Genomic DNA, 55052 nt, shown 5'->3' with positions numbered 1-55052 from the left:
TTCTCCTACCAATTGGAGAGCAAAATACTATACTTAATCAAACCAGCATATTACCCAAATCCAAAAGCCATTGAATCATGAAAACTATCACCAATCAAATTCTTCCATCTATCGGAGTCAGCTTATTTAGCTTCATTACTCTCACCCCTAGCATCGGTTTTGCCCAACCATTAGCACAACTGAATAATTGGCAATTCAACCCCCAAGCACAGCAACTAGAAATTAACCTCTCCGCTACCACAACACCCCAGTATTTCTATCTTGCCCAACCACCACGTCTTGTCCTCGATTTACCTAATACTAAACTGGGCAAAGTCCTGACTCAAAAAAACTACAAAGGCGCAATTCAGAGAATTCGCGTCTCCCAATTTAACGAAAATGTCACCCGTATAGTTCTTGACCTCGCACAAGAAACTCAGTTACAACCAAACCAAGTACAACTTCAACCCATTTCTCGACAAAAACCCACGCGCTGGGTATTCAAGCCCCGTATTTCCTATAATACCACTTCTTCCAAACCCGGCAATTCCTCTTCCCCCGCCAACAGTCTCTTGCTCAAACCCTCCACAAATCTCCCCCCATCCACAAACCTCACAAATAGCTCCCAACAACCCTTAATTACTGTACCACCCCTAAATTCTCAAAATTCCTCACCTATCAATAATTCACCCCTTCCCTCCGCCATGCTTCCCACCCCTTCAGGAAACAACTTGAACGAAATTCCCATTATTGAATTTGGACAACCTCTACCCATACAAAAATTTTAGGCTGTTGCTGGATTGGACTATGAAATTGAAAAAATTAAAATCTTTCCGTCTCTTGTGGATTTCCCACAGCCCCTGGTTGAGATAAAAAGAAATTTTGAGCGGATTCATTTTGATAAATACATCTAATATCTGGTTTTTCACTGTTTAAATCCCCAGTAAAGCCAAACGTATTCAGACGATTCTTACATTCCCGCACCTGATCTGATGTCACCAATCTTTTATTTTCCAAAATTGCCCAGTTATTTTGACGGATTACACATCCAGGACGGATATTCGGCTGGGCGACATAGACGTTAAATGGGTTAAGCGTTACAAACAATCTAGCATCCATTACCATTGCACTAGCTCCATACTGCACACAAATTTCAGGATTTGGCGCTCTAGTGTCAATGAACTCACGGGAAGCCACATTCGATGTACTCAATGTGGTTGTAGAACTAAACGCAATCCCAATCCCAATTCCCAAAATCAGCACCCCTCCTAAAAGGGCAATGGTGGCGAAGTTAAACATCGGAGATTGGAAAATAGAGGGTTTAGGGGTATTAGCCGGTCTAGTATTAGAAGATTTACGTCTCATTTTCGCTTTATTACCTTCATGCCAAAGTAGGAAGGGATTGGTTTATTTTTTCCCTTCTTCAGTATGCCGAGTCTTGAGGATAATTGTCCGTTATTTTCAGTCAAATTCCCATTTATTAGTATGAGGGATGATGTCATTCATCTGGGCTTTTCTTATTTATCCCACAGCAAAATCAGTGTAATGTCGCAATTTGGGCGGATTAAAACCTAAAACAATATCTTCTTTAGGAACACCAAGTTCAACTAATTCATTCGCAATACCAATTTCTGTACCATCCTGTTGCACCCAAATTTTACCATCAATGATATCCAAATGCAGAACAGTACCATAAATACGCTTAGAATCGAACCAACCAACATATACAAGTTGATAGTGGTCGTCTTCAGTATCAAAAATAGTTTCTGCTTGAATCCGTTTATCCCAAACCAATTTAGCCCGTGCAGTTAGTAGATTTTTTATATGTTGTCGGTATTCATCAATGGTAGCCATTTTTCAATCACCTCCATATCAATATTATAAATCAGCAACAGAAGTTGGTTTTGAGTAACAAGTTCTTGAATAAATGAGGTAATAAAAAATCGCTCATGAATATCACTGGATACGGCTAAATATAAAACACGTTTTGGATCTTGGATTCGGTTTCTCAATGAAAAAATCAAATATTTAATCAAATTTTCCAAATAACTTATTGATTGTAAAAAATTAAATTAAGTAGGTGGACGTGAGATAACCAAAATGTGTAAAGAAAAGTAAAATCGCCCAAAACCCTCTTCCTGTTCCCTGTTACATTCCCCCAACGACAATTTTTAACGCCTACCTACTTAGCATATCCCATAATAATTGAACCGCAGGGGCGGGGTTGACCCACCCTGACAATCTTCTTAACTAGCTAACAGTGTCTTTTCCAGAGGTTTCCAGCGGAAAGTGCGATCGCCACCTCTCTCAATTACCACCTTCACCCGTGGTTCTAATTTGGGCAAATTCATTAAATACTCAACTTCCTGATCAGAAAGAATATGTCCCTCAATAATCCACAACACCAACCCTTTTGATTTAGGGGGTAACTGTTCCAAATGAGAACTGATCATTGGCGGTAAGTAATACACCTCACCCACAGCCGCACCGCTACCAGTGCTTTTTTTACCCAAATGCGGTGGTCTAACACCATGAACTTGCGTTAGATATGCAGCTACATCACCTAATCCCCTAGCAGTAATATGAAGACCAATATAGCCAGCCGCCCTTAAGCGGCGGAGATACCGACCTTCATAACCCCCCTCCAGAGGAACATAAACACCCAACGCGCCAAATTTTTCTAGATTGCGGATGAAACCGTTACCAGTGGTAATTAGTGCCATAGATTTTTCTCCTATCCCACTTAGATGTGTCTATTATTCACTGCTATACAAAACCTGATTAAACTATTCAAAGTTAATCATTCCACTAGAACACATTCTAGAAGGTCTGCTTCTTGTTTCCACCAAGGGAGTCAACTCCTTCTTGTCCACAAGCTTAAATTCGGGTGTAGCCCACCCTATATTTTTCATTATTCACTCTTATGGTGGTAGATTAAGTTAAATGAAGTTGCATATTTTTAGCCCTCTTGAGAATTCAAGGCTGGAATATAGGCATAATCATCTATTCCCCATCACATAGCAAAAAAATACTAGACAAAAATTCATGAATGATTTATATTATTAGATTGTGACCGAATAGTATAATTAGATAGCTATCTTGTTTAGAGTTTCTAGTTAGTCCTAGCATCTGAGTTTCTAGTTAGTTTCCCTAAAGGATAAACTAGCTCATCCAGACAAGAGACTGCTAAACTAAAAAACTTTCAGGTCAAACCAAGAGCTACAGCCATATCTAATGCTCTAATATCAGTTCACTCCCTTAGCCCCTCACAGAAAATTAGCTCACAAGTAGAATTATTTCACTGACCCACAAGGGAAACGATGAGATGAATACTAGTAAGGTAACGACAGTCCTCTAACCAATACCATGGAAAAGAGAAGAAGGCATAGAGGAAACGAACAAATCAGCGTATACTAAAAATAATTTTAAGCAAGTCCGTTCGCGGAATGTTCCATAGGAACAAATACTAGTTTGAAATTTAGTAGCACTTACTCTGATTAATTGAAAAGCCGTGGGACACACGGTGTGCAATCTCAGTTAATGTCTTCAAACAAGAATCACTGAGAAACCCACCTTCACCGGCAAGGGAGTGTGTGGTGTATGTCACGCGGAACCTCAAACAATTGTTTAAGGTATGATAAAGGTGTAGTTCCTGAGCAATAATGTTGGTTTTATAGCATTATATTCAGTCTCAAGAAAGGGATACTGAGCGGAAATAACCACTTAAGTCCTAATACACCAAAGAGTGCCAGAGCAACTGCTTGGACGAAAGCATTGCTGCACAACGCGCAAAGCAATCTAGCATTGCATCCGATTACAGAAGTAATACCTTCTCTAGAAGAGTAGGCAATTATTCCTGTTATTGTGGTTAAGTAAGTGAAAATAAACAAATTCACTAAGAGCAGAAGTGACAAAAATTGTTGCGTCGCCAAGAATTTGCACTGTCTAACGCCAGTCCAAATTTTAGAGGTTATAGTTTAACCTCAAGCGATAGTAATAAAACTTGTCACCAATCCAACTTCCAGGTCAGCAATTAGAAAGGAGAACCAGTAACTGTGTCTGTAGGTATTCTCGGCACCAAGCTGGGCATGACCCAAATCTTCGATGAAACAGGAATCTCTATTCCTGTCACAGTCATCCAAGCCGGTCCATGCACTGTTACACAAGTTAAAACAAAACAGACCGACGGTTACGCTGCCATTCAAATTGGTTATGGTGAAGTCAAACCCAAGGCATTGAACAGACCATTGTTGGGTCATTTGGCTAAATCATCCGCTCCCGCAGTCCGTCATCTGAATGAATATCGCACCGATAGCACTGGTGATTATGCTTTAGGTCAAGAAATTAAAGCAGATATTTTTAGTGCTGGTGAAATAGTAGATGTAATTGGTACAAGTATCGGTCGCGGTTTTGCCGGCAACCAGAAGCGTAATAATTTTGGTCGCGGTCCCATGTCTCATGGTTCTAAAAACCACAGAGCGCCCGGTTCTATTGGTGCTGGTACAACCCCAGGTCGTGTTTATCCCGGTAAAAGGATGGCAGGACGTTTAGGTGGTACTCGCGTCACTATTCGCAAACTGACAGTAGTAAGAGTAGATGCAGAACGCAACTTGATCCTCATTAAAGGAGCTATTCCTGGTAAACCAGGTGCTTTAGTGAATGTCGTCCCTGCAAAAAAAGTTGGTAGAAAATAGTCGTTGGTCATTAGTCATTAGTTCAGTGGCAAAGATGCCGACAACTGACAACTGACAACTGACAACTGACAACTGACAAAGGACACAAAGATGGTAGAGAGTGTAGTTAAAAATTGGCAAGGAGAGCAAGTCGGAGAAACAAGCTTCGACTTAAGAGTTGCCAAAGAAAAGACAGCAGCGCATATTGTACACCGCGCCCTCGTCAGACAAATGACCAATTCTCGCCAGGGAACTGCCAGCACGAAAACTCGTGCCGAAGTTCGAGGTGGTGGTCGTAAGCCTTGGCGACAAAAAGGTACAGGTCGCGCCCGGGCTGGTTCTATTCGTTCACCACTATGGCGTGGTGGTGGTGTCATCTTTGGACCAAAACCCAGAGATTTCAACGTGAAGATGAACCGCAAAGAACGCCGTTTAGCACTGCGGACAGCTTTCATTGGTCGCGCTGACGATTTAATAGTGGTTGAAGAATTTAGCTCTGAACTACAGCGTCCTAAAACCAAGGAACTCGTAGCAGCATTAGCTAGATGGGGCGCTCAACCAGAACAAAAAACACTATTAATCTTGTCAGAAATAGCAGAAAACGTGCTTTTATCAGCCCGTAACATCGAAAACTTAAAACTGATTGCCGCTGACCAGTTGAATGTTTACGACTTGCTCCATGCTGACAAAATTATCGTCACATCATCAACCTTAGAGAAAATTCAGGAGGTCTACAGTGCCTAATGTTGCCCCCCGTGACCTACCTGATTTAGTGCGTCGCCCTATTCTCACCGAAAAAGCGACCATGCTGATGGAGCAAAACAAATACACCTTTGAAGTAACTCCTAAAGCCACTAAGCCACAAATTAAAGCTGCAATTGAAGATTTATTTGCAGTTAAAATCGTCAAAATCAATACTGCTAATCCCCCACGTAAACAAAAGCGTGTAGGTAGATTTATTGGATATAAACCCCAATATAAGCGAGCTATTGTTACCGTTGCCCCTGGGGATGAAGAAAAAATTAGAAAAGTTCTATTCCCAGAAGTCTAGAGATTTTAGATTTTAGATTTTAGATTTTAGATTGGGCTAATAAAAACAATGCCAAGTAACAATTAAAAATCGGAAATTAAAATCAAAAAATTCTGGCTCCAAAATCCAAAATCCAAAATCCAAAATTGAACTATGGGTACTCGTTCTTATCGCCCTTATACCCCCAGTACTCGCCAAGTTATCATTTCCGACTTTGCCGAAATTACGAAAACTGAACCAGAAAAATCATTAACTGAATCAGTTCATCGTCCCAAAGGTCGGAACAATCAAGGGCGGATAACCAGCCGTCGCCGGGGTGGCGGACACAAACAACTTTACCGCATTATTGACTTTAAAAGAGATAAGCGGAATATACCTGCTACAGTTACAGCCATTGAATACGATCCTAACCGGAATGCGCGGATTGCTTTATTGTTGTATGAAGATGGCGAAAAGCGTTACATCCTGCAACCAAATGGCATGACTGTAGGCACAAAGGTAATTGCTGGACCTGAGTCTCCTATCGAAGATGGTAATGCTTTACCTTTGTCGAATATTCCTTTGGGTAGTAGTGTTCACAACGTCGAAATGACTCCAGGTAAAGGTGGTCAAATCGTGCGTGCAGCCGGAGCAACAGCGCAAGTTGTCGCTAAAGAAGGCAATTATGTCACACTCAAATTACCTTCTGGTGAAGTTCGCTTGATTCGGCGTGATTGCTATGCCACCATTGGTCAAGTCGGCAATACAGACGCAAGAAACCTAAGTGCTGGTAAAGCTGGACGAAATCGCTGGAAAGGCCGTCGTCCTAAGGTTAGAGGTAGTGTCATGAACCCTGTCGATCACCCACATGGTGGTGGTGAGGGTAGAGCGCCTATCGGTAGAGCCGGTCCTGTAACACCTTGGGGTAAACCAACTTTAGGGGCTAAGACCCGGAAGCGCAAGAAAGCAAGCACTAAGTTAATTCTTCGTCGTCGCCGCAAATCTTCTAAACGCGGTCGTGGTGGTCGTCAATCCTAGAGAATTTTAATTTTTGGATTTGAGATTGGATTTATTTTTAAGCATTCAAAGTTTTTGAAGCCTAATGAAGACAACTGAAGAAATCCAAAATTAGAAATTCAAAATTCAAAATCCAAAATCCAAAATTGAATTATGGGTCGTTCTTTAAAAAAAGGTCCTTTTGTTGCTGATCATCTCCTCACGAAAATTGAGAAGCTGAACGCAAAAGACGAAAAACAAGTGGTAAAAACTTGGTCGAGAGCTTCGACAATTTTACCCTTGATGGTAGGTCATACGATCGCTGTTCATAATGGACGGCAACACGTTCCCGTATTTGTCAATGAACAAATGGTAGGACATAAGTTAGGAGAATTTGCTCCTACACGTACCTACAGAGGTCATGGCAAAAGTGACAAAAAATCAGGGAGATAGTCATTAGTCAGTAGTCAGTGGTCATTAGTCCTCTTGCAACTGACAACGGACAACTGACAACAGACAACTGACAAAAATGGAGTAAATTATGGCAACTGATACTACTGAAGTTAAGGCGATCGCCCGTTATATACGCATTTCTCCCTATAAAGTGCGCCGCGTACTTGATCAAATTCGGGGACGTTCATACCGAGAAGCACTAATCATTCTCGAATTTATGCCCTATCGTGCCTGTGAACCAGTATTAAAGGTTCTCAGAAGCGCCGCAGCTAATGCAGAGCATAATGCTGGGTTAGAGCGGGGCAATCTGGTGATTAGTCAAGCTTATGCTGACCAAGGACCAGTGCTGAAACGGTTTCAACCCAGAGCGCAAGGTCGAGCTTACCAAATTCGCAAGCCAACGTGTCATATCACTGTTGCTGTTTCTGCCGGCGCTACTGCTAAGTAAACAGCCATACATAGACAACAAAATTGCGTACAGTAAGAAATTTTAGAGGAAGCATTTGTGGGACAGAAAATTCATCCAGTCGGGTTTCGATTGGGTATAACTCAAGAACACCAATCCCGTTGGTTTGCAGAACCTGACCGTTATCCAGAACTTCTACAAGAAGACCATAAACTCCGTCAATACATTGAACAAAAACTAGGTAGATACGCTCAAAATAACGCCGGTATTTCCGAAGTAAGAATTGAGCGCAAAGCTGATCAAATCGACCTAGAAGTACGGACAGCAAGACCGGGTGTGGTCGTAGGTCGTGGTGGTCAAGGTATTGAATCATTGCGGACTGGACTCCAAGACGCTTTAGGTGGTAATCGCCAAATTCGCATTAACGTTGTTGAAGTCCAACGAGTTGATGCTGATGCTTACCTAATTGCCGAGTATATTGCTCAACAATTAGAGCGTCGTGTTTCCTTCCGTCGAGTTGTCCGTCAAGCCATTCAACGGGCCCAAAGAGCAGGTGTACAAGGCATCAAAGTGCAAGTCAGTGGTCGGCTCAACGGTGCAGAAATTGCCCGGACTGAGTGGACTCGTGAAGGTAGAGTTCCTCTCCACACCTTACGTGCTGATATTGACTACTCATACTGCACAGCTAAAACGATTTACGGAATTCTCGGCATCAAAGTTTGGGTATTTAAAGGAGAAATTATTCCTGGTCAGGAAGAAGCTCCCGCCCAACCAGCTAGAGAACGTGACCGTGAACGTGGTGATCGTGACCGCGAACCCCGTCGCCGTCAACAACAACGTCGCCGTCAGCAGTTTGAAGACCGTTCCAATGAAGCCTAGTCAATGGTCAAGAGTCAGTGGCAAAACAAGCTGACAACTGACAACCGACAACTGACAACTGACAACTGACAACTGACAAATCATGTTAAGTCCTAGAAGAACTAAATTCCGCAAACAACAACGCGGACGCATGGAAGGTCTTGCCAGCCGTGGTAGTACCCTTAACTTTGGAGATTTCGGACTCCAAGCCCAAGAACCATCTTGGATTACCTCAAGGCAAATCGAGGCTTCCCGTCGAGCCATGACTCGTTATATTCGTCGGGGTGGCAAAATCTGGATTCGGATTTTCCCTGATAAACCAATCACCATGCGTCCTGCTGAAACCCGGATGGGTTCTGGTAAGGGTAATCCCGAGTTTTGGGTAGCCGTCGTCAAACCAGGCCGGATCATGTTTGAAATTGCCGGCGTTTCCGAAGAAATCGCCCGCGAAGCTATGCGATTGGCTGACACTAAGTTGCCAATTAAGACCAAATTTATTGTGCGCTCTCAACCACAGGAGCAGGAGTAGGTTATGCCTCTTCCCAAGATTGCGGAAGCTAGAGAATTAAATGACGAAAGATTGGCTGAGGAAATTGTCGCTGTTAAAAGACAATTATTCCAGTTGCGCTTGCAAAAAGCCACCAGACAACTAGAAAAGCCTCACCAGTTTAAACACGCACGCCATCGTCTCTCCCAATTACTAACAGTAGAAGGAGAACGCAAACGGGCAGCAAGTATTTCAGAGCAAGAGCAAAAGTAGGAGATTATGGCAGTCAAAGAACGAGTTGGCTTGGTAGTGAGCGATAAAATGCAAAAAACTGTGGTAGTAGCCATAGAAAACCGCGCTCCTCACCCCAAGTACGGCAAAATCGTAGTTCAAACCCGCCGCTATAAAGTTCACGACGAAGAAAATACCTGCAAAACAGGCGATCGCGTGCGGATTCAAGAAACTAGACCCCTCAGCAAAACCAAGCGTTGGCAAGTTACAGAAATCCTGAACACCAAAGCTAGAACGTAAACCGTTGTACTAACAGCTACAACGACCTCAAAAGAGAGACCAGTCGTGATTCAACCCCAATCTTATCTGAATGTCGCAGATAATAGCGGTGCTAAAAAAATAATGTGCATCCGCGTATTAGGCGCAGGTAACCGCCGTTATGGTGGCGTAGGTGATAAAATTATCGCCGTTGTCAAAGAATCTTCACCCAACATGGCTGTAAAAAAGTCAGACGTTGTGGAAGCAGTAATTGTTCGTACACGTAAAGCAATTAATCGTGATAGTGGTATGTGCATCCGCTTTGACGATAATGCCGCAGTTATCATCAACAAAGATGGTAATCCTAGAGGAACACGGGTATTTGGACCTGTAGCTCGAGAACTGCGCGATAAAAACTTTACTAAAATTGTTTCTCTGGCTCCGGAGGTGCTGTAATGGCAAAGCGGCCACAACCTAAAGTTTTTCATAAAATGCACGTCAAAACCGGTGATACTGTGCAAATTATCGCTGGCAAAGACAAAGGTAAAGTTGGTGAAGTGATTAAAGCACTACCACAAGTGAGTAAAGTCCTTGTCAAAGGTGTCAACATTAAAACCAAGCACGTTAAACCCCAACAAGAGGGAGAATCAGGGCAAATAGTCACTCAGGAGTACCCAATTCATAGCTCCAATGTGATGCTCTATTCCACTAAACAAAACGTTGCTAGTCGTGTCTGCTACACTTTCACCTCCGAAGGTAAGAAAGTCAGAATGCTCAAAAAAACAGGCGAAATTCTCAGCAATTAAAAAATTAAGAATTAAAACTTGAACTTTTTAATTTGAAACTTTGAATTGCAGCGAAGAGACCCTGACAAAGCCCAGGGGATATAAGGACAAACACTATGGCGAAAACACGACTCAAAACTGTATATCAAGAGACAATTACTCCCAAATTGATTACTCAGTTTGAATACACCAACGTGCATCAAGTGCCGAAGGTGATTAAGATAACTATAAACAGAGGTTTGGGAGAAGCTGCTCAAAACGCTAAATCACTAGAGGCATCTATAAGCGAAATTGCCCTGATTACTGGACAAAAACCTGTGGTAACACGGGCAAAAAAAGCGATCGCTGGCTTTAAAATTCGTCAAGGAATGCCTGTAGGGATCATGGTGACACTCAGAGGCGAACGGATGTACGCCTTCTTAGATCGTCTGATCAACCTCACACTACCCAGAATCAGAGACTTTCGCGGTATCAGCCCCAAAAGCTTTGATGGACGTGGTAACTACACTTTGGGTGTGCGCGAACAGCTAATTTTTCCAGAAGTCGAATACGACAGCATTGACCAAGTCCGTGGTTTAGATATTTCCATCATCACCACGGCAAAAAACGACGAAGAGGGCCGCGCCTTACTTAAGGAAATGGGAATGCCCTTTCGCGATCAATAAGTTCATCTAAAGAGGGAACGATGGCGGCTAACGACACAATTGCAGATATGCTGACGCGCATCCGCAATGCCACTATGGCAAGGCATCAAACTACGAAAGTACCAGCTACAAAGATGACTCGTAGTATTGCTAAGGTACTGCGGGAAGAAGGCTTTATTGCCGAAGTTGAAGAAGCAGGAGAAGGAGTACAGCGTAACCTAGTTATTTCCCTGAAATACAAAGGTAAAAACCGCCAACCCTTAATTACTGCCTTAAAGCGAGTGAGTAAACCAGGTTTACGTGTTTACTCTAACAGAAAAGAATTACCAAGAGTGCTAGGCGGTATCGGTATCGCTATTATTTCTACATCCAGTGGGATTATGACTGACCGCGAAGCACGCCGTCAAAATCTAGGTGGTGAAGTGCTTTGCCACGTTTGGTAATCGTCATTGGTCATTAGTCATTGGTCAGTGGTAAAACAACTGACAACTGACAACTGACAAACAACAACTGACAAACAACAAAAAATCATGTCTCGTATTGGTAAACGTCCAATTACTATTCCCGCCAAAGTACAAGTGGCGATTGATGGTGTCAAAGTAGTCGTGAAAGGCCCAAAAGGAGAACTTTCCCGTCAACTACCTAACAATGTCATAGTCTCCCAAGAAGGAGAAACATTGCTAGTTACTCGTCGTGATGAAACTCGCACCTCCAGACAAATGCACGGTTTGAGCCGCACCTTGGTGGCCAACATGGTGGAGGGAGTATCCCTTGGTTTTCAACGTCGTTTGGAAATTCAAGGGGTTGGTTATCGCGCCCAAGTTCAAGGACGCAACCTAGTTTTGAACATGGGTTACAGCCATCAAGTACAAATTGAACCACCAGAAGGAATTCAATTTGCAGTAGAAGGTACCACTAATGTCATAGTTAGTGGTTATGACAAGGAAATTGTCGGTAACACAGCAGCTAAAGTTCGTGCAGTTCGTCCACCCGAACCTTACAAAGGTAAAGGCATTCGTTATGCCGGTGAAGTGGTCAGACGGAAAGCTGGTAAGACTGGTAAGGGTGGCAAGAAGTAAACATGAAACTTACACGTAGAGAATCAAAACAGCGTCGCCATCGGCGTGTTCGTGGCAAAGTTAACGGTTCCTCAGAACGTCCCCGCTTGGCTATATTTCGATCCAATGAACATATTTATGCTCAAGTGATTGATGACACCAAACAGGAAACAATAGTAGCTGCATCAACCGTAGAACCAGAATTGAAAACTAACATAGTTTCTGGTGCTAACTGTGAAGCATCAGTGCAAGTTGGTAAATTAGTGGCTGTACGCGCACTAGAAAAAGGTATCACTAAAGTCGTTTTTGATCGTGGTGGCAACCTCTATCATGGTCGCATCAAAGCATTAGCTGAGGCGGCACGGGAGGCTGGTCTAGATTTCTAAGTTAGTCAGTAGTCAATAGTCTGTCTTCTACTGACAACTGACAACTGACAGCTGACAACTGACAACTAAAAGAGAGCATTGATTATGGTAACCGGTCGTCGTAAAGCAAGCCGTACAAAAAAAGAAGAAACCACTTGGCAAGAGCGAGTTATCCAAATCCGCCGGGTGAGCAAAGTCGTCAAAGGTGGTAAAAAACTTAGCTTCCGTGCCATTGTCGTCGTTGGTAATGAGCGTGGACAAGTTGGAGTGGGAGTTGGTAAAGCTTCAGATGTAATTGGTGCAGTTAAAAAAGGTGTCGCTGATGGTAAAAAACATCTTATTGACATCCCTATCACTAAATCCAATTCTATCCCTCACCCCATTGATGGTATCGGTGGTGGCGCTAAAGTGATGATGCGTCCAGCTGCACCAGGTACAGGGGTAATTGCCGGGGGTGCTGTCCGCACAGTATTGGAGTTGGCAGGAATACGCAACATTCTTGCTAAACAACTAGGTTCAAATAACCCTTTGAACAACGCCAGAGCAGCAGTAAATGCCCTATCTACACTGCGGACATTAAGTGAAGTTGCTGAAGATCGCGGTATCGCCATTGAAAAACTCTATACCATCTAAATAGAGTATTTATTGGCAAGTATTAGTGTAAAAACTTACTAATTACATCATGAGACTGAACGATGTTAAGCCTCAAAAAGGCTCTAAAAAGCGCCGTAAGCGCGTAGGTAGAGGTATTTCCGCTGGACAAGGCGCGAGCGCTGGTCTAGGGATGCGTGGTCAGAAATCCCGTTCTGGTAGTGGAACCCGTCCCGGTTTTGAAGGTGGTCAGCAGCCATTGTACCGCCGGATACCTAAACTCAAAGGCTTCCCTCTCATTAACCGTAAAACTTACACTACGATTAATGTAGAGAAGTTAGCTAACTTACCTGCTAATTCAGAAGTAACTTTGGCATCTTTACAAGATGCAGGTATTATCACCGCTGTCAAGGGTCCATTGAAAATTTTGGGTAATGGGGAATTAAATGTTCCTCTGCAAGTAAAAGCGGCGGCTTTTTCAGGACAAGCACGGATTAAAATTGAGGCTGCTGGTGGGAGTTGTGATAGCGTAGCATGGCGTAAAACCGTAGCTGCATGAAAGATGAAGGATGAAGGATGAAGGATAAAAGATGAAAAATTTAAGACTTCACATTTCATGCTTCACACTTCATATTCTTCACACCTCATGCTTCATAGTTCATACTTCAAAGGTAAAACTCTATGATCAGTCGAGACAAAGCCCCAACGGCTCAAGAAACTTTTATGCAGATGGCGCAAGCAGCCGGTCTTAGAGGTAGGCTGCTTGTAACTGTCGGTATTTTGATTTTGGTGCGCCTGGGTATATTTTTGCCTGTCCCAGGAATTGATAGACCTAAGTTTGCTGAAGCTATATCGGGTAACAATTCCATATTCGGTTTGTTGGATATATTCTCTGGGCGAGGACTCTCTACTTTGGGTGTCTTTGCCTTGGGGATTTTGCCCTTTATTAATGCCTCCATTATTATCCAATTGCTCACGGCTGCTCTGCCATCTTTAGAAAATTTACAGAAAAATGAAGGGGAAGCAGGTCGGCGGAAAATCTCACAAATTACCCGATATGTGACTGTATGCTGGGCAATTATTCAAAGTGTGGCTTTTTCAGCATTATTCCTCCAACAATTTGCCCTTAACCCAGGACCAATATTCGTAGCAGAGACAGCGATCGCTCTGACCGCTGGTTCAATGTTTGTCATGTGGGCATCAGAACTCATTACAGAACGGGGTATAGGTAATGGTGCATCTTTGTTGATTTTCGTCAACATTGTCGCATCCCTACCTAAGGCTCTAGGCGATACCATTGACTTAGTACAAGTCGGCGGTCGGGAAATCGTCGGTCGTGTCATCGTCCTGATTCTAGTTTTTCTGGCCACAATCGTAGGTATTGTGTTTGTACAGGAAGGAATGCGCCGCATCCCCATTATTTCTGCTCGTCGGCAAGTAGGCAGAAGAGTTTTAGCAGAACAACGGAGTTATTTACCTCTACGTCTCAATTCTGGCGGGGTAATGCCGATTATTTTTGCAGCAGCAATCCTGAGTTTGCCACTTTTAGTCGCCAATTTCACCAAAAATCCAGAATTAGCAAATATTGTTAACACCTATTTGAGTCCCGGCGGTTCTGCTCCTTGGGTATATGCCCTAGTTTACTTAACTTCCATTGTTTTCTTCAGCTATTTCTATTCCTCGTTGATTCTCAACCCAGTAGACGTAGCTCAGAACTTGAAAAAAATGGGTTCGAGTATTCCCGGTATTCGTCCCGGAAAAGCTACCAGTGAGTATATTGAACGCGTAACTAACAGACTCACTTTTTTAGGCGCAATCTTTTTAGGCTTAGTGGCAATTATTCCCACAGCCGTAGAAAGTGCGTTAAAAGTTCCCACCTTTAAGGGGCTGGGTGCAACATCTTTGTTAATTTTAGTTGGCGTGGCAATTGATACGGCTAAACAGATCCAAACTTACGTTATCTCTCAGCGATATGAAGGAATGGTGAAACAATAGTGACGCGATTAATCTTCTTGGGACCACCAGGAGCAGGGAAAGGAACTCAGGCTAAAACTTTGGCTGAATTTTTACAGATTCCCCATATTTCTACAGGTGACATTTTACGCCAAGCCATTCAAGACCAAACAAATTTGGGAATGCAAGCCCAAGGTTTTATGGATCAGGGTGAATTAGTCCCAGACAAATTAGTAGAAGATATGGTGGAAGAGCGCCTGAAACAACCAGATGCTAAAACAGGTTGGATTTTAGACGGCTTTCCTCGTAAAGTTACACAAGCAGAGTTTCTGGCAGAATTACTCAAAAGTCTAGGAGAGGGTGATGAAAAAGTAGTCAATCTGGATGCCCCAGATGAAACTGTCATTACCAGGTTACTAGGACGTGGACGAAAAGATGATACTGAAGAAGTGATTCGTCGGCGCTTAGAAGTTTACCGCGATGAAACTGCACCTTTAATTAACTATTACAGCGATCGCCAAAAACTCCTGACAATCAACGGTAATCAGTCCCAAGAAGAAGTCTCTACTGCCTTGAAAAATATCATAGCTGCTTAGAAACAGGGGCAACGGTTTATTTAGGCAAACACTGCTTATTACCTATCCCCTATTTTCCAAGCCAGGCGCGAGTCAATTTTAGCTAAGATATATTAAAAACTGTTGATATATTTCTCCAAATATGTTCTTTAGGCTCATGAAAGTGTACAAGGACAATAGGAGATTGTTGAGTTGAGGAAAAAACTTGTCTAAACAAGATTTGATTGAAATGGAAGGGACTGTCACCGAGTCATTGCCTAATGCAATGTTTCGTGTTGACTTAGATAACGGCTTTAATGTTTTAGCACACATTTCCGGGAAAATTCGCCGTAATTACATCAAGATTTTACCTGGCGATCGCGTCAAAGTTGAATTGACACCTTACGACTTAACCAAAGGTAGAATCACCTACAGACTCCGGAAGAAATAAATCTATGTGGAAAATACTACCATAAATCAATCTTAATGGTCTTTTTCTAGTTACATAACTGAAATATTTCTTCTAGAAATGCTATAATTTACTATTTGGAGTCAATTTTAAAAGGCATGAAAGTCAGAGCCTCGGTCAAGAAAATTTGTGAAAAGTGCAGCGTTATCAAACGTCGTGGACGCGTCATGGTGATTTGTGAAAATCCTAAACACAAACAACGCCAAGGATAGATACTACTCTATCAAAATAAAAACACGACAATCATCTGCTAATAACGCCACGTTACACAATCACGATTGGCGAAATGCAATTACGAAAACAATAGGGAGAGATTCATTGTGGCACGGATTGCCGGAGTAGACCTTCCACGCGATAAGCGTGTTGAAATTGGTCTGACATATATTTACGGAATTGGCTTAACTAGGTCACATAAAATTCTCGCAGCTACTGGTGTAAATCCAGATACCCGCGTAAAAGACCTATCTGATGCTGATGTAGCATCCCTCAGAGGAGAAATCGAAAGCAACTATCAAGTTGAAGGGGATTTGCGCCGCTTAGAAGGACTAAATATTAAACGTTTAGTTGATATTGGCTGTTACAGAGGTCGTAGACACCGGATGGGCTTACCAGTCCGTGGACAAAGAACCCGCACCAACGCCAGAACTAGACGTGGTAGAAGACAGACAGTGGCTGGTAAGAAGAAAGCCCCTGGGAAATAATTTTTTTAAACTTGTCTATAGCAGCAAGTTGTCCCTTAAATTCACTAAACAAAGATGGCCAGACAACCAACTAAAAAATCCGGGAGCAAAAAGCAGAAACGGAACGTCCCCAACGGGGTTGCCTACATTCAGTCTACTTTCAACAATAGCATTGTCACAATTACCGATCAAAATGGAGATGTCATCTCCTGGGCAAGCGCTGGTTCTAGTGGATTTAAAGGCGCAAAAAAGGGAACTCCCTTTGCCGCACAAACCGCTGCCGAAAGCGCAGCTAGACGAGCCACAGATCAAGGAATGCGGCAAATCGAAGTTATGGTAAGTGGACCAGGTGCAGGTAGAGAAACTGCAATTCGCGCCCTCCAAGGTGCAGGACTGGAAATTACACTCATTCGGGATATTACCCCAATTCCTCACAACGGTTGCCGTCCACCCAAGCGCCGTCGAGTTTAAAAAAACCTGTTAAACAGTGTATTACCGTAGCATAACGCACCCTAAGCTGAAAAAATACAGCTTTGGAAAATGATTAGCAACGCCGCCTGTGGCTTGTACATTTGAACTGTTGCCCCAGGCGAATACCTGTCAAGTTTAGACGCATGGGGTAAATGAGTTCGGCTATATAGGCTAGTGAATAGCTTGCCAGTTTTTCCCCTCAGAAAAGCTGTTAATATCACAACTTGGCGCAAGCCATACTTTGTCAAAACCAAAATACAATGCCTGTCGGCTAAATTGAGGTCTTCAAATTGATTAACTATTTGTTAACTCTTAAGTTCAACCTCAATAGAAACTTCAGAGCATTCAAACAAGAAAATTCGAGAGGCAATTAATTTGTCTTCTAGCAGCACCTTAACAAGGGAGGCTACTCCGTGGCGCAGTTTCAAATTGAATGTGTAGAGTCTAATGCTGAAGAAAGTCGGAGCTATTATAGCAAGTTTGTTCTCGAACCCCTAGAGCGTGGTCAAGGAACAACTGTTGGTAACGCGTTGCGGCGGGTTTTACTTTCTAATTTAGAAGGAACATCAGTTACAGCAGTCAGAATTGCTGGTGTTAGTCATGAGTTTGCCACAGTTCCAGGCGTGCGGGAAGACGTACTGGAAATCCTGATGCGAATGAAGGATGTCATTCTCAAGAGCTATTCTTCTCAACCCCAAATTGGTCGGTTACTCGTTAACGGACCGGCAACAGTTACTGTAGCTCATTTTGATTTACCCAGTGAAGTCGAAGTGATTGATCCGACCCAGTATATCGCCACCATCGCTGAAGGTGGAAAACTGGAAATGGAATTTCGGATAGAGAGAGGCAAAGGCTACCGCACTGTAGAACGAGGCAGAGAAGAAGCCACATCTTTGGATTTTCTCCAAATTGACTCAGTGTTTATGCCAGTGCGGAAAGTCAATTATAGTGTAGAAGAAGCCCGTGGCGATGGCTCTTTAAAAGACCGACTACTGTTGGAAGTATGGACAAATGGCAGTATCTCTCCTCAAGAGGCACTATCATCAGCAGCGGGAATTTTGGTAGATTTATTCAACCCATTAAAAGATATCTCCCTTGAACCAACGGATACAGGTTCAGATATCCCCGATGATCCCACCGCTCAAATTCCAATTGAAGAGTTACAGTTGTCTGTAAGAGCTTATAATTGTCTCAAACGCGCACAAGTAAACTCCGTAGCAGACTTATTGGATTACACCCAAGAAGACCTTTTAGAAATAAAAAACTTTGGTCAAAAGTCAGCCGAAGAAGTAGTAGAAGCTTTACAGCGTCGTCTAGGTATTACCTTACCTCAAGAGAGAAGCTCTAAAAGTAGCTAAAGCAAAACCATTAATAATTCATTAGTGCCTTGTTATGCGTCATCGTTGCCGAGTCAAACAACTTAGTAAACCAGCCGACCAACGTCGCGCTCTCCTCAGAGCCTTGACAACAGAATTGGTACGTCATGGTCGAATTACTACAACTTTAATCAGAGCTAAAGTTGTCCGCAGTAAAGTAGATAAAATGATTACCCTAGCCAAAGACGGCTCTTTATCAGCACGTCGTCAAGCACTAGGTTATATCTACGACAAAACTCTAGTTCATGCACTATTCGAGCAAGCTCCTACTCGATATGCTAACCGTCAAGGTGGTTACACACGCATTCTGCATACTGTACCCCGTCGGGGTGATAAAGCTGAGATGGCTATTATCGAACTAGTTTAAAGTCATTGGGAAGAGGGAACAGGGAACAGGGGAGAATAACCACTGAAAACTGACCACTAACTACTGACCACTGACTAAACAAGTATGTTAGAAAGCAGCCAGCAGAAATCCACTCAGCGAGTAGCCTTAGTCATTCAGTATTTAGGTACTCATTTTCATGGCTGGCAAAGACAAAAAGGACAGCGCACTGTTCAAGAAGAGATAGAAACAGCTATAGCCACTGTTCTAGGGTATCATGTGACACTCCATGGAGCAGGTAGAACTGATTCAGGAGTTCATGCTGCTGCTCAGGTAGCTCATTTTCAATCTACAAGTTTAATTCCTGCTCACAGGTGGGCAAAAGTTCTCAATGGCTATTTGCCCCCGGATGTGTTGATCAGGGCTTCAGTAGGTGTAACTGAAAGTTGGCACGCGCGGTTTAGCGCAATTTACCGACGATATCGCTACACAATCTACACTGAAGATTTACCAAACTTGTTCGTGAAACCTTTTAGTTGGCATTATTATTACGCACCCTTGGATGAAACCTTAATTGCATCTGCCTTGAAACCTTTAGTGGGTAAACACCATTTATCTGCTTTTCATCGCGCTGGTTCAGCGCGATCGCATTCTTGGGTAGAAGTGCAAGCAGTAGAATGTCATCGCAGTGGATCATTCATCCATATTGAAATTCAGGCAAATGGATTTTTATACGGCATGGTGCGACTATTAATAGGCATGGTAGTACAAGTTGGTTCTGGAGAACGGTCGCTAGATAACTTCACCGACATCTGGCAACAAGAACGCCGGGAAGAAGTGAAATATTCTGCACCTGCTCACGGGTTATGCTTGTTGAGAGTCGGCTATGACGATTTTCCTCTACCGCCAAAAATTTGGTATGACACCCAACCATACTTAATTATGGGTCATAAATAATAACAACTGAACGATGATTTTCATGATTGATGTGATTAAGATCATGATGCTACCGGCTTAAATTTTGAATTCTCATAAGGGACTGACAAAGGACAAAAACAATGACTAAAACCTACCTTCCCCCTCAAGCAACTCTTGAGCGCGATTGGTACTTAGTAGACGCTACAGACAAACGTCTGGGTCGTCTTGCTACCGAAGTCGCCATGATTCTCCGAGGCAAAAAAAAAGCTGAATATACTCCCCATTTAGATACTGGGGATTTTGTCATTATTATCAATGCTGAGAAAGTGGCAGTTACAGGTAAAAAGCGGACACAAAAACTTTACCGTCGCCATTCTGGTCGTCCTGGTGGGATGAAAACAGAAACCTTCGCTAAGTTACAACAGCGATTACCAGAAAGAATTATTGAACACGCTATCAAAGGTATGTTACCTAAGAATAGTCTCGGTAAACAGTTATTTACAAAACTGAAAGTGTATGCAGGACCAACCCATCCTCATGCAGCACAACAACCCAAAGAAATCACAATTAATACAATTCCTGGAGAAAATTAATGCAGGTAGCAGAAATTACTAGCGGTCGTGCCGTTTACTGGGGTACTGGTCGCCGTAAATGCTCAGTTGCCAGAGTTCGTCTAGTTCCCGGTGAAGGGAAAATGACTGTTAACGGCAAAGATGGAGACTTATACTTCCAATTCAATCCTAACTACTTAGGAGCTATTAAAGCACCTTTAGAAACATTAGGCTTAGAAAGCGAATATGACATCTTGGTGAAAGCCGAAGGTGGTGGCTTAACTGGACAAGCCGATTCTATTCGTCTAGGAGTTGCCCGCGCTTTGTGTCAACTTGACCCAGATAACCGTTCACCGCTGAAAACTGAAGGCTATTTAACTCGTGACCCACGAGCTAAAGAACGGAAGAAATACGGTTTGCACAAAGCCCGCAAAGCTCCTCAATACTCGAAACGCTAAGATAGGAGTCAGGAGTCAGGAGTCAAAAATGAAGATTCTATTTGTCATCTGTCACCTGCCACCTATTAATCCTAGCTTTTAGTCCCAGTTATAATTTATAAAATAGATTCCCCACAAAAAAACAATGGCTAAACCTGATATTCATCCCAAATGGTATCCAGACGCTAAAGTGTACTGTAATGGTCAAGTTATTATGACCATTGGTGCTACTAAGCCCGAACTTCACGTAGATGTTTGGTCTGGAAATCACCCCTTTTACACTGGTACTCAGAAAATGATTGATACTGAGGGTCGTGTGGAACGCTTCCTCCGCAAATATGGTATGTCCAGCACTCAAACTGGCGAAGAGAATCAAAAGTAGCTGGTTGGCTGTAGCTGTTGAAGTGAGTACATGGCGTAAGCCATAGACGACCCTGCTTAGTGCTGGGTCGCTTGTCATTTAATGCTTGAGCCAACTTGTTATTTTGAAGGAGCATTTTTAGTCATCATGGCAGAATCATACTTACTGGAGAAACTTAAATCTGTTGAACAAACTTTTCATGAATTAACACGGCGGTTAGCTGATCCTGATACTGCTAGTAATCCTGATGAGTATCAAAAAATTGCCAAGTCTCGTTCTTCTTTGGAAGAGGTAGTTAATACCTATGAAACTTGGAAAACAGCCCAGGAGGAATTAATCGGGGCGCGTCAGGTACTCAAAGAGTCGAATAGCGATCTAGAGTTGCATCAAATGGCAGCATTGGAAGTTAGCGAACTCGAAGAAAAGCTGGAATATTTGGAAAGTCGGTTAAAGGTATTGCTGCTTCCTCGTGACCCCAACGATGATAAAAACATTATGTTGGAAATTCGCGCTGGTACTGGTGGCGATGAAGCCAGTATCTGGGCTGGGGATTTGCTACGGATGTATTCTCGTTACGCTGATGTCCAAGGTTGGAAAGTGAAGCTAGTCAGCGAGTCATTAGGGGAAATGGGCGGGTTCAAAGAAGTAATTCTAGAAATTCAAGGTGATAGTGTTTACAGTAAGCTGAAGTTTGAATCTGGTGTACATCGTGTACAGCGCGTACCAGCAACGGAATCTGGGGGAAGGGTTCACACTTCTACGGCTACTATAGCAATTATGCCAGAGGTGGATGATGTGGAAATTCATATTGACCCGAAAGATATAGAAATGAGTACAGCGCGTTCTGGTGGTGCGGGTGGACAAAACGTGAATAAGGTGGAAACAGCCGCTGATTTGTTCCACAAACCTACTGGTATTCGGATTTTCTGTACAGAAGAGCGGAGCCAGTTGCAGAATAAAGAACGGGCGATGCAAATTCTCCGGGCTAAGTTGTATGAAATGAAGTTGCGAGAACAACAGGAAGCTGTGACTTCGATGAGGCGATCGCAAGTTGGGACAGGTTCTCGTTCCGAAAAAATTCGCACTTACAATTATAAAGATAGTCGCGTAACTGACCACCGGTTAAGTCAAAACTATACTCTAAACCCTGTTCTTGAAGGTGATCTAGAAACGGTGATCCAATCTTGTATATCCCAAGATCAACAAGAACGTTTAGCAGAATTAGCCACTTCTGGTTCTAGTAGCTAAAAATACAAGGGAACAGGGAACAGATAAGAAACACTGGTTTGCACTAGTTTAAAGCTTAGTCAAAAAAAGATGTTTTTAAACATGAGTTTTTTCTTTTCTTTCTGACTTTTCTTAGGTTTAAGGACTAAAGACCTTAAACCATTTATTTAAAACTGTATTAATTGTTTTTTTGATTTGATGTTTACGATTCCAGTTTTGAAAAGCAATTTCGTAATCTTCACCTTTCGTTTGAAAAGTATTCCAAATATCTAAACATATGGCTAGTCCGCAAGCGAGTAAGATGTAAAGTGACCAAGAAAGACCGCCACTAATGGAATCCATCGCTAGGAAAAAAATATTAATAATTGCGTAATTTCCTAAACGTTTTTTAAATTTACTTTGACGATAAAGATTAAAAGCTTTCCGCTGTTCCACTTCACTTTGTTTCACTAACCAATCCCGTTCCGCTTGTTGCAGAGTAGCGGGTGATATTTGTAACTCTGTGGCAATTTCCAATATCTGTTGATAAGAAAATTCTTGATCATTATCATCAACTTGACGAGCGATCGCTAAGTGGAGAATTTGCTGTACATCTTCTTGACTGTAAGAACGCAGGCTATTAGAGTTAAAGGTTGTCATAATTTTTGCTCAAATAATAGTTTTAATAGAAAAGCACGCTAACATTAGCAATATTTACACTATTCTTACATTAACAAATTTAGATAAAATTGGTGCTAATCAAAAAATTATTCTAGAATCAAGCGATCGCTTATCTACCGAATGTACTATAACCTACTTCTGTTAGTTTCAGTAATGTGAAAACTACGCACCTCCTCCAATAACTAACGCTTAATAGCTACTATAGCAATTCCTTAAATTTCTAAATTTATAGAAAGTTTTATCAGTTTATCCACTAACTTATAAACTTCAGTACCAATTTTATGTTCTGGATAATCTGGATCATTTATATTCAACTCATCAAGCATTTTTGATCTAGAAATTGCTTCTGGTATATATTCAATAATTTTTGTAAAAGATGGTTGTTTCTTACTTTGGTGAATCATATTCCATATTTTTTTACAAATTCCTGGCCTTTTTTTGATATATTGATTTTGAATATAATTTTTTAAACTAATAAATTCAGTAATTTCTAAAATTCCTGCATTTTGTAAATTTGTTTCTAAATCAAAAAAGTGGAGAATTAACCAGATTTCAAAACAGGGATTACTAATACATAATTTATATATAGGATTTTCATAACACTTTTTTGCTATATCAGAAATAGTTTGCTTTCGGTTATTATAATCGTCAGTATCTATGATAATCCATAATTCATCATATTCTGTAAGATTATACTTTTTCTCTAATTCTTGTGAAAATTGAAGTAAAGTTTGATATACATACCGAGGATCTGAGTTACAAGCATTTTCTTCTTCTCTATCTATATACTCTACATGAATATTACCAATCCGAAAATCCTCTTCATATTTAGTTGTTAAGGCATTAAAATATTGATATTCAGTTTTATCTCCTTCCGCAGCTATTATATATAGCTTCCATTTTCCATCTTCACCGCACTTACCAGCAATATAACTTGATCTACCTTGATAATCTGTATTTCTTTGTCTTCCCATGTTATTTTTTCTCTCTCCATCCCATTAATTTTAAATCTTTAATAAAAGGTATTGCTCCAAATCTTCCATTAAGATATCCAACAGCTAAATCTAAATTGTCAACGTCTGTATTAGCTAAAGAATAAAGTATAGATTGTCCATATTTATCTTTTTCTACAAACCAGATTTCATCTTTTCTAAAAATATCTTTGATATCTAGTAAATAAACTTCATGAGTAGTAGCAATTAACTGACTGTTTAAATTTCGGTTTTCAGGATTATTTAAAAAATAATCAAATAGTTTCTTCATCAGTAAAGAATGTAAACTTCTTTCAATTTCATCTATTACATAAACAGCATTTCCACGCGCTAAATGTATCAGCATGGGAAATAAATCTATTAGCCTTTGTGTCCCATCTGATTCTTCTGATATTTCAAACTTAACTTCACTATTTTCTTTATCAAATCTTACTGGTGATAAATTGAGAACTGTTAATTTATCAGTTTCGTCTTTTGCTTGAGAGATAATACATTGCAAGCTAGGTATAAATATTGCATTTACTTCTCCTTCTTCATCAGGAAAATTCTTTTTGATATCTTCTTTGATTTCTGTGGGTATTTGTTGATATTCATCTAAATCAATTGTGGCAATACTAAGTTTTTTAATTCCTAAATCTAATGATTCTAAAAACTTGCTCAAAGAATTTTGAACTGATTGACTGAAAAAAGGTAGAAGAGGTTTAGAATTAGGAAAAATAATTGTTAAAACATCATTAAACCATTCATATATAGATTCTATTTGTTTGATTTCACGTTCTTGTGAATTAGTCAAAAACAATAAATTTTCTCTTGTACCTATTGCTTCATAGCGAATCCTATTTTTTTCATCTTCAGAAATATTCAAAAAAACCTCGTGATTAAAATTATGGAAATCAAAATCTTTTGCCCTTCTTTCATAAATCGAAATTTCTGTATTTATACCAATTTCAAATAACCATTCTTCATGAATTTTATGTTTATCAACTACAAAACCATAAGCATACTGTTTATCATTCATTCTAAACTCAAACTCAAACCTAGATGGTTTTGTATAACAAGTTTTATCGAGTTTAAAATTATTTATATTTATGTTTTTATTTTTTTCAACACCATCTACAATAAAATCTCTGGCGAATTTCATGGCTTTAATTAAGTTAGATTTGCCAGAAGCATTAGCACCATAAATAATAGATGTTCTCAATAATCTTATTGACTCCTGAGAATCACCTGCAACTACATGATGACTATGATGCGGATCATCTGAAGCAATCATATTAAAGTCTATCCTTTGGTTAAAGGATAAGAAATTTTCTACTGTAAATCTTATTAACATAATTATTGAAGTATCTAGTCAATTTCTTCTATCATACTGATAAAAAACTTTTAAAGTCTAATGATTTTAGCAATTTTACCTCTTTTATTCATATCCAATACAGAAACTAAGAATTGAAGGCAATAGGTAAGATTTTTAAATGTAGTACAGGTATAATAACTCATGCTAAGTCTTTTTAGCGACTGAATATACATTGAAAAGTTAAATTGCTAGTTAGATGAGATAAAATGTGTCACAACTAAAAATTATCCTGTATAACATACCTACATATAATAAAAGTCAGCAGCATTAATAACAAGCAACTTGAGTAATATAAAAACTATTAAAACATATCCTGCTAATAGTAATTTAACAACGCATAATAACCAAAGAAGTTGCAGCAAAAGAGAAAAATTAATGTTAGAAGATAACGGATCTATTCGTACCCTGTCTGTAGATATTGGCGGTAGTGGTGTCAAAGCAATGGTGTTAGATATTACGGGCAAACCTTTAACCGAAAGAGGCAGATTAGAAACACCCCAACCCGCGACACCAGAAGTAGTAATTAATACTATTGTCGTCTTAGCAGCCGCTCAAGGTGAATATCATCGGGTATCAGTTGGTTTTCCTGGTGTAGTGCGTAGTGGAGTCACAGAAACTGCTGTCAACCTCCATTCTAATTGGATTGGATTTGATTTAGCAACAACACTTTCTGAACAGTTAAACAAACCAGTCAAAGTGATTAATGATGCAGATATGCAGGGATTAGGAGCGATCGCTGGTAAAGGTGTAGAACTGGTAATTACCTTGGGTACAGGATTTGGTTCAGCCTTATTTGTAGATGGGAAATTAGTTCCTAACATGGAAATGGGACATCATCGGTTTCGCAAAGGAGAAAGCTATGAAGAACAGTTAGGACGGGCTACCTTAGAAAAGATTGGACAGAAAAAATGGAATAAGCGGTTACAAAAAGCGATCGCTTCTTTGCAACAATTATTTAACTGTGATTGTCTTTATATCGGTGGTGGGGAAGCAGTGCGAATAAATATGAATTTGCCGTTAAATGTGAAATTAATTCCCAATATCACCGGGTTATTAGGTGGTATTGCCCTGTGGAAAAATTAGGCAAAACTTAAAATTACGATTGCCTCATAGCAAAGTATTAGAGGCAATCGTATTAGCTTTTATTTTCATCACCAAGAGGTCAAAAAATTCCATCCTTCTTTTTCTTCCGTTTCCGGTGGTTTGAGATTCTCTGCTTGAATTAAATGTTCATATTCTCCAGAATCAACCCATTTTAATAATTCACCAGTCCGCATCACCAACCAAGAAAGACTAGATTCTGAATAACTTAATATTTTTGTAACTTGATCAAGACTATCAAAACTATTAGCTGCAAACTCGCGGGATTGAATTAAGAAATCTTCGATCACATCAGTAGTTAAATACTCTTCCGGTAAACCTGCCAGTTTCATTAGTGCAGTAGTGGCGACATTCACATCCTGACAAGTTAATAAACCAGCCCGATCTGCTGTAAACTTTGCCATCATCACCCAATTATATAATGCCAATTCTACACCACCAGCTACCAATCCGCCTATTCCTAGAGTGGTACTACTTAACCACATTTTTAATGCTGGCATGACAATTGACATTTGATGATAAATGATATGCTGACTTTTAATCCGAGCAATTTCGTATCCAAAAATAAACAACAACTCATCATAATTCAACCATTCCATCCCATCAAGATTAATCCTCACAATGGTTTTTTCTACGCCAATAATATAGGTTTTAATATGTCCTGTACCTCGAAATAAATACAATTCAGGAACAGTAGCAATATCAAGAACTTGGCAAGCTTCTAAAAATGGTTGATATAATTGGGGGAAATTTCGGGGTGTGACTCTAATTTCACTACCAAGACTTTGTAATCTCAGCAAACGATCAATACCATATTCGTTTACTTTTTTAAGTAAAGGGGAGACACCAGGCATATTTTGTAAAGAAGCCAACGCTTTACGATCAAAAGGGTGTTCATAGGCTGTAGAACTGATTCCAGTTAAGATTTTTCTTGTCATTGGTAGTGAATTAATTTGGTAAAATAATGAAGTTAAATCGTTTGATTCTATAAAAAATCCAGGAAATAAATTTCCTGTCTAATAGCTAAAGTCGGTTCTCAGCGACTGTTTTTTGTTTATTTATTCTATTTAAAATATGAAATTTCGTTTTTAGTTACAGGAATTTTTCAAAACAGAATCAAAGTAGAAGTAATTCATGAATTATCCTTCATCAAGGTATAGCAAAAAATATCGCTTTTATACCCCATAAAAATCCTCATCTAGAATTTCCTCTATCTCAAAAGGACAAATTATAGGATATTCACTCTCTTGCGGTACACTAACCCCAAATTTAGCCAATTTACCCTCCTTAATTGCCAATTTACGCCCATCAGGATAGGCTTTTTCTACTGCTTCTATTAAAAAACTTTTTAGAGATGGAGTATCTTCAAGATTATCTAAAACCCGTTGACGATGTTCCACAACAGAACTATACCAACTTGTTTTCATGGTATCGGGTACATCATGCTGAATTTTTAATTTGAGTAAGTGAGCTAATAATATTTTCAGATTACTTTTGAGTGTATTCTTCTCTGACTTACCCAAATCAACTAACTCCTCAATTAAATTCTCAATATCCAGGGATGTAAATTCACGATTTTGTAATTGTTGAATTGTTTGCTCAATCCATAATTGCAAATCGCTATCATATAGTTTATTAGACATCTTTGAGGTGTACTCCCATTAATCAACTTTACTACCACTGTAACTTAACTACCAGAATATAGTTGCTTAACAGCCCAACATCAAAAAATTGTCAAGAAAACTGTTGAGCATAATACCGTGCATATCTCCCCTCTAAACCTAATAATTCCTCATGATTTCCTGATTCGACAATTTGCCCTTTTTCCAAAACCAAAATGCGATCGCACTTCCGCACTGTTGATAATCTATGGGCAATAATTAACACCGTGCGTTTTTCCATCAATCTCTCTAAAGCCTCTTGTACCAAAGCTTCTGATTCTGAATCTAACGCCGATGTTGCTTCATCAAGTATCAAAATTTGTGGGTTAAGAAGGACTGCACGAGCGATCGCAATTCGTTGTCTTTGTCCCCCTGATAAATTCACACCCCGCTCACCGACCCAAGTATGATAACCTTCTGGTAATTGCTGAATAAATTGATGAGCATTGGCAATTTTTGCCGCTGCTTCCACTGCTTCAATATCAAAATTCTTTTGTCCAAAAGCGATATTTTGGGCAATAGTTCCTGAAAACATAATTGTTTCTTGAGGAACAATACCAATTTGTTTTCTTAAACTATTTAAAGTCACATCTCGGATATTTACACCATCTATGAAAATGTCCCCAACTTCAGGATCATAGAATCGAGGTAAGAGATTTACAAAAGTAGTTTTACCAGCCCCAGAAGCACCAACTAGAGCGATCGCTTGACCTGGCATTACTAATAAACTAATATTATTTAATACAGGTTCTCCTGATTTATAGGCAAAAGTGATATTGCAATATTCAACTTTGCCATTAACAGCCGGCAGGTTAATAGCATTCGTTTTTTCTAATACCGTTGGTTGAATTGCTAATAACTCAAAAACTCGGTCAACCGATGCCTCACCTTGTTTAAATTCATTATAGTTATTGGTAGTATGACCAATAGGATCAATTAACAAAGCTGCTGCTGTTAAATAACTAAAAAATTCACCTACCGTTAAATTGCGTTGAGATATTTGCCAAGTTCCAACCATCAGCAAAGATAAGGCACTCACAGCTTCTAAAAAACCCACAATGGGAATTTGAATAGCCTTTAATCTTTCTGTTGAGTATTTAGCTTTAAAACTGCGTTCTGCTTCATGACTAAATCTATCAATTTCATATTTTTCGGCTGCAAAAGCTTGGATTAACCGAATCCCGCTGAAAACTTCCGTTAAAATAGCAGATAAATCAGAAATACGACTTTGACTTTTGAGAGAATATTTACGTAATCTTTCCCCAAACCAACCAATTAAAATTCCCATAATTGGAGCAACAATTACCGTCGCTAAGGTAAGTTGCCAATTCAAATAAATCATGTAAATGGGAATAGCAATTAGCTGCAAAACACAGGGAGCAAAATCATGAAACAGCTTATTAATAACTTCCCCAACCCGATCAACATCTTCCGTAAGACGATAAGATAAATCCCCAGCTTTAGCAGTTTCAAAATAGCTGAGGTTGAGTTTTTGTAAATGTGTATAAACCTGTTGACGGAGATAAAAAGCTATCCTTAAAGCTGCCCTGGCCATATATAAATCTTGCACAGATTGAAAAAAGCCTCTGACAAGAAATACTAAAGCACTAATTCCCGTTAATTGAGCGATCGCTAATACATTACCATCTCCAAAAGGAACTGCCAACTTACCCGCGACATTAATCAGGGTTAAAGTTGCCAGTACATATCCCAAAATCCCCACAAAACCCTTAGTGATAGTTTCCCACTGGGTGCGGATATAGGGTAAAAGTTGCCAATAATTAGAACGTGTTTTCAAGTCGTAACATCCACAAAAATATTTTCCTTTGTTTGACGCTACCAGCTTTTGGTTTCATTTGGTAATTGGAAGTAATAAAATTACCTTCCTAACCAAGTTTTGATCATATCCAAAAGACTAGAACCACCCCACATCAAAGCAAATAGAATAGAGGTAGTTAAAATTGCTCCCATGAGACACAAAACTAAACCACCTAAACTGATAGCACCATCATCTTCTGATAACCCAAAAGCAGTAACAAAAACACCCATTGCTGGTAAAGTGTTAGTCCCAGGGATAGGAATCATCATCGAAATGGCCATGAGAGCGATCGCACAACCAATAGTAATTCTACCTGGTAATGTGGTACAAATATAAGATAGACGCGGACGAGCGATCGCTTCAATTCTTCGCAACCAAGGTAGTCCCGCTTTCAAAAATCCCCGAACCGTAGATAGTTGCAGAGGATGATTAAGCATCTTTTGAGGTAGCCAAGGGGTTTTTGCACCTGCAATTAACTGTGCAGCCAGAATAAAAATTAGAATACCAAAAGGAACAGAGTAACCAGGTGCAGGAACTGGTAAAGCTGAAGGTAGGGACAAAATCACCAACAAAAACCCAAAAATTCTTTCTTGAGCTAATAACAAAATATCTGCTAAATTTACCTTTTCCGGTCTTTCTTCATCAAAAAAATAGCGTTGTAATTCGTTAGAAAGTTTAGCCATATATTGCGGTGAATTTGGTTTAAGTGATACATTCAAAATAGTCTAACTTAAAGAATAAACTTTAAGTTGCAGATTTCATTATGATTTATGGAGGGTTACTTTTTTAATTACATGAATAATTATAGGTAATGTTGCATCCAACATCTTAACCTTCCTAAATTTATAAAAATAAAAAATTATATTAAGTTTGGATAAATTTATTTTATTGTGTAGGTATTGGTTAACAGAGGGAAAATGCAAAGATATTTAAAAGTGCTAAGATTGTTTTGGAGTGCAGCGATCGCATCCGAAATGGAATATCGTATCAATTTTATCATTGCTGCTGTTAGTAGTTTAGGTAATTTGGTAGGTAGTCTTTTCAGTTTGTTCCTTTTTTACCGCACAGGTTACACCTTTACAGGTTGGTCATGGGACGCAGCCCTAATCATATTAGGAATTTTCACCTTACTACAAGGCTTTTCAGCAACATTTCTCGCTCCTAACTTAAACCGAATTGTGCGTCATGTCCAGGAAGGGACTTTAGACTTTGTATTATTAAAACCTATTCGTAGTCAGTTTTGGTTATCTATCCATACCCTTTCTCTTTGGGGAATACCAGATTTAATCTTTGGGTTACTTATTATTGGCTATGCTGGTAAAAAACTCGGCTTAGGAATTGACAAATATTTACTTGGTATCCTTCCTTTAGCTTGTGGTTTAGTTATTCTTTACAGCCTCTGGTTCATATTAGGAGCAACTAGCATTTGGTTTGTAAAAATATATAATCTGACAGAAGTATTAAAGGGATTTTTAGAAGCTGGCCGATATCCAATTAGCGCCTACCCAGCTACTTACCGCCTTTTCTTTACCTTCATAGTACCAGTTGTTTTTTTAACCACAGTTCCTGCCCAAATAATATTAGGTCAAATTCAATTTACTTGGTTAATAGGCACAGTATTTTTGGCTATATTATTGTTTTTCATTTCCACACGATTTTGGCGCTTTGCATTACGGTTTTACACCAGTGCTTCAAGTTAAAAAAAGTTTGATGTTGGGTTTTTTAATGTCAACCCAACCTAGATTTATTCTCCAGAAAATATATCAAAACATATCTGGATCTTCACCCAATTCTCTTAATCTAGCAGCCAATTTAGCCGTTTTTGCCTGAGCTTCTTCCTCTCGTAATTTAGCTGCTTCCTCTCGTAATTTAGCTGCTTCCTCTCGTAATTTAGCTTCTTCCTCCCGTAATTTAGCTGCTTCCTCTGGTAACAAAACTATATTCCCAGCAACATCATAAAACCTTACCCAAATCGCAGTTTCCCTATCTATAGTTCCTTCCCAAGTTCCCAACCATAAACCCAAACGTCTACACCAAAGCCAACCATTTTCATTGGGAGTTAACAGTTGATACTGTTGGTTATCATCTAAATGCCATCCTTGTAAAGAATTAGGATCAAATGGGTTATAAACAAAATAATCTGAGGTGCGGAAAGTCTGTTCATAAAGGTCTTTCTTAATACCTTTGTCTATTCCTGCTGTAGACGGTGACATTAATTCCACAATCACATCAGGATAGCGACCATTTTCTTCCCAAACTACCCAACCTTGCCTAGATTTATTACCATCAACATTGAGAACAGCAAAAAAATCAGGACCACGAAAATCACGATTGCGAATCTGGGTACTACTGTAGTAAATAAACATATTGCCGCCAGTAAAATAATCATTGCGGTCAGACCAAAGCTGCTGCAATGACCGAATCAGGACATTCATGGCAATACGGTGACGATTTGATTCCAAGGGTTCACCATCATCAAATATTAAATCTGTAGGTGGGTCATGGGGTTCCCATTCCACTTCCACAATGGCTAGATTGTTGTCGGTAGTCATGAGTGATTATCACCTTTTTGATCAAGCCCTCAATCTCTACATTATAATCTACCCGGACTTTTGTAAAAATCTTTAACCTTGAGTTAGTAGTCAGGGAATTAGTTCTCAAAACAAAAATCTAACTCCTGACTACTAACCTTGGGACTATTTAACCAGTGTAGATATGAGCCAGTCTCAAGCGCCGAATCATTTCTCGACGCACTTCATTTTTTACTCTTTCCCCACGTCGCCAATGTTCTAATTGAATATTATCAATGTAGAACCTCACAGAAAATTGCATAGAAGAACCTTGGATATCCGTAATTTGAATTTGTGGTTCTTTCCAAGCAGTAGATGACTCTTTAAAGTTAGTTTCTAACCAATCTAACAATTTTGCTGCGTAGTCATCTAACCTAGTTTCATCAACTCCTGGATTAGAAATTTTCTGAAATAATTTATTCAGTTTAATTTTTAAGACTTCAATTTTTTGTTCCCATTCATCTGGCAAAATAGTGCTGTCTTCCGCTACTAAATCTGGATCTTGTAACCAGGTTTCATACCAAAATCTCACTAAGCTAATGAGGTTTTGTTTACCAATTGATACTTGTTCTTCTTCTAGCCAGGAACGTTGTCTTTTACCCTTGCGTTCAGTAAGAATAACCATTCCTACTAAATTTAATACCTCTATATAGTTTTTTTGAAGACTTCTCAGTTCTTGTGTATCTAATCCACCCTTTTCCAGAAGTTTAATTTCTGCAATTAACTCCTCAAAAGCAGTGTGGATTTTCTTTAACTGAAGATTTACTTCTTTCTCCAGTGAGATACGTTTACGTCCTGCATCTTTTTTAGAAAGCTTATCTTCCTCAGCTTCTTTCAAACCATAGAAGCTATCTAATGATTTTATTTTCTCATCAAAATTAGCTAAAGTATCGGGATGTCCAGCAACAATTTCTTTGAGAATATTTGTAGCTACAACTGAATCAGCATCAATTCTTACTGCTACTTTAATTGTATAAGCATAGTGAGTAGTCGGACGACTGAGGTTAGTAATACTTTGATTTCCTAAAGCCGCATTAGGCATATAAAGTTCACAATGTTGTTCAATTAAATACAACTTTGTCACCCGAATGCCAATTTGTTTGATAATTGCTAATGAACCATCAGAAGTAGTGATCACATCTCCAAACTTAAAGGGTGTATCAACTAATAGAACTAAACCACTAAAGAAGTTACTGAGGATATCTTTGACAGCTAATCCCAAAACTACTGTGATACTACCTAATGCTAATCCTATTCCTGTTAAATCTACACCCAGTGTAGTGAAAAATAGAGAGATGCCAATAATATATGTAATTACAGGGATGAAATTTTGTAGAAGTGGGATTAAAACATCATCCCAAACAGCCTCTGTTTTCCTCGCATAGGCTTTCAAAGAGGATACTGCTGCTTCATTAAATAGCTGGGTAAACCAATAAGTAAAAGCTCCTATCAGAAAAGCCGTAAGCCCCCTTTGAATCCAGTCTATGAAGACTCCAGCACTATTTAAATGGAGGAGAGAAAATTTAAGACTGGTAAGGATAAAAATGATAGTTAGAGGAGTTTGGGAAATACCAAGAATTAGTAGTAATGTATCCTTTTCCCATTTACGAACTAGCGATCGCAGGATATAGAATAATCCTATATAAAGTAAAAAAGAAACTCCCGCACATAAACCTAATGTGGACAAAAATGCACCTATCTGCACCGCATTTGGTGTAACTAATAACGCTGCGGATACAGTATCAGTAGTTGGCGATGGTGATGCTGCTTGAGCAAGGATATAAATCATTGATGCCTGTCTCAAATATTACAATTCTGGATAACTCGAAAAAGAAATTATCTGAAGATTATCAGGAAATGGAAACATGGATATAGTAAAAAGTAAAGCCTGCTTAGACTTTTTACTTCATATAGCCGCGTAGCTCTAACTATTTTGGCTACAATACTTGCAAGTAACTCGAAAATCAGCTTCTAGATATGAATGATATTTGAGGTTTTTCGTATGGATGTAAGTGTGACGTTAAGATAATACTTTATTTTTACGCAAATTAAGAAACTAAATAATCAGGGAATTCACTGAAAAAGTGTAGTTAATATTGTGTTGGTGAACCTCATCTATCTACAATCTGCTGTATCTATAATTTTTATGGCAATTTATACTTATTTTGTCTTTTTAATTTCCGCTAAAATCAACATCTGAAAACAGTACAACAGGAGAAACCAGACGTGCCTACACTCGGTGTTAATATTGACCATATCGCTACTATTCGTCAAGCACGGCGGACAGTAGAACCAGATCCCATAGCAGCAGCTATATTAGCAGAACTCGCAGGTGCAGACGGAATTACTGCCCATTTGCGCGAAGATAGAAGACATATTCAAGATCGAGATGTGCGTCTATTACGGCAAACAGTGAGAACCCATCTCAATTTAGAAATGGCAGCCACCGAAGAAATGTTAGCCATAGCCCTAGACATCAAACCCGATTACGTCACCTTAGTTCCTGAAAAACGGGAAGAAATTACTACAGAAGGTGGTTTAAATATTGTCGGACAAATTGCTAGAATAGGAAAAATAGTTGATCAATTGCAAAATGCTGGCATTCCCGTGAGTTTGTTTATTGATGCCGAACCACCACAAATTGAGGCATCTGTCAAGATCAAAGCGAAATTCATCGAACTGCATACAGGACAATATGCAGAAGCCAAGGATGAAACAACTCGCCAAAAAGAACTAGCTTTATTAGCCCAAGGCTGTGAAAAAGCGATTAAAGCTGGTTTGCGTGTGAATGCCGGTCATGGACTCACATACTGGAACGTTTACCCCATAGCTGCCCTTCCAGGTATGGAAGAACTCAACATTGGTCATACTATAATTAGTCGGGCAGCTTTAGTAGGTATAGAAAGAGCAGTCCGAGAAATGAAAGAAGCCATGTCACTGCGTTCCCATTAAAAATTAAACAATTAAAAATTAAAAAGATGTTCTGTTTTTTTAATTTTTAATTCCCAATTTTTAATTTCTTCCAGAGGGGTGTTAGCTGCGAAATCCTCAAAAGTCAAATTTGGAAACTTCAAACTACTATGACTTCTCAACAGTCTAACAACCTACCCTTATGGGTACAAGACCGAGATCAAGTAATCGCAGCCAGCACTGATGCTCAATGGCGCTCTCAAAAACCTCCTGACTATAGCCGTTCACGGGAAAACCTAGCCAAAGAGAGCATCCACAATCATCTGGACGGTACACTGGAAGCGATCGTCGAAAACCTGGTAAGAACCCTTGAAATGGAAGCCTCATGGAAAATTAACCCCCAACAGTGGTTATCTATCGTTAATGACAAATTCCGGGTAAGTAGCAATGGTGGTCAAGAATATACCGCTGCCGATTTAGGAGCTAAAGGTACTTATAATTTATTTATGGCTGATTCTGAACATTACAAAGCTTCAGAAGAAAGTTTTGAATCATCCCATGATATCTTTCATAGTACCTTTCCCCAAGGATTCCCCTGGGAAGTATTGGCAGTTTATTCGGGTCCTCCCAATGTTACATTTAAATGGCGACACTGGGGACACTTTCAGGGTACATACAAAGGTTATGCACCAACAGGGAAAACAGTAGAAATTATCGGTATGAGTGTAGCTCAAGTTACCGATGATTTAAAAGTAGTTTCCTTAGAACACTATTTTGATAATGCCCTGTTCTTAGAAAATCTGACAGCAGGTGGCAAACTAGAAAATAGTGAAAATAAGGGCAGTAGTTGTCCCTTTGGCTCTTGGTTTAAGGGATTCAAGAAAAGTTAATTGATCAGGGTACAGCCTTAACACTGTACCCTAAAGTTATGAATTAGTCAGCAAACACAGACAATGCAAACATACTATTACATTTTGGCCAGTCAACACTTCCTCCTGGAAGAAGAACCGATAGAAGAAGTTCTCAAAGAACGCACTCGTAACTACCACGAACAAGAAAAAGAAATTGATTTTTGGTTAATTAAGCAACCCGCATTTTTAGAAACGCCGAAAATGGCAGCTATTAAAAAGAAATGCCCCCAACCAGCAGCAGCTATTATTTCTACTAATCCCCAATTTATTACTTGGCTAAAACTGCGGTTAGAGTATGTTATTACTGGTGAATTTTCAGCGCCTTCCGATACCATACCTAATCCATTGGCATCTCTGAGCGCAGTTTCTTCATAGGGGAAAAGGGGAATTAGGGGATTAGATAAGAATTACCAATTACCAAATATACAATTTATGCAAAAAATACAAACTTTATCAAGTGTTTTATTATTAACAGTTGCTCCTTTATTTAGCACAATTCATCCTGTTATTGCTCAACAAAATCTTCCTAATTGTCAACCACCAAATGCGGGAGAATATCTATTATTAGTAATTAGTCCAACAACTGAAAACCAAAAGCAGTTGCGTAGCGCCTTACCAACTGAACTAAAATCAGTTACTTGCAAATACACCAACCAAACAGTAACGCGAATTGGTGGGTTTAAAAAGATTGATGATGCTAATCGCTGGGCTAGATATATTCAGAATATAGTTGGTTTATCTGCCATTATCACGACTCGTGCGACAGGACAAACACCACAAATACCACCTCAAATAGCACCACCAACAATTAGCTATAACCCCAAAATATTAGGGGAAGGTTATGCAATTCTGGTGGATTATTTTAATCGGACAGAAATGGTTAGTAGTCTCCAGCAAGCTGTAGGGGGTAATGTAGGTTTAGTGTCTTATGGACAACGGCCTTACTTGCTGGCTGTTTATACTACCAATCAACAAGAGGCATATAACACATTAAAAAAACTCAGCGAAAATGGGTTTGTTGCTATCTTAGCAGATGGTCGTAAAGTAGTTTTACTACGATCAACCGTCCGTTAAAAGTTAGTTGTCAATTGTCAATTAACTGAATATGCAGCCCTAGCTAACCAAGAGATAGCTATACCTAAAACCGAACCAGCAATAACTTGAACTGGTGTGTGTCCTAGTAATTCCTTGAGACGGTCTTGGAAAAAATCCGGTTTTTCATGAAATAATTCATCAATCATTTGATTGAGTATGCGTGCTTGTTTACCGGCAGCTTGACGGACACCGGCTGCATCATACATAACAATAATAGCAAAAACAGTAGCCAGGGCAAACTCTGGAGATGCCCAACCTAAAGTTTGGCCAACACCGTCTGCTAGGGCTGTTACTAGGGCTGAATGGGCGCTGGGCATACCTCCAGTGGTGACTAAAACACGCACATTTAATTTGCGATGTTTTACTAACTCAACGATAAGCTTTAATCCTTGAGCCACAAAACAAGCTACAAGCGCAACCAGCAGCACCCTGTTGTTGATAATTTCGCCTATGTCCTGCATGGTATTTTGGGGAAGTTAGTAATTGTGAGCAGTAGTTGTGTGGAGGAAAAACGTAAGTACGAGCCAAAATTCCAAAATTAAAATTGGACTTAGTGATTGCGGCTGGTAATAAAGTGAGCTAGAGCTTGGAGAGGAGCGGCTTTTTCCCCATAAGGTTCTAATTCTGCACAGGCTTCAGTAACTAGTTGTTGAGCTTTGATACGTGATTCTTCAATTCCCCATAGACTGGGATAGGTGACTTTTTTCGCTGCGAGGTCTTTACCAGCAGTTTTACCTAGCTGTTCTTGGGTAGCAGTGATATCTAGAATATCATCAATAATTTGGAAGGCTAGACCAATATTTTGAGAATAACGAGTTAATTTTTGCACATCTTCAGCAGATGCGCCGGCAATAATTCCCCCACAAACCACGGCAGCTTCTAACAAGGCTGCGGTTTTATGGTTATGGATAAAATTCAAGGTTTCTAGGGAAATATCTGATTTACCTTCCGATTCTAAATCTACCACTTGACCACCGACTAAACCAGCCGCGCCCACTGCTTTGCCGAGGCGAATAATTACTTGTAAAACTCTATCTCTGGGAATATTTTCAGGTGTTTGAGCGGCTACATATTCAAAGGCTAAAGCTAATAACCCATCTCCTGCCAAAATAGCAATATCTTCGCCATAGACTTTGTGATTTGTTAATTTACCGCGACGGTAATCGTCATTATCCATGGCGGGTAAATCATCATGAATAAGTGACATGGTATGGATCATTTCCATAGCACAAGCTGTAGGCATGGCCATTTCAATTGTGCCACCAATCATTTCCGCAGTAGCAAGACAGAGAATGGGACGTAACCGCTTACCTCCAGCTAAGAGAGAGTAGCGCATTGCTTCATAGATTTTTTCTGGATAAACGACGGGAATAGAATTATCCAAGGCTTGTTCACAAAGCGGTTGTCGTTCTTGCAGATAAGTAGCGAGGTTAAACTTAGCTGACTCTGATTTTTTGGGGGTTTCAAATCTTTTATCCGTTGCTACCATGCTTCAATTCCTGAACTTTTTGGTTACTTGTGATTATGTGTGCCAATTTTACGGGGCTTTGGGGATGAAAAACTCACGCTTTTGGTGAGTAATCATGAATATTAATAAGAAATTATTTGTCAATTACCGGTTGTTTGCAAATAGCTAGAAACAGTATTTTGCAATAACATAGCAACTGTCATCGGACCAATACCACCGGGAACAGGGGTAATATATTCTGCCACATTAGCGATCGCTTCAAACTGAATGTCACCGACTAAACGACTTTTGCCACTGCTATCTGTGACACGATTTATTCCCACATCTACCACAACTGCGCCTGGTTTCACCATATCCACAGTAATCATACCGGGAATACCTGCTGCGGCGATAAGAATATCAGCATCTTGGGTAATGGTTGGTAAATCCTGGGATTTGGAATGAGCAATTGTGACTGTAGCATTAGCCTCTAATAGCATCAAAGCCATGGGCTTACCCACTAAGATACTACGTCCTACTACTACGGCTTTTTTGCCTTGTAATGGAATTTTATATTCTGCTAATAATCTCATGACACCAGCCGGCGTACAACTGCGTAAACCTGTCTCACCTCGCACCAATCGCCCTAAATTGACTGGGTGAAGTCCATCAGCGTCTTTATCTGGTGCAATTTGATGTAGTAGACTGACGGCATCTAAATGCTTGGGTAAGGGTAGCTGTACCAAAATTCCATCTACTCTTTCATCTGCATTTAGTTCAGCAATGACTTCTTCTAGTTCAGTTTGGCTGGTTTGAGCGGGAAAATGTTTACCAAAAGAAGTAATTCCCACTTTGGCACAGGATTTTTCTTTGTTGCGAACATAAGCGGCAGATGCAGGGTTATCGCCAACCATCAAGACTGCTAAACCAGGCGATCGCCCAATTTTACCTTGTAATTTAGCGATCGTCTCCTGGAGTTCTCTCTGAATTTTCTCGGCTAATGCCTTACCATCTAGGATTTTCGCAGTTTGTTTCATAAGACCTTGCGGTAAGTGGGAAACTCAGTCACTTTAGTGCTGAGAGGAAAACGACACGAGCAGTTCGACAAGCTCACTGACCACGGTTTTAACCGCCTTAAATATTTCTTTATTACCGCCTTGGAGTTGATCAATTTGGGGTACTTTTGTGATGTACTTTCAACGGGACAATTACCGATTCAAATTTCCCAACTCTGTACGCATAATGTATTGCACACGATGTGCCTCCCATTTCTGGGGTAATGTTAGCTTTGACCAGTTATCAGAGCTTGTTAGGCTTGCAACACTGTTCCAGTGACCTTAGAACTGTTTAATCACAAGCGACAGAGCAGGGGACTAGTGAAGCAGCGCGGTCTTGGGGGTTTCCCCCATGAGCGACTGCTGAACCCCGAAGGGGCTACGCATCCACAGGGTGTCATGACTCAAATAACGGCTACCGTGAGAGTAAACTCAGGGTGGTCTGGTCAGTACGGCTTACTTGATTACTCTTGCAAGCCCAGTCCCTTTAGGGCTGGGTTACTGACAGGGAATATGAGGACAGGGGAATAATATTTACCACTGACAACTGACCACTGACAATTGACAACTCCATTTTCTCATTTTCCCAGTCACCTAAAATTTAATTTTTGCAGTACAATACTTACCTGCTTTATTCACCAATTTTCAAGACACAATTTGTGTGAAAATAAGCACAAATCGCATACCCCAACCAGCTATCCATCGTGCAAGATACCGACTCCATGAATGACATTGCTGCTGCACTCCAACAGCCAGCAGATTTAGACTTTGAACTCCCTGATCCAGAAGATGAACAAATTCCTGAGTCTGATTTTTTACTACAACTAGATGTAGCATGGCAGGTATGCGATCGCTTTGATTTGCAAACGGAAATTTGGCGAGGACGCATTTTACGCGCAGTTCGTGACCGAGAGAAAAAGGGCGGAGATGGGCGTGGGACTGGTTTTCTTAAATGGCTCAAAGAACGAGAAATTAGTAAAACTCAAGCTTACAGTTGGATTCAATTAGCCAATAGTGCCGATACCCTCATTGAAGATGGCAAACTAGATCCAGATACTGTTAATAATTTTAGTAAACGGGCGTTTGTGGAAACCGCCAAAGCTGCACCGGAAGTGCAACAGATGGTAAGCGAAGCTGCACAAAAAGGCGATCGCATTACCCGCAGAGAAGTCCGTCAACTTACGGATGAATGGACTGCCATGTCCTCAGATTTATTACCAGAAGAAGTGAGGGAAAAAGCCGCAGATAACAGCCTGCCACCGCGCTACATTGCCCCTCTGGTTAAAGAAATGGAAAAACTGCCTGAATCCCATCAAAAGGCATTACAAAGAGACATAGCTGCCAATCCTGACGTTGATACTGTCAAACAAGCCACCTCAGAAGCCCGTCAATTAGCCAAATATCTCAAATCTGCCGCCCAAGTCCAAGCCTTAACAGCGGAAGATGTAGATATTGAAACTGCTTTAGAAGAAGCTCAACGAGTCGGTTGTTTAAGTATTGCGGCTGACTTGGTAAATCAAGCCTCCCAAATTGAACAAACCATTGCCAAGTTGTATATGACTTGGAAAAAAATTAGTAATTTAGCGGATAGGCTATATGTAGATACTGGTGCGAGTACACCCAATTTGCGATCGCTCCTCACCTGCATAGAACCACTAGGGGGAGAAATCATGGAACTACAATTAAGTGGCGCAGTAGAACATACTATCCGCTTACAAATTCAAGAAACAAATTAATTAGTATGACAGGGAAGAAGGAAAAATTAATCCCCAATTCCCAATCCCTAATTACCTATTAAATACTGCCTCCATTTTTTTCGCTAATTCTATATCTAAGTTGCTGATTACATGACCTAAATCGTAAGTAATCAGCGTCACACTTACCAAATTATAAACATTGAACCATTCAGGGTGATGCCCCATAGCCTCAGCTTGGATACCAACATTTACCATCCAACCCATTGCTTCAGAAAAGGAAGTAAATTTGTACTCTTTATGGAGTTTTCCTTCTTTAACTGTCCAACCAGGTAAATTAACTAAAGCTTTGATAATTTCTGTTTCCTGAAGTTTATAGCCTGCCATAAATGAATGTACTCCTGATATCAAATAAGATTCTTCTAGTAACTAATCTAATTCATAATCAATTTAAAAACATACCTTTCAATGCCGGTTTCTTCATCTCTTTCAATTGCTACTTTTTCCACATCAAAGCATTCAGGAATTTTTTTGATCAGTTCCAAATCGCCTAGACTAGAGTATGTAAAAAATACTTCCCCTTGAGGTTCTAGATACAGAGATAACTGTTCCACAAACTTGATAAAAATTTGACCGTTTGGATCATTAGTTGCCAATTCTACTGTACTTTCAATATTTTGATGTAACAAAGGTAAATTAAAAGTAATTACATCAAATAGAAGATCAGGCAAGGAAGTAAATAAATCCGATTGATATATTTTAGCACTTTTGAAATTAATAAATGAATTAATTCGAGCGCACAATACAGCATTTTTTCCTACATCAGATAGATATAAATCTTCTACATATTTACTCAAAGATAATCCGACAACACCTGTACCACAACCTATATCTAAAAGCCGTTTTTTCTTCGTTTTAAGATTTTGATATCTTTGCACAATCGGCTTCAAAAGAAATAAAGAGCTTGATTCTATATCTGGATGATAAACATTGGATAGGGCAATAATATTCAGCCCATTTACTTTATAAGTAGCAAACCGAGACTGTTTAGCAAGAAATGCCTGATGAAGTTCTGAGAATGTTTTCATTGACGCAGAAATGCAAATTGAACGTCAACAATTTTACAATCTTTTGTAACTATATGTTGATCCTGATCAAGTTTGATAATATAAAAGGCGGAGCAATAAAGATATCTAGTATGCGTAAAGCTCTTGCGTCCATAGCTACGCTCAGAGCGATCGCATAACCCACCGTAAACTAGATTAACTCTTTCTTTTTGTCCGCCTAAATTTTTTTAATCTGATCTTCCAATAACGGAGATTAAAATAACGTCTATACTTCTGTACTACTTCTTTTCCCACCAGCAATGCACCCAACCAAAATATAACTTCAGCGAAAACTAATAAAGCTGGTACTAAGAGTGCTTTCTGAGCTACCGAAATTGGTAAAAATGGTACAATTAGAGCGATCGCTAACCAGGGCAAAAATGAGACAATAATTAAAACCAAACCCAGCTTCTGCATTTTTCTATTAATAACGAAATCTGAGTTTAGTCTTTTTATCTCTGTGGCTGGAGTGGCTTAACTTACAGTCTTTACAGTTCTCGCCTAGATGCAAAAAGAATACTTATTTGATTTGCATACAATTTCTGAGTAGTGAAATCATAGACTTAATATTATTTTGGCAAAAATCACTTTATTCTCATCAATATTAACAACTAACCAATGACTAATTCTTGATGCCTGTCGCCGCAATACCTTGAATAAACTGCCGCTGACCAATTAAAAATAACACCATTACAGGTACAGTAGCAATTGTCACTGCTGCCATCATCAACGGCCAATTATTAGTAAACTGCTCTTGAAATTCTGCCAAAGCTAACTGCACCGTTCTTAATTCTGGTCTGGTTGTAAATACCAACGGTTTAAATAAATCATTCCATTCACCAATGAAAGTGAAGAGAAATAGTGTTACTAAAGCGGGTCGTGCTAAAGGTAACATGATGCGCCATAAAATTTGTAATCGGTTTGCACCATCAATAGCGGCTGCTTCCTCCAATTCTACGGGAATTGTCTGGAAATATTGACGTAACAGAAAAATCCCAAAGCCGTTAACAGCAGTTGGTAAAATTAGCGCCCAGTATGTATTAATCAGATGTCCCGACTTCAGCACCAAAAAGATGGGAATTACCAATAACTGAAAGGGAATTACCAAAGTTGCCAATACTACCAACAGCAACGCTTGTCTACCCCGAAATTTTAACCGTGCTAGGGCGTAACCAGCTAAAGCCGAAGTGAAAATTTGAAAAGCCGTAACTGCGATCGCTACTAAGGTAGAATTAGCATAAGCCAGTAAAAACTTTCCCTGTTCCCACGCATTCCGGTAATTGGCTAAAGTCCAATTATTTTGCGAAATCCCTGGTGTTGTTCCCTCACCCCCAAAGGAGGTCAGAAAAACCACAATTAGCGGTACTAAAACGACAAAAGCCCCGATTAGTAGCACTAACAGGCTCAACAAATTGGCATTTTTTAGATTCCATTTTAGCTTGGACATTGGCTATGACTCCATACATTTGTTTTTCTGGTAGTAGTACCATCAGTAAAAACTAATTTAATCACTATAGTTTCTTGTTAAGTTAAATTAAATCACAATGATCATTACCCCAAATTTATTGGGTGATTTAAGTTTTTGTATCAAATGATTCACCGCTTAGGAGTAAACAGACTATGCAGCAGGTTGTAGACCACATTGAAGAACTTGATTTTCAAAGCGAAGTATATAAAGATGCTTATAGCCGCATCAATGCCATTGTCATTGAAGGAGAACAAGAAGCTTACGAAAATTACATTACCTTGGCGAAATTGTTACCAGCAAATGCAGATGAGCTAATTCGCCTCTCAAAAATGGAAAGTCGCCATAAAAAAGGATTTGAAGCCTGTGGACGAAACCTAAAAGTGACTCCAGATTTGCAGTTTGCGAAAGAGTTCTTCTTAGGATTGCACGACAATTTCCAAACCGCAGCCCAAGAAGGTAAAGTCGTAACTTGTCTGTTGATTCAATCTTTAATTATTGAATGTTTTGCGATCGCTGCTTATAACATCTATATTCCCGTAGCTGATGATTTTGCCCGTAAAATCACAGAAGGAGTAGTAAAAGAAGAATACAGTCATCTTAACTTCGGTGAAGTGTGGTTGCAAGAAAACTTTACAGAATCCAAAGTTGAATTAGAAGAAGCAAACCGCAAAAACTTACCCCTTGTTTGGAAAATGCTGAACCAAGTAGCAGATGATGCCAAAGTTTTAGCAATGGAAAAGGATGCCTTAGTAGAAGACTTTATGATTCAATACGGTGAAGCTTTAAGTAACATTGGCTTTACTACTCGTGATATCATGCGTCTTTCTGCCTATGGACTTGTAGCCGCTTAATAAATCTATTGGGGTGACAACTTGAGTTACCCCAGGTTAATAGGTGACAGAGTTTAATTACCAATAACCTTAGCCGAGCCTAAGTAAAAAAACCCTCCGCGAACCTAGAGAAGCACAGAAAATATTACGAATTATGTCATCAGACGTAGTATTTTTAAAACTTAGATATCATCTGTGATCCCCAGTGGACATAGTTAAGTATGGTTAAAGATTCAGGAGCAGTAATATGATTCAAAACAAAACCACTGCTTTTAAAATCTAAAATCCAAAGCTGCTACTGCCTACTAATTCCACCATTTTGCACGACAGCCCACGCCTAATATATCACTCCATGTTTGGTTTAATTGGACATCTGACAAGTTTGGAACACGCTCAATCAGTAGCGCAAGAATTGGGATACCCAGAATATGCCGATCAAGGGCTAGACTTTTGGTGTAGCGCCCCGCCGCAAATAGTTGATCACATTACTGTCACCAGTATTACTGGACAGAAAATAGAAGGCAAATATGTAGAATCTTGCTTTTTGCCGGAAATGCTGGCAAACCGTCGCATTAAAGCTGCAACTCGCAAAATATTGAATGCTATGGCTCATGCTCAAAAGCATGGCATTGATATTACCGCCTTGGGTGGGTTTTCTTCAATTATTTTTGAGAACTTTAATTTAGAGCAGTTTAGACAAGTTCGCAATATTAACCTAGATTTTGAACGCTTCACTACAGGTAATACTCATACAGCCTACATTATTTGTCGGCAAGTAGAAGAAGCCTCGAAACAATTAGGGATTGAATTGTCGAAAGCAACTGTAGCTGTATGTGGTGCAACAGGAGATATTGGTAGTGCAGTCACAAGATGGCTAGATAAAAAAACAGATGTCCAAGAATTACTATTAATTGCCAGAAATCAAGAACGTCTCCAAGAACTGCAAGCAGAACTAGGACGCGGTAAAATTATGGGATTGCAGGAAGCATTACCACAAGCAGATATTGTCGTGTGGGTGGCGAGTATGCCCAAAGGTGTAGAAATTGACCCCACAACATTAAAACAACCCTGTTTATTGATTGATGGTGGTTATCCTAAAAACTTAGGGACAAAAATTCAGCATCCAGGGGTGTATGTATTAAACGGTGGCATTGTGGAACATTCCCTAGATATTGACTGGAAAATCATGAAAATTGTCAATATGGATGTCCCAGCCCGTCAATTATTTGCTTGTTTTGCTGAATCAATGCTCCTGGAATTTGAGAAGTTATATACAAACTTTTCTTGGGGACGTAATCAGATTACCGTAGACAAAATGGAGCAAATTGGTCAAGTGTCCATAAAACACGGTTTTAGACCATTGCTAGTTTAGTCATTAGTCATTAGTCATTGGTCAGTGGCAAAGAAAAGACAATTGACAACTGACAATTGACAACTGACAACTAACAACTGACAACTAATATAATTATGGCAAGCACTGAGCGCAAACCGCTACTGTTAGATTTTGAAAAGCCTTTAGCAGAAATGGCTACCCGGATTGAGCAAATTCGCCAACTAGCTGAAGAAAATGGCGTTGATGTTTCTGGGCAAATTCGCCAATTGGAAACGCGGGCGATGCAATTAAAGCAAGAGATTTTTAGTAGTCTCACACCATCTCAACGACTGCAAGTAGCCCGTCATCCCCGTCGCCCTAGCACTTTAGATTATATTCAATCTATTAGTGATGAATGGATGGAGTTACATGGCGATCGCTGTGGCGGAGATGATCCCGCTTTAGTTGGTGGTGTCGGCCGTTTGGGTGGACAACCAGTGATGATGTTAGGACATCAAAAAGGCCGGGATACCAAAGATAACGTTGCTCGTAACTTTGGTATGGCTGCTCCTGGGGGCTACAGGAAAGCCCTGCGGCTGATGGAACACGCCAATAAATTCAGTATGCCAATTTTGACATTTATTGATACTCCCGGAGCTTGGGCAGGCATAGAAGCCGAACACCAGGGACAAGGAGAAGCGATCGCCTATAATTTACGGGAAATGTTCTGCTTTGACGTACCTATTATTTGTACAGTCATTGGTGAAGGTGGTTCTGGTGGGGCTTTGGGTATTGGCGTAGGCGATCGCCTATTGATGTTTGAACACTCAGTTTATACAGTCGCTACCCCCGAAGCCTGCGCCGCGATTTTGTGGAAAGATGCCAGTAAATCCCCCCAAGCAGCCGTAGCTTTGAAAATTATCTCTCATGATCTCAAAAACTTGGGCATAATTGACCAAATCATCTCTGAACCCCTGGGCGGCGCTCATTCTGACCCCTTAACAGCGGCTACCAATCTTAAACAAACCTTGGTAGAAAACTTAGACGAACTTAACCGTCTCACCCCCGGCGAACGCCGTCAACTTCGTTATGATAAATTCCGCAATATCGGTGTTTTTACTGAACTTGCTCACTAGAAATGCGCCAAGATAATGTATCGCATAACAGCAGTGCTATAATTTCTGAGTGCTGCTTAAAGATTTTTAACAATTTTCACGAGCTTAGGCATTTGTATTTGTCAACGAAAGAAAGTTAAACACCATAAAACCTACTTCTCTTACCTGCCCTTATAGCGGGTGAGGGAAAGTTAGGAAAGAGTTTAGAGGAAAATAAAGTATATTCCCTATAAACGAGAACTACTACATGACATTACATACATTTGCCAAACAAGTACCCTGATTTGTAGCAAAAATTAACTTTGAGTTCATAAATATTTAATTTATGAGTAGCTGTTGGCTCACAGCACTGCCAAAAAGTTGGAAAATATTATGAGTGTTGAGCAAAAAAGACGCGCCCTAATTACTGGGGCTAGTAGTGGAATTGGTAAAGCAACAGCTTTAGCATTTGCAAAAGCTGGAATAGATGTGGCCTTGGTCAGCCGTTCTCAGGATAAATTAGAGTCAGTAGCCAAAGCAGCACAGGAGTATGGAGTTGAAGCTACAGCCTTCTGTGTAGATTTAGCGGAAGTTGCCCAAGTCAAAACAAAAATTCAAGCGATCGCTGATGAATTTAGCAACATAAACATTCTCATTAATAACGCTGGTATTGGATATACAGGCAATCTGAGTGAAACACCCCTAGAAGATTGGCAGCAAGTAATTAACTTGAACCTCACCAGTGTATTTCAGTGCATGATGGGCATTTTGCCAGGAATGCGCCAACAAGGCCAAGGCACAATTATTAACATTGCTTCTATAGCAGCCAAACAAGCTTTTCCGGGTTGGGGAGCATACTGTGTCAGCAAAGCAGGACTCCTTTCCCTGTCCCAAACCCTCGCACAAGAAGAACGTGCCAATGGTATTCGCGTTACTACAATCTGTCCTGGTTCTGTGAATACAGAAATTTGGGATACTCCAACAGTCCAGGCTAATTTTGACCGTTCTCAAATGTTAACTCCAGAAATTGTGGCCGCAACAATTCTGCACACTGTCTTACTACCACAACAAGCAGTAATTGCAGAATTAACCCTAATGTCCAATGCTGGTGTTCTCTAATGGGTGATTTCGTCATTTATCTTGAGTGAATGACTAATTACCACTGACAACTGACCGATTACTAATTACCAAATTACCAAAATTCAATCATGACTATCGCTGGTTCTAACGGTTCTAATCGCGCTCAATCACCCCTAATTCCCGACTTAGTAGAAGCTATCACTGTCCGCCCAGACCGCAATACTCATGATGGCCGAGAGCCAGAATTAAATCCACCCTCTGAGGAAATAATGGATGAGATGATGGAAGCCGTGCGAAAGATCATAGTAGGAGTAGGAGAAGATCCCGAAAGAGAAGGACTCCTGAAAACACCCAAGCGTGTAGCCAAAGCCATGAAATTCCTCACCAGTGGCTACAATCAATCTCTAGAAGACCTCATCAATGGTGCGATATTTGATGAAGGGCATGATGAGATGGTGTTAGTTAGAGATATTAACTTCTTTAGCTTGTGTGAACATCATATGCTGCCATTCATGGGCAGAGCGCACGTTGCTTATATTCCCAATCAAAAAGTTGTGGGATTAAGTAAACTAGCAAGAATTGTAGAAATGTATTCTCGTAGATTGCAAGTACAAGAAAGACTAACTCGACAAATTGCCGAAGCACTGCAAACAGTTCTTGAACCTAAAGGCGTTGCTGTTGTCATGGAAGCAAGTCATATGTGCATGGTTATGCGGGGAGTTCAAAAACCAGGTGCTTGGACAGTCACCAGTTCGATGGTAGGTATATTCCAAGAAGAACATAAAACCCGTGAGGAATTCTTCAATTTGATTCGTCACCAAGCGTCATTCTTTTGAAGAATAGGGAACAGGGAGCAGGGGAGCAGGGAGCAGGGAGCAGGGAGCAGGAAAACTTCTTAACAACTGACAACTGACAACTGACGACTGACAACTGACAACTGACAACTGACAACTGACAACTGACAACTGACAAATCACCTATTCCCTAACTTTTGAAATAATAGAGCTACTTTGTCTAAATCTTTGTTACCAGGAGATTTTTCTACCCCACTGGATAAATCAATCCCATTGGGGTTGATCTGACTCAACGCAGTTAAAATATTATCTGGGGTTAGTCCACCAGCTAATAACCAAGGAAGACTAGGGCAAAATTCCTGATTTAATACTTGCCAATCTAAGGTTTGCCCTGTTCCTCCTAGTTGTTGAGGATGGTAGGCATCTAATAATAGGGTATCTACATAATCAGTGTAATTAGTGGTAGTTTGTAGATGCTCTAAACTGCGGACTCGAAAAGCCTTGATTATTTCTACTTGGGGTAGAGATTGACGCAATTGATGGCAAAATTCCGGTGTTTCATCTCCATGTAACTGAACACCGGTTAAACCAGACTCTTTAACTATTTGGCTAATTTTAGAAATAGTAGTGTTAGCAAAAACACCGATTTTGTCAATATTTTGAGGAAGAGGAGCGTTGCCTTCAGCCAGGGCAGCGATCGCGTCCTGAATTTGAGCTATAGTCACATAGCGAGGAGAAGTCGGGACACATATAAATCCTAGTGCAGTTGCACCAAGAGAAGCTATGGCTAAAGACTGCTGTGGTTGAGTAATGCCGCAAATTTTAACCCGCATTTATATCTGAAAAGTTACAAATAATCACAAAAGTATCTTAATTCAAGTTAAAAACTTTTGCTTTGTCCAGGGTAATTTTATAATTCTGTAAGATTATATTCATTTTTTCATTCAGGAGAACACACCTTGATGTCATCAATCTTATTAGCCGCAGCATCTGTTCCTGTAACACCGGTGTGGAGTCCTACAGTAGGCATCATTATCAGCGTCAGTAGCGTAGTTGTACTTTTACTAACTTTTGCCTTGAAATCTACTAAAGTCGGACCACCGATGCCTGTATTACCTATCAGTGTGCCAGGATTCATTGCAGCAATGGCGTTTGGTCATGTGATTGGTATCGGCATTGTTTTAGGACTGACTAATATTGGTCGGTTGTAAATTGGATTAATATTCTTTTTTTATCAACAGCGATAGGTGATTAATTTGCCTATCGCTTTTTTTGGTAAAGGCATTTAGATCCCCGACTTCTTAGAGAGGTCAGGGACCTGCGACTTTCTTGTGATCAAATTTTTTAAATTGTTATCCTAGAGTTATACCTATCATTTCTCACTTATAAAAGAATTTCTGGAATATCTAAAATAATGCAAACAAATTGGAAAATAGGTACTTTATTTGGCATCCCGTTATTTTTAGACCCCTTATGGTTTGTAATTTTGGGGTTAACAACTCTGAATTTTGGGTTTGCTTACCAACAATGGGGTTCTATTGTGGGTTGGAGTGCGGGTTTGGTAATGGCACTATTGTTATTTGCTTCGGTGCTGTTGCATGAGTTAGGACATAGCTTAGTGGCTCAATCCCAAGGAATTAAGGTGAATTCTATCACTTTATTTTTGTTTGGGGGAATTGCAGCCATAGAGGAAGAATCGAAAACACCTGGTCAAGCTTTTCAGGTAGCGATCGCCGGTCCTGCGGTGAGTGTTGGTCTGTTTTTCTTACTGCGTCTAGGTTCAAGTTTGCTGCCTGATAGTACCCCTCTCAGTTCAATGACGGGAGATTTAGCGAGAATTAACTTAGTTGTGGCGTTGTTTAACTTGATTCCTGGTTTACCACTGGATGGGGGACAAGTATTAAAAGCTGCATTATGGAAAGTGACAGGCGATCGCTTTCAAGCAGTACACATGGCAGCCAAAGCTGGACAAATTTTAGGTTATGCAGCGATCGCTTTGGGATTTGCGATTGATTTCTTTACCAGAGAATTTATCACAGGTTTATGGATTGTGTTGATCGGCTGGTTTGCAGTTCGCAATGCTAACAGTTATGACCGTGTAACCACATTACAAGAAACTTTGCTGAAGCTAGTAGCCAGCGATGGGATGACTCGTAATTTTCGCGTAGTTAATGCTAATCAAACATTGCGAGAATTCGCTGATTTATATCTTTTAGAAACTACTACACCGCAAGTTTATTTTGCGGCTGCTGACGGTCGTTATCGGGGTTTAGTTGCTATTAATGATTTACGAACAACCCAAAGAAGTGAATGGGAAAACCAAACTTTACAAAGCATTGTTCATCCCCTGAATACAATTCCTACTGTTACCGAATCTACTTCTTTAGCAGAGGTAATTAATAAATTAGAACAGGAACAAATACCTCAAATTACTGTTCTTTCTCCCGCTGATGCTGTGGCTGGTATCATTGATAGAGGAGATATTGTACAAGCGTTAGCACAAAAGTTAAATTTGCCAATTACTTCATTGGAAATCAAACGCATTAAGGAAGAAGGTAACTTTCCACCAAGTTTACAGTTAGGGGTAATAGCGAAGTCTTTAGAAAAATAAAAATATCTGAATCAGGATACTCTAGATTAAAGGATTTTCAAGATTCATGATTTTTGATAATTTCAAAAATCTTGGTAATCTTCAAATCCTGTAAATCCTGATTCAGACAATTTTGATAATTAAAAAATCTTGCTAATCTTCAAATCCTGTAAATCCTGATTCAGACAATAAAGTTTTTATTTAGCACTCATTACCTTCTCCAAAGGATTAGAGATATATTGAAATGTTGGTTCAGAATTCCAAGGACCGCGTTGATCTGCACCGTCTCCATCAGTTGATAAATTATAGTAAAGAGCGACGGTTTCATCTGGTTGGATATTCCCAAACATAGGATCAGTTAACTTACCCAGAGAATCCAAAGCTTTCATAAACATCTGAGTATGAGAAACTTCTCGCGTTAACAGATGTACCAAAGTCTGTTTAGTTCCCTCATCTGTGGCTAGTTTAATCAACTCTTCATAAGTTTGTCTAGCACCACCTTCAGCGGCAATATTAGCACGTAAATCGCGGACAACATCACCACCTTCATTTAAATAATTTGCAGTCCAAGCATTTCCTTGACTATCAAGAAAATGGGGACCAATGCCGCGAAGAGCAAATAAGGTACTTTTATAGGCTTCTGTTTGATCTGTATTTTTAGTGTGGATTTCAATGAGTTTACCAACCATTTCTAAATGGCCAAATTCCTCAATAGCAATATCTTGGAGCATATCCCGAATACCAGGATTTTCAACATGAAAAGATTGTACCCAATATTGCAAAGCGGCTGAAAGTTCACCAGTTGCACCACCAAATTGTTCTAGAAGTAACTGAGCAAAACGGGGATTTGGTTGATCAACTTTCACTACATGAATTGATTCTTTTTTATGAAAAAACACAATTTTAGCTCCTTTAACTAGCAATGCTAAGAAACAACTTATATCCAGTCTAATTTGCTAAATTTGAGGTTAGGCTCGACTACTTCTTTGGAATAATCCCCATAGATAAATAGCGATAACTGCGCCGATAATTGCCACTATTAACCCAGGAATACTTAAAGTTGCGGTTGTAAATTGGAGAGTTCCTGTGCGGATGAGAGTAAATAAAGTACCACCGATAAAAGCACCAACAATACCTAATATCATGGTTGATAACATACCCCCACCTTGAGAACCAGGATAGATAGCTTTAGCGATCGCACCAGCTATTAGTCCTAAAATTATCCAAGCAATAATATTCATCATTACATTGCCTCAAAAATATGACTCGTATCAAATTTATCAAGGCTAAATTTTTTTTATTTCTACCAAATGACATAAATATATAAATCAAAAGGTATGTAGTTGCATTTATCGCTTTAGCGCAACTACATAACCCCTTTTCCTTAGATAGCGCGAGAGAATTTTGTCTCTCTACTTCTTGTATGAGTATCGAAAAGAACGGCAATATTTCTGACTAACAATCTACCAATATCAGTAATGTGGATTTCATCAGCAAATACATTCACTAATCCATCATCTTCTAGAGGTTGTAACTGATTTAGTTCATAACAGAAATATTCATTAAAATCAATGTGATATTTATGCTCAATCTCTGATTTATTGAGACGGAAGTGAGACATAATTGACATAATTACGTCTCTTCTAATAATATCATCCTGAGTTAGTTGAATACCTTTACTAGTAGGAATAACACCTGCGGCTACCGCTTTGTAATAATCCTTTAATTCCTTGTAATTTTGAGCATAGGCATCGTCTAACATACTAATAGATGTAGCACCAAAACCAAACAATTCCGTTTCTGCATGGGTAGTATAACCTTGGAAATTGCGTTTTAGTGTGCCATGACGTTGAGCGATCGCTAATTCATTGTTATTTTTAGCAAAATGATCCATCCCAATAAACAAATACTCGTTATTAGTTAATTCCTCAATTGTCATTTTGAGAATATCTAACTTTTCTTCTGCTCCTGGTAATGCTGTTTGGGGAATCATTTTTTGGACAGGTTTGATCCAAGGTACATAAGCAAAATTAAAGACGACAATTCTATCAGCATCTAATGCCATTGTCTTGTGTAATGTTTCCCGAAAAGTTTCTAGAGTTTGATAAGGTAAACCATAAATTAAGTCTACATTGACACTATCAAACTCAGCTTCCTTAATCCAACCCATGACATCAAAAAGTAATGATTCTGGTTGAATGCGATTCACCGCTTTTTGTACTTCTGGGTTAAAATCTTGAATACCAAAACTAATCCGATTAAAGCCAATATCTCTCAAAAATAAGATATAATCTCTATTTACATAACGAGGATTAATTTCAATAGATACTTCCGCATCTGAAGCAATTTGGAAATGACGGGTAATATTTTTCCAGAGAAATTCTACTTGATCAAGTTCCAAATAATTTGGAGTACCTCCACCCCAATGAATTTGGAGTACCTTTCTATTCTTGTCAATTAAAGACGAGGTATTTTTGATTTCTTGCTCTAAATGTTCCAGATATGGTTTAGCCATATTCTTGTTATTAGTAATTACCGTATTGCAACCACAAAAATAACAAGCACTTTGGCAAAAAGGAATATGGAAATACAAGGATAGGGGAGTTTCTCGTTGATTAGAAGCAGTAATAGCTGTTTGGAAATCTCTGGCGGTGAAAGTTTCACTTAATTCTGTTGCTGGGGGGTAGCTGGTGTATCTGGGAGCGCGAGTATCATACTTTTGAATTAGATCCAAGTCAAACTTAACACCAGGTAATAGAAAAACCATTAAAGCCTCCAATAGATGTGAGTATATTTCCTTGTAGGGGCAAAGCATTCTGGCGATAAACTATGACTAAAACTATTAACTTTCAATCTGAATGCTTCGCCCTTATGATTTGGGAAGAATTACAATTAATTTTCCCAAGTTAATGTTGTAATTTAGGATTTAGCAAATAGAATATATTTATCCTATTTGTTTGTAGTTAGCATTATTTTTTTTACGAACCACAGAGTCACAGAGAACACAGAGAATAAGAAATAGATGTTTATGTGTTGTTGAAGATTGCTATATAATTCATCATTGCCAAAATCAATTGGGTGATGAATTATATGTTTGTAAATAATGCAGAGACTCAAGTTAAATCATTGTAAGTAGCTCTACCAAGAGCTTCTATTAAAATAACTTCCAATTCTTTGAGTATCTGCATATTTAATTTGAAAGCATTGTTAGCTTCTGCCACAATTTTGTCAGCAGTTGTATCATCAACTGGAAGTTTGTCTAATGCTTGACGATACTTTTCTTTAAAAGCCTGCTTGTCTGGAATTTGCTGAAAATTGTAAAATGAAGTTCCTTCATATCCAGAAAGTTTTAAGGCTGACTGAGCAATTTTTTGGAGCATTTGTCCACCAGAAA

Annotated in this window: 71 protein-coding genes (1 of these 71 only partly in view); 46 read left to right on the top strand and 25 right to left on the bottom strand. The window is 39.6% G+C overall.

Annotated features, from left to right (window positions below):
- Positions 1-77: 77 nt before the first annotated feature.
- A complete protein-coding gene (locus tag FJR04_RS15795; protein ID WP_168496425.1) occupies positions 78-767 on the top strand; it encodes an AMIN domain-containing protein in 690 nt (229 codons plus the stop codon).
- 34 nt (positions 768-801) lie between these two features.
- Here FJR04_RS15795 and FJR04_RS15790 read toward each other — a convergent pair whose 3' ends face one another.
- The 4 genes from FJR04_RS15790 to FJR04_RS15775 form a co-directional block, all read right to left on the bottom strand.
- Positions 802-1344 (bottom strand): DUF3172 domain-containing protein, encoded by a 543-nt coding sequence (locus FJR04_RS15790; RefSeq protein ID WP_168496423.1) that lies wholly within the window; start codon positions 1342-1344, stop codon positions 802-804.
- Positions 1345-1500: 156 nt separating this feature from the next.
- Positions 1501-1833, bottom strand: coding sequence for a XisI protein (locus FJR04_RS15785; protein WP_168496421.1), 333 nt, complete (start codon positions 1831-1833; stop codon positions 1501-1503).
- Positions 1800-2003 (bottom strand): element excision factor XisH family protein, encoded by a 204-nt coding sequence (locus tag FJR04_RS26660; protein ID WP_371718123.1) that lies wholly within the window; start codon positions 2001-2003, stop codon positions 1800-1802. Before FJR04_RS26660 ends, FJR04_RS15785 begins: the two co-directional genes overlap by 34 nt.
- Positions 2004-2225: 222 nt before the next feature.
- Entirely contained in the window at positions 2226-2702 is a 477-nt protein-coding gene (locus FJR04_RS15775; protein ID WP_168496419.1) for an NAD(P)H-quinone oxidoreductase subunit N, read from the bottom strand.
- 1332 nt (positions 2703-4034) lie between these two features.
- Between FJR04_RS15775 and rplC the strand changes: the two genes are divergently transcribed.
- The 31 genes from rplC to prfA all read left to right on the top strand — a co-directional run bounded on the left by rplC (position 4035) and on the right by prfA (position 22136).
- Positions 4035-4673 (top strand): 50S ribosomal protein L3, encoded by a 639-nt coding sequence (gene rplC / locus FJR04_RS15770; protein ID WP_168496417.1) that lies wholly within the window; start codon positions 4035-4037, stop codon positions 4671-4673.
- A gap of 90 nt (positions 4674-4763) precedes the next feature.
- On the top strand, positions 4764-5396 hold the full coding sequence (rplD, locus tag FJR04_RS15765; protein WP_168496415.1) for a 50S ribosomal protein L4: 633 nt from the start codon (positions 4764-4766) through the stop codon (positions 5394-5396).
- Entirely contained in the window at positions 5389-5703 is a 315-nt protein-coding gene (locus tag FJR04_RS15760; RefSeq protein ID WP_168496413.1) for a 50S ribosomal protein L23, read from the top strand. Before rplD ends, FJR04_RS15760 begins: the two co-directional genes overlap by 8 nt.
- A gap of 132 nt (positions 5704-5835) precedes the next feature.
- On the top strand, positions 5836-6699 hold the full coding sequence (rplB, locus tag FJR04_RS15755) for a 50S ribosomal protein L2 (protein WP_168496411.1): 864 nt from the start codon (positions 5836-5838) through the stop codon (positions 6697-6699).
- A 132-nt stretch (positions 6700-6831) separates the two neighbouring features.
- Complete coding sequence (gene rpsS / locus FJR04_RS15750; RefSeq protein ID WP_168496409.1) at positions 6832-7110, top strand: 30S ribosomal protein S19; 279 nt, start codon at positions 6832-6834, stop codon at positions 7108-7110.
- 88 nt (positions 7111-7198) lie between these two features.
- A complete protein-coding gene (gene rplV / locus FJR04_RS15745) occupies positions 7199-7558 on the top strand; it encodes a 50S ribosomal protein L22 (protein ID WP_168496407.1) in 360 nt (119 codons plus the stop codon).
- 57 nt (positions 7559-7615) lie between these two features.
- A complete protein-coding gene (gene rpsC / locus FJR04_RS15740) occupies positions 7616-8395 on the top strand; it encodes a 30S ribosomal protein S3 (protein ID WP_168496405.1) in 780 nt (259 codons plus the stop codon).
- A gap of 82 nt (positions 8396-8477) precedes the next feature.
- Complete coding sequence (gene rplP / locus FJR04_RS15735; RefSeq protein WP_168496403.1) at positions 8478-8903, top strand: 50S ribosomal protein L16; 426 nt, start codon at positions 8478-8480, stop codon at positions 8901-8903.
- Positions 8904-8906: 3 nt separating this feature from the next.
- Positions 8907-9134, top strand: coding sequence for a 50S ribosomal protein L29 (gene rpmC, locus FJR04_RS15730; protein WP_168496401.1), 228 nt, complete (start codon positions 8907-8909; stop codon positions 9132-9134).
- 6 nt (positions 9135-9140) lie between these two features.
- Positions 9141-9392 (top strand): 30S ribosomal protein S17, encoded by a 252-nt coding sequence (gene rpsQ / locus FJR04_RS15725; protein ID WP_168496399.1) that lies wholly within the window; start codon positions 9141-9143, stop codon positions 9390-9392.
- A 45-nt stretch (positions 9393-9437) separates the two neighbouring features.
- The gene (gene rplN / locus FJR04_RS15720; RefSeq protein WP_168496397.1) at positions 9438-9806 is read left to right on the top strand and encodes a 50S ribosomal protein L14; all 369 of its coding nucleotides are present in this window, start codon (positions 9438-9440) and stop codon (positions 9804-9806) included.
- Positions 9806-10156, top strand: coding sequence for a 50S ribosomal protein L24 (rplX, locus tag FJR04_RS15715; RefSeq protein WP_168496395.1), 351 nt, complete (start codon positions 9806-9808; stop codon positions 10154-10156). The genes rplN and rplX overlap by 1 nt, the downstream gene beginning before the upstream one ends.
- A gap of 95 nt (positions 10157-10251) precedes the next feature.
- Positions 10252-10800, top strand: a complete 549-nt coding sequence (gene rplE, locus FJR04_RS15710) for a 50S ribosomal protein L5 (RefSeq protein ID WP_168496393.1) — start codon at positions 10252-10254, stop codon at positions 10798-10800.
- Between the two features lie 20 nt (positions 10801-10820).
- Positions 10821-11222, top strand: a complete 402-nt coding sequence (rpsH, locus tag FJR04_RS15705; RefSeq protein WP_168496390.1) for a 30S ribosomal protein S8 — start codon at positions 10821-10823, stop codon at positions 11220-11222.
- Positions 11223-11309: 87 nt separating this feature from the next.
- Complete coding sequence (gene rplF / locus FJR04_RS15700; RefSeq protein ID WP_168496388.1) at positions 11310-11858, top strand: 50S ribosomal protein L6; 549 nt, start codon at positions 11310-11312, stop codon at positions 11856-11858.
- A gap of 2 nt (positions 11859-11860) precedes the next feature.
- Positions 11861-12223, top strand: coding sequence for a 50S ribosomal protein L18 (gene rplR, locus FJR04_RS15695; RefSeq protein WP_168496386.1), 363 nt, complete (start codon positions 11861-11863; stop codon positions 12221-12223).
- Between the two features lie 84 nt (positions 12224-12307).
- Positions 12308-12835, top strand: a complete 528-nt coding sequence (gene rpsE, locus FJR04_RS15690; protein ID WP_168496384.1) for a 30S ribosomal protein S5 — start codon at positions 12308-12310, stop codon at positions 12833-12835.
- Positions 12836-12884: 49 nt separating this feature from the next.
- Entirely contained in the window at positions 12885-13352 is a 468-nt protein-coding gene (gene rplO / locus FJR04_RS15685) for a 50S ribosomal protein L15 (RefSeq protein ID WP_168496382.1), read from the top strand.
- A 122-nt stretch (positions 13353-13474) separates the two neighbouring features.
- Positions 13475-14788, top strand: a complete 1314-nt coding sequence (gene secY, locus FJR04_RS15680) for a preprotein translocase subunit SecY (RefSeq protein ID WP_168496380.1) — start codon at positions 13475-13477, stop codon at positions 14786-14788.
- On the top strand, positions 14788-15342 hold the full coding sequence (locus tag FJR04_RS15675; RefSeq protein WP_168496378.1) for an adenylate kinase: 555 nt from the start codon (positions 14788-14790) through the stop codon (positions 15340-15342). Before secY ends, FJR04_RS15675 begins: the two co-directional genes overlap by 1 nt.
- Before the next feature lie 184 nt (positions 15343-15526).
- Positions 15527-15751 (top strand): translation initiation factor IF-1, encoded by a 225-nt coding sequence (gene infA, locus FJR04_RS15670; RefSeq protein ID WP_006276978.1) that lies wholly within the window; start codon positions 15527-15529, stop codon positions 15749-15751.
- Between the two features lie 116 nt (positions 15752-15867).
- On the top strand, positions 15868-15981 hold the full coding sequence (rpmJ, locus tag FJR04_RS15665) for a 50S ribosomal protein L36 (RefSeq protein WP_015079193.1): 114 nt from the start codon (positions 15868-15870) through the stop codon (positions 15979-15981).
- A 108-nt stretch (positions 15982-16089) separates the two neighbouring features.
- Complete coding sequence (gene rpsM / locus FJR04_RS15660; RefSeq protein WP_168496376.1) at positions 16090-16470, top strand: 30S ribosomal protein S13; 381 nt, start codon at positions 16090-16092, stop codon at positions 16468-16470.
- Positions 16471-16524: 54 nt separating this feature from the next.
- Positions 16525-16920, top strand: a complete 396-nt coding sequence (gene rpsK, locus FJR04_RS15655) for a 30S ribosomal protein S11 (RefSeq protein ID WP_015079191.1) — start codon at positions 16525-16527, stop codon at positions 16918-16920.
- Positions 16921-17333: 413 nt separating this feature from the next.
- Positions 17334-18278, top strand: coding sequence for a DNA-directed RNA polymerase subunit alpha (locus FJR04_RS15650; RefSeq protein WP_168496374.1), 945 nt, complete (start codon positions 17334-17336; stop codon positions 18276-18278).
- Positions 18279-18312: 34 nt separating this feature from the next.
- Complete coding sequence (gene rplQ / locus FJR04_RS15645; RefSeq protein WP_168496371.1) at positions 18313-18663, top strand: 50S ribosomal protein L17; 351 nt, start codon at positions 18313-18315, stop codon at positions 18661-18663.
- A gap of 84 nt (positions 18664-18747) precedes the next feature.
- Complete coding sequence (gene truA / locus FJR04_RS15640) at positions 18748-19578, top strand: tRNA pseudouridine(38-40) synthase TruA (RefSeq protein WP_168496369.1); 831 nt, start codon at positions 18748-18750, stop codon at positions 19576-19578.
- A gap of 101 nt (positions 19579-19679) precedes the next feature.
- Entirely contained in the window at positions 19680-20132 is a 453-nt protein-coding gene (rplM, locus tag FJR04_RS15635; protein ID WP_168496367.1) for a 50S ribosomal protein L13, read from the top strand.
- Complete coding sequence (rpsI, locus tag FJR04_RS15630) at positions 20132-20548, top strand: 30S ribosomal protein S9 (RefSeq protein ID WP_168496365.1); 417 nt, start codon at positions 20132-20134, stop codon at positions 20546-20548. The genes rplM and rpsI overlap by 1 nt, the downstream gene beginning before the upstream one ends.
- 124 nt (positions 20549-20672) lie before the next feature.
- Entirely contained in the window at positions 20673-20909 is a 237-nt protein-coding gene (rpmE, locus tag FJR04_RS15625) for a 50S ribosomal protein L31 (protein WP_168496363.1), read from the top strand.
- A 126-nt stretch (positions 20910-21035) separates the two neighbouring features.
- Positions 21036-22136 (top strand): peptide chain release factor 1, encoded by a 1101-nt coding sequence (gene prfA, locus FJR04_RS15620; protein ID WP_168496361.1) that lies wholly within the window; start codon positions 21036-21038, stop codon positions 22134-22136.
- Positions 22137-22253: 117 nt separating this feature from the next.
- Here prfA and FJR04_RS15615 read toward each other — a convergent pair whose 3' ends face one another.
- The 3 genes from FJR04_RS15615 to FJR04_RS15605 all read right to left on the bottom strand — a co-directional run bounded on the left by FJR04_RS15615 (position 22254) and on the right by FJR04_RS15605 (position 25040).
- Entirely contained in the window at positions 22254-22754 is a 501-nt protein-coding gene (locus tag FJR04_RS15615) for a 2TM domain-containing protein (protein ID WP_168496359.1), read from the bottom strand.
- 233 nt (positions 22755-22987) lie between these two features.
- Entirely contained in the window at positions 22988-23749 is a 762-nt protein-coding gene (locus FJR04_RS15610) for an RloB family protein (RefSeq protein ID WP_168496357.1), read from the bottom strand.
- A 1-nt stretch (position 23750) separates the two neighbouring features.
- A complete protein-coding gene (locus tag FJR04_RS15605; RefSeq protein WP_168496355.1) occupies positions 23751-25040 on the bottom strand; it encodes an ATP/GTP-binding protein in 1290 nt (429 codons plus the stop codon).
- Positions 25041-25496: 456 nt separating this feature from the next.
- Between FJR04_RS15605 and FJR04_RS15600 the strand changes: the two genes are divergently transcribed.
- Positions 25497-26204, top strand: a complete 708-nt coding sequence (locus tag FJR04_RS15600; protein WP_168496353.1) for an ROK family protein — start codon at positions 25497-25499, stop codon at positions 26202-26204.
- 68 nt (positions 26205-26272) lie between these two features.
- Here FJR04_RS15600 and FJR04_RS15595 read toward each other — a convergent pair whose 3' ends face one another.
- The 4 genes from FJR04_RS15595 to FJR04_RS15580 all read right to left on the bottom strand — a co-directional run bounded on the left by FJR04_RS15595 (position 26273) and on the right by FJR04_RS15580 (position 30385).
- On the bottom strand, positions 26273-27160 hold the full coding sequence (locus FJR04_RS15595; RefSeq protein ID WP_168496351.1) for a M48 family metallopeptidase: 888 nt from the start codon (positions 27158-27160) through the stop codon (positions 26273-26275).
- A 237-nt stretch (positions 27161-27397) separates the two neighbouring features.
- Positions 27398-27865: a DUF29 domain-containing protein gene (locus FJR04_RS15590; protein ID WP_168496349.1), complete on the bottom strand. Its 468-nt coding sequence runs from the start codon at positions 27863-27865 to the stop codon at positions 27398-27400.
- A 91-nt stretch (positions 27866-27956) separates the two neighbouring features.
- Positions 27957-29681 carry an ABC transporter ATP-binding protein gene (locus FJR04_RS15585; RefSeq protein ID WP_168496347.1) on the bottom strand — a complete coding sequence of 575 codons (1725 nt, stop codon included), beginning with the start codon at positions 29679-29681 and terminating at the stop codon, positions 27957-27959.
- Between the two features lie 80 nt (positions 29682-29761).
- Positions 29762-30385: an exopolysaccharide biosynthesis protein gene (locus FJR04_RS15580; protein ID WP_168496345.1), complete on the bottom strand. Its 624-nt coding sequence runs from the start codon at positions 30383-30385 to the stop codon at positions 29762-29764.
- Positions 30386-30619: 234 nt separating this feature from the next.
- On the opposite strand from FJR04_RS15580, the gene FJR04_RS15575 reads away from it, so the two are divergent.
- Positions 30620-31402, top strand: coding sequence for an ABC transporter permease (locus tag FJR04_RS15575; RefSeq protein ID WP_168496343.1), 783 nt, complete (start codon positions 30620-30622; stop codon positions 31400-31402).
- A 63-nt stretch (positions 31403-31465) separates the two neighbouring features.
- Here the strand turns inward: FJR04_RS15575 and FJR04_RS15570 are convergent, their stop codons facing one another.
- On the bottom strand, positions 31466-32254 hold the full coding sequence (locus FJR04_RS15570; protein WP_168496341.1) for a Uma2 family endonuclease: 789 nt from the start codon (positions 32252-32254) through the stop codon (positions 31466-31468).
- A 148-nt stretch (positions 32255-32402) separates the two neighbouring features.
- Positions 32403-34061 (bottom strand): mechanosensitive ion channel family protein, encoded by a 1659-nt coding sequence (locus FJR04_RS15565; protein WP_168496339.1) that lies wholly within the window; start codon positions 34059-34061, stop codon positions 32403-32405.
- 437 nt (positions 34062-34498) lie between these two features.
- Here FJR04_RS15565 and FJR04_RS15560 point away from each other — a divergent pair, with 437 nt between their 5' ends.
- From FJR04_RS15560 to FJR04_RS15545, 4 genes are all read left to right on the top strand, one after another.
- On the top strand, positions 34499-35224 hold the full coding sequence (locus tag FJR04_RS15560; RefSeq protein ID WP_168496337.1) for a pyridoxine 5'-phosphate synthase: 726 nt from the start codon (positions 34499-34501) through the stop codon (positions 35222-35224).
- A 128-nt stretch (positions 35225-35352) separates the two neighbouring features.
- Positions 35353-36072, top strand: coding sequence for an ester cyclase (locus tag FJR04_RS15555; protein WP_168496335.1), 720 nt, complete (start codon positions 35353-35355; stop codon positions 36070-36072).
- Positions 36073-36135: 63 nt separating this feature from the next.
- Positions 36136-36468, top strand: coding sequence for an MgPME-cyclase complex family protein (locus FJR04_RS15550; protein WP_168496333.1), 333 nt, complete (start codon positions 36136-36138; stop codon positions 36466-36468).
- A gap of 57 nt (positions 36469-36525) precedes the next feature.
- Entirely contained in the window at positions 36526-37167 is a 642-nt protein-coding gene (locus FJR04_RS15545) for a hypothetical protein (protein ID WP_168496331.1), read from the top strand.
- 17 nt (positions 37168-37184) lie between these two features.
- Here the strand turns inward: FJR04_RS15545 and FJR04_RS15540 are convergent, their stop codons facing one another.
- The 3 genes from FJR04_RS15540 to folD all read right to left on the bottom strand — a co-directional run bounded on the left by FJR04_RS15540 (position 37185) and on the right by folD (position 39672).
- The gene (locus FJR04_RS15540; protein WP_168496329.1) at positions 37185-37649 is read right to left on the bottom strand and encodes a divergent PAP2 family protein; all 465 of its coding nucleotides are present in this window, start codon (positions 37647-37649) and stop codon (positions 37185-37187) included.
- Between the two features lie 89 nt (positions 37650-37738).
- Positions 37739-38677 (bottom strand): geranylgeranyl diphosphate synthase CrtE, encoded by a 939-nt coding sequence (gene crtE / locus FJR04_RS15535; RefSeq protein WP_168496327.1) that lies wholly within the window; start codon positions 38675-38677, stop codon positions 37739-37741.
- Between the two features lie 119 nt (positions 38678-38796).
- Positions 38797-39672: a bifunctional methylenetetrahydrofolate dehydrogenase/methenyltetrahydrofolate cyclohydrolase FolD gene (gene folD, locus FJR04_RS15530; RefSeq protein WP_168496325.1), complete on the bottom strand. Its 876-nt coding sequence runs from the start codon at positions 39670-39672 to the stop codon at positions 38797-38799.
- A gap of 722 nt (positions 39673-40394) precedes the next feature.
- Between folD and FJR04_RS15525 the strand changes: the two genes are divergently transcribed.
- A complete protein-coding gene (locus FJR04_RS15525) occupies positions 40395-41426 on the top strand; it encodes a hypothetical protein (RefSeq protein WP_168496323.1) in 1032 nt (343 codons plus the stop codon).
- A 51-nt stretch (positions 41427-41477) separates the two neighbouring features.
- On the opposite strand, the gene FJR04_RS15520 is transcribed toward FJR04_RS15525, so the two are convergent.
- The 4 genes from FJR04_RS15520 to FJR04_RS15505 form a co-directional block, all read right to left on the bottom strand.
- Positions 41478-41771: a 4a-hydroxytetrahydrobiopterin dehydratase gene (locus FJR04_RS15520; protein ID WP_168496321.1), complete on the bottom strand. Its 294-nt coding sequence runs from the start codon at positions 41769-41771 to the stop codon at positions 41478-41480.
- Between the two features lie 47 nt (positions 41772-41818).
- Entirely contained in the window at positions 41819-42472 is a 654-nt protein-coding gene (locus tag FJR04_RS15515; RefSeq protein ID WP_168496319.1) for a methyltransferase, read from the bottom strand.
- Between the two features lie 174 nt (positions 42473-42646).
- Positions 42647-42907: a transporter suffix domain-containing protein gene (locus FJR04_RS15510; RefSeq protein ID WP_168496317.1), complete on the bottom strand. Its 261-nt coding sequence runs from the start codon at positions 42905-42907 to the stop codon at positions 42647-42649.
- Between the two features lie 205 nt (positions 42908-43112).
- Complete coding sequence (locus FJR04_RS15505) at positions 43113-43937, bottom strand: carbohydrate ABC transporter permease (RefSeq protein WP_168496315.1); 825 nt, start codon at positions 43935-43937, stop codon at positions 43113-43115.
- Between the two features lie 173 nt (positions 43938-44110).
- On the opposite strand from FJR04_RS15505, the gene FJR04_RS15500 reads away from it, so the two are divergent.
- The 5 genes from FJR04_RS15500 to folE all read left to right on the top strand — a co-directional run bounded on the left by FJR04_RS15500 (position 44111) and on the right by folE (position 49110).
- On the top strand, positions 44111-44809 hold the full coding sequence (locus FJR04_RS15500) for an aldehyde oxygenase (deformylating) (protein WP_168496313.1): 699 nt from the start codon (positions 44111-44113) through the stop codon (positions 44807-44809).
- Positions 44810-45140: 331 nt separating this feature from the next.
- Positions 45141-46160 (top strand): long-chain acyl-[acyl-carrier-protein] reductase, encoded by a 1020-nt coding sequence (locus FJR04_RS15495; RefSeq protein WP_168496311.1) that lies wholly within the window; start codon positions 45141-45143, stop codon positions 46158-46160.
- A 95-nt stretch (positions 46161-46255) separates the two neighbouring features.
- Positions 46256-47236, top strand: a complete 981-nt coding sequence (locus tag FJR04_RS15490) for an acetyl-CoA carboxylase carboxyltransferase subunit alpha (RefSeq protein WP_168496309.1) — start codon at positions 46256-46258, stop codon at positions 47234-47236.
- 351 nt (positions 47237-47587) lie between these two features.
- Positions 47588-48313, top strand: a complete 726-nt coding sequence (locus tag FJR04_RS15485) for an SDR family oxidoreductase (RefSeq protein WP_168496307.1) — start codon at positions 47588-47590, stop codon at positions 48311-48313.
- A gap of 89 nt (positions 48314-48402) precedes the next feature.
- A complete protein-coding gene (gene folE / locus FJR04_RS15480; protein WP_168496305.1) occupies positions 48403-49110 on the top strand; it encodes a GTP cyclohydrolase I FolE in 708 nt (235 codons plus the stop codon).
- 137 nt (positions 49111-49247) lie between these two features.
- Here folE and FJR04_RS15475 read toward each other — a convergent pair whose 3' ends face one another.
- Positions 49248-49901, bottom strand: a complete 654-nt coding sequence (locus FJR04_RS15475; protein WP_168496303.1) for a phosphoribosylanthranilate isomerase — start codon at positions 49899-49901, stop codon at positions 49248-49250.
- Between the two features lie 126 nt (positions 49902-50027).
- On the opposite strand from FJR04_RS15475, the gene psaK reads away from it, so the two are divergent.
- Both psaK and FJR04_RS15465 read left to right on the top strand, forming a co-directional pair.
- Complete coding sequence (gene psaK / locus FJR04_RS15470; protein WP_168496301.1) at positions 50028-50279, top strand: photosystem I reaction center subunit PsaK; 252 nt, start codon at positions 50028-50030, stop codon at positions 50277-50279.
- Positions 50280-50482: 203 nt separating this feature from the next.
- The gene (locus FJR04_RS15465; RefSeq protein ID WP_168496299.1) at positions 50483-51679 is read left to right on the top strand and encodes a site-2 protease family protein; all 1197 of its coding nucleotides are present in this window, start codon (positions 50483-50485) and stop codon (positions 51677-51679) included.
- A 176-nt stretch (positions 51680-51855) separates the two neighbouring features.
- Here the strand turns inward: FJR04_RS15465 and FJR04_RS15460 are convergent, their stop codons facing one another.
- The 4 genes from FJR04_RS15460 to FJR04_RS15445 form a co-directional block, all read right to left on the bottom strand.
- Positions 51856-52557, bottom strand: a complete 702-nt coding sequence (locus tag FJR04_RS15460) for a manganese catalase family protein (RefSeq protein ID WP_168496297.1) — start codon at positions 52555-52557, stop codon at positions 51856-51858.
- 69 nt (positions 52558-52626) lie between these two features.
- Positions 52627-52899, bottom strand: a complete 273-nt coding sequence (locus tag FJR04_RS15455) for a GlsB/YeaQ/YmgE family stress response membrane protein (protein ID WP_168496431.1) — start codon at positions 52897-52899, stop codon at positions 52627-52629.
- 143 nt (positions 52900-53042) lie between these two features.
- Positions 53043-54425: an oxygen-independent coproporphyrinogen III oxidase gene (gene hemN / locus FJR04_RS15450; RefSeq protein ID WP_168496295.1), complete on the bottom strand. Its 1383-nt coding sequence runs from the start codon at positions 54423-54425 to the stop codon at positions 53043-53045.
- A 346-nt stretch (positions 54426-54771) separates the two neighbouring features.
- Positions 54772-55052, bottom strand: partial view of a heme oxygenase (biliverdin-producing) gene (locus tag FJR04_RS15445; RefSeq protein ID WP_168496293.1) — the end only. The gene runs 394 nt beyond the window's last position; the window shows 281 of its 675 coding nt (coding positions 395-675); its start codon lies beyond the right edge, outside the window — the gene reads right to left on this strand; its stop codon occupies positions 54772-54774.

It is taken from the genome of Anabaena sp. UHCC 0204 (genome assembly GCF_009711975.1).
Taxonomy (GTDB): Bacteria; Cyanobacteriota; Cyanobacteriia; order Cyanobacteriales; family Nostocaceae; genus Dolichospermum.
This window is presented reverse-complemented; position numbering and strand designations above follow the sequence as displayed.

Bases quoted from the DNA above. Each gene is read 5' to 3' on its own strand.
- FJR04_RS15785 (WP_168496421.1), bottom strand. From the start codon at position 1,833: ATGGCTACCATTGATGAATACCGACAACATATAAAAAATCTACTAACT.
- FJR04_RS15595 (WP_168496351.1), bottom strand. From the start codon at position 27,160: ATGACAAGAAAAATCTTAACTGGAATCAGTTCTACAGCCTATGAACAC.
- FJR04_RS15505 (WP_168496315.1), bottom strand. From the start codon at position 43,937: ATGTCCAAGCTAAAATGGAATCTAAAAAATGCCAATTTGTTGAGCCTG.
- FJR04_RS15775 (WP_168496419.1), bottom strand. From the start codon at position 2,702: ATGGCACTAATTACCACTGGTAACGGTTTCATCCGCAATCTAGAAAAA.
- folE (WP_168496305.1), top strand. From the start codon at position 48,403: ATGACTATCGCTGGTTCTAACGGTTCTAATCGCGCTCAATCACCCCTA.
- FJR04_RS15790 (WP_168496423.1), bottom strand. From the start codon at position 1,344: ATGAGACGTAAATCTTCTAATACTAGACCGGCTAATACCCCTAAACCC.
- secY (WP_168496380.1), top strand. From the start codon at position 13,475: ATGATCAGTCGAGACAAAGCCCCAACGGCTCAAGAAACTTTTATGCAG.
- truA (WP_168496369.1), top strand. From the start codon at position 18,748: ATGTTAGAAAGCAGCCAGCAGAAATCCACTCAGCGAGTAGCCTTAGTC.
- FJR04_RS15575 (WP_168496343.1), top strand. From the start codon at position 30,620: ATGCAAAGATATTTAAAAGTGCTAAGATTGTTTTGGAGTGCAGCGATC.
- FJR04_RS15580 (WP_168496345.1), bottom strand. From the start codon at position 30,385: ATGGCTAAACTTTCTAACGAATTACAACGCTATTTTTTTGATGAAGAA.
- FJR04_RS15500 (WP_168496313.1), top strand. From the start codon at position 44,111: ATGCAGCAGGTTGTAGACCACATTGAAGAACTTGATTTTCAAAGCGAA.
- rpmJ (WP_015079193.1), top strand. From the start codon at position 15,868: ATGAAAGTCAGAGCCTCGGTCAAGAAAATTTGTGAAAAGTGCAGCGTT.
- rpsI (WP_168496365.1), top strand. From the start codon at position 20,132: ATGCAGGTAGCAGAAATTACTAGCGGTCGTGCCGTTTACTGGGGTACT.
- FJR04_RS15475 (WP_168496303.1), bottom strand. From the start codon at position 49,901: ATGCGGGTTAAAATTTGCGGCATTACTCAACCACAGCAGTCTTTAGCC.
- rpmE (WP_168496363.1), top strand. From the start codon at position 20,673: ATGGCTAAACCTGATATTCATCCCAAATGGTATCCAGACGCTAAAGTG.
- rplV (WP_168496407.1), top strand. From the start codon at position 7,199: ATGGCAACTGATACTACTGAAGTTAAGGCGATCGCCCGTTATATACGC.
- FJR04_RS15485 (WP_168496307.1), top strand. From the start codon at position 47,588: ATGAGTGTTGAGCAAAAAAGACGCGCCCTAATTACTGGGGCTAGTAGT.
- FJR04_RS15515 (WP_168496319.1), bottom strand. From the start codon at position 42,472: ATGAAAACATTCTCAGAACTTCATCAGGCATTTCTTGCTAAACAGTCT.
- FJR04_RS15610 (WP_168496357.1), bottom strand. From the start codon at position 23,749: ATGGGAAGACAAAGAAATACAGATTATCAAGGTAGATCAAGTTATATT.
- rpsS (WP_168496409.1), top strand. From the start codon at position 6,832: ATGGGTCGTTCTTTAAAAAAAGGTCCTTTTGTTGCTGATCATCTCCTC.
- FJR04_RS15555 (WP_168496335.1), top strand. From the start codon at position 35,353: ATGACTTCTCAACAGTCTAACAACCTACCCTTATGGGTACAAGACCGA.
- rplQ (WP_168496371.1), top strand. From the start codon at position 18,313: ATGCGTCATCGTTGCCGAGTCAAACAACTTAGTAAACCAGCCGACCAA.
- FJR04_RS15570 (WP_168496341.1), bottom strand. From the start codon at position 32,254: ATGACTACCGACAACAATCTAGCCATTGTGGAAGTGGAATGGGAACCC.
- rplB (WP_168496411.1), top strand. From the start codon at position 5,836: ATGGGTACTCGTTCTTATCGCCCTTATACCCCCAGTACTCGCCAAGTT.
- rplO (WP_168496382.1), top strand. From the start codon at position 12,885: ATGAGACTGAACGATGTTAAGCCTCAAAAAGGCTCTAAAAAGCGCCGT.
- hemN (WP_168496295.1), bottom strand. From the start codon at position 54,425: ATGGTTTTTCTATTACCTGGTGTTAAGTTTGACTTGGATCTAATTCAA.
- rpsE (WP_168496384.1), top strand. From the start codon at position 12,308: ATGGTAACCGGTCGTCGTAAAGCAAGCCGTACAAAAAAAGAAGAAACC.
- FJR04_RS15600 (WP_168496353.1), top strand. From the start codon at position 25,497: ATGTTAGAAGATAACGGATCTATTCGTACCCTGTCTGTAGATATTGGC.
- FJR04_RS15605 (WP_168496355.1), bottom strand. From the start codon at position 25,040: ATGATTGCTTCAGATGATCCGCATCATAGTCATCATGTAGTTGCAGGT.
- FJR04_RS15545 (WP_168496331.1), top strand. From the start codon at position 36,526: ATGCAAAAAATACAAACTTTATCAAGTGTTTTATTATTAACAGTTGCT.
- rplE (WP_168496393.1), top strand. From the start codon at position 10,252: ATGGCGAAAACACGACTCAAAACTGTATATCAAGAGACAATTACTCCC.
- FJR04_RS15510 (WP_168496317.1), bottom strand. From the start codon at position 42,907: ATGCAGAAGCTGGGTTTGGTTTTAATTATTGTCTCATTTTTGCCCTGG.
- rpsH (WP_168496390.1), top strand. From the start codon at position 10,821: ATGGCGGCTAACGACACAATTGCAGATATGCTGACGCGCATCCGCAAT.
- FJR04_RS15495 (WP_168496311.1), top strand. From the start codon at position 45,141: ATGTTTGGTTTAATTGGACATCTGACAAGTTTGGAACACGCTCAATCA.
- rpsQ (WP_168496399.1), top strand. From the start codon at position 9,141: ATGGCAGTCAAAGAACGAGTTGGCTTGGTAGTGAGCGATAAAATGCAA.
- rplP (WP_168496403.1), top strand. From the start codon at position 8,478: ATGTTAAGTCCTAGAAGAACTAAATTCCGCAAACAACAACGCGGACGC.
- FJR04_RS15550 (WP_168496333.1), top strand. From the start codon at position 36,136: ATGCAAACATACTATTACATTTTGGCCAGTCAACACTTCCTCCTGGAA.
- FJR04_RS15615 (WP_168496359.1), bottom strand. From the start codon at position 22,754: ATGACAACCTTTAACTCTAATAGCCTGCGTTCTTACAGTCAAGAAGAT.
- FJR04_RS15465 (WP_168496299.1), top strand. From the start codon at position 50,483: ATGCAAACAAATTGGAAAATAGGTACTTTATTTGGCATCCCGTTATTT.
- FJR04_RS15565 (WP_168496339.1), bottom strand. From the start codon at position 34,061: ATGATTTATATCCTTGCTCAAGCAGCATCACCATCGCCAACTACTGAT.
- rpsK (WP_015079191.1), top strand. From the start codon at position 16,525: ATGGCCAGACAACCAACTAAAAAATCCGGGAGCAAAAAGCAGAAACGG.
- rplR (WP_168496386.1), top strand. From the start codon at position 11,861: ATGAAACTTACACGTAGAGAATCAAAACAGCGTCGCCATCGGCGTGTT.
- rplF (WP_168496388.1), top strand. From the start codon at position 11,310: ATGTCTCGTATTGGTAAACGTCCAATTACTATTCCCGCCAAAGTACAA.
- folD (WP_168496325.1), bottom strand. From the start codon at position 39,672: ATGAAACAAACTGCGAAAATCCTAGATGGTAAGGCATTAGCCGAGAAA.
- FJR04_RS15540 (WP_168496329.1), bottom strand. From the start codon at position 37,649: ATGCAGGACATAGGCGAAATTATCAACAACAGGGTGCTGCTGGTTGCG.
- FJR04_RS15520 (WP_168496321.1), bottom strand. From the start codon at position 41,771: ATGGCAGGCTATAAACTTCAGGAAACAGAAATTATCAAAGCTTTAGTT.
- prfA (WP_168496361.1), top strand. From the start codon at position 21,036: ATGGCAGAATCATACTTACTGGAGAAACTTAAATCTGTTGAACAAACT.
- FJR04_RS15490 (WP_168496309.1), top strand. From the start codon at position 46,256: ATGGCAAGCACTGAGCGCAAACCGCTACTGTTAGATTTTGAAAAGCCT.
- FJR04_RS15795 (WP_168496425.1), top strand. From the start codon at position 78: ATGAAAACTATCACCAATCAAATTCTTCCATCTATCGGAGTCAGCTTA.
- crtE (WP_168496327.1), bottom strand. From the start codon at position 38,677: ATGGTAGCAACGGATAAAAGATTTGAAACCCCCAAAAAATCAGAGTCA.
- FJR04_RS15590 (WP_168496349.1), bottom strand. From the start codon at position 27,865: ATGTCTAATAAACTATATGATAGCGATTTGCAATTATGGATTGAGCAA.
- rpmC (WP_168496401.1), top strand. From the start codon at position 8,907: ATGCCTCTTCCCAAGATTGCGGAAGCTAGAGAATTAAATGACGAAAGA.
- rplX (WP_168496395.1), top strand. From the start codon at position 9,806: ATGGCAAAGCGGCCACAACCTAAAGTTTTTCATAAAATGCACGTCAAA.
- FJR04_RS15455 (WP_168496431.1), bottom strand. From the start codon at position 52,899: ATGAATATTATTGCTTGGATAATTTTAGGACTAATAGCTGGTGCGATC.
- rplM (WP_168496367.1), top strand. From the start codon at position 19,680: ATGACTAAAACCTACCTTCCCCCTCAAGCAACTCTTGAGCGCGATTGG.
- rplD (WP_168496415.1), top strand. From the start codon at position 4,764: ATGGTAGAGAGTGTAGTTAAAAATTGGCAAGGAGAGCAAGTCGGAGAA.